The 57,671-nt window shown below is 71.5% G+C and carries 44 protein-coding genes (2 of these 44 running past the window's edge); 19 read left to right on the forward strand and 25 right to left on the reverse strand.

Translation table 11 applies throughout. The features are described 5' to 3' along the window. The 3 genes in view from ACLQ28_RS18720 to ACLQ28_RS18730 are tightly spaced (at most 45 nt apart) and all read right to left on the reverse strand, a layout consistent with a single transcriptional unit that may run on beyond the window. Nucleotides 1–1,350 carry the 5' portion of a PucR family transcriptional regulator gene (locus ACLQ28_RS18720; RefSeq protein ID WP_425687554.1) on the reverse strand. It extends 555 nt beyond the left edge of the window, so the window shows 1,350 of its 1,905 coding nt (coding positions 1–1,350); its start codon is at nucleotides 1,348–1,350; its stop codon lies beyond the left edge, outside the window. Nucleotides 1,351–1,389: 39 nt separating this feature from the next. Next, on the reverse strand, nucleotides 1,390–2,841 hold the full coding sequence (gene argG / locus ACLQ28_RS18725) for an argininosuccinate synthase (RefSeq protein WP_425687555.1): 1,452 nt from the start codon (nucleotides 2,839–2,841) through the stop codon (nucleotides 1,390–1,392). A 45-nt stretch (nucleotides 2,842–2,886) separates the two neighbouring features. Further along, nucleotides 2,887–3,777, reverse strand: a complete 891-nt coding sequence (locus ACLQ28_RS18730) for a TrmH family RNA methyltransferase (protein ID WP_425687556.1) — start codon at nucleotides 3,775–3,777, stop codon at nucleotides 2,887–2,889. 50 nt (nucleotides 3,778–3,827) lie between these two features. Here ACLQ28_RS18730 and ACLQ28_RS18735 point away from each other — a divergent pair, with 50 nt between their 5' ends. Next, nucleotides 3,828–5,675 (forward strand): thiamine pyrophosphate-requiring protein, encoded by a 1,848-nt coding sequence (locus tag ACLQ28_RS18735; protein ID WP_425687557.1) that lies wholly within the window; start codon nucleotides 3,828–3,830, stop codon nucleotides 5,673–5,675. Nucleotides 5,676–5,835: 160 nt separating this feature from the next. Here ACLQ28_RS18735 and ACLQ28_RS18740 read toward each other — a convergent pair whose 3' ends face one another. Continuing rightward, the gene (locus tag ACLQ28_RS18740; protein WP_425687558.1) at nucleotides 5,836–8,208 is read right to left on the reverse strand and encodes an FtsX-like permease family protein; all 2,373 of its coding nucleotides are present in this window, start codon (nucleotides 8,206–8,208) and stop codon (nucleotides 5,836–5,838) included. Continuing rightward, nucleotides 8,202–8,933, reverse strand: coding sequence for an ABC transporter ATP-binding protein (locus tag ACLQ28_RS18745; RefSeq protein WP_425687559.1), 732 nt, complete (start codon nucleotides 8,931–8,933; stop codon nucleotides 8,202–8,204). The genes ACLQ28_RS18740 and ACLQ28_RS18745 overlap by 7 nt, the downstream gene beginning before the upstream one ends. Before the next feature lie 43 nt (nucleotides 8,934–8,976). Between ACLQ28_RS18745 and ACLQ28_RS18750 the strand changes: the two genes are divergently transcribed. Then, complete coding sequence (locus ACLQ28_RS18750) at nucleotides 8,977–11,706, forward strand: AAA family ATPase (RefSeq protein ID WP_425687560.1); 2,730 nt, start codon at nucleotides 8,977–8,979, stop codon at nucleotides 11,704–11,706. Between the two features lie 13 nt (nucleotides 11,707–11,719). On the opposite strand, the gene ACLQ28_RS18755 is transcribed toward ACLQ28_RS18750, so the two are convergent. The 4 genes from ACLQ28_RS18755 to ACLQ28_RS18770 all read right to left on the reverse strand — a co-directional run bounded on the left by ACLQ28_RS18755 (nucleotide 11,720) and on the right by ACLQ28_RS18770 (nucleotide 16,706). Beyond that, nucleotides 11,720–13,924, reverse strand: a complete 2,205-nt coding sequence (locus tag ACLQ28_RS18755) for a transglycosylase domain-containing protein (RefSeq protein ID WP_425687561.1) — start codon at nucleotides 13,922–13,924, stop codon at nucleotides 11,720–11,722. A gap of 277 nt (nucleotides 13,925–14,201) precedes the next feature. After that, a complete protein-coding gene (locus ACLQ28_RS18760; RefSeq protein WP_425687562.1) occupies nucleotides 14,202–14,969 on the reverse strand; it encodes a hypothetical protein in 768 nt (255 codons plus the stop codon). A gap of 151 nt (nucleotides 14,970–15,120) precedes the next feature. Further along, the gene (locus ACLQ28_RS18765; protein ID WP_425687563.1) at nucleotides 15,121–16,227 is read right to left on the reverse strand and encodes an SPFH domain-containing protein; all 1,107 of its coding nucleotides are present in this window, start codon (nucleotides 16,225–16,227) and stop codon (nucleotides 15,121–15,123) included. Nucleotides 16,228–16,232: 5 nt separating this feature from the next. Further along, nucleotides 16,233–16,706 carry an NfeD family protein gene (locus ACLQ28_RS18770; RefSeq protein WP_425687564.1) on the reverse strand — a complete coding sequence of 158 codons (474 nt, stop codon included), beginning with the start codon at nucleotides 16,704–16,706 and terminating at the stop codon, nucleotides 16,233–16,235. Nucleotides 16,707–16,814: 108 nt separating this feature from the next. On the opposite strand from ACLQ28_RS18770, the gene ACLQ28_RS18775 reads away from it, so the two are divergent. After that, a complete protein-coding gene (locus ACLQ28_RS18775; protein WP_425687606.1) occupies nucleotides 16,815–18,128 on the forward strand; it encodes a serine hydrolase domain-containing protein in 1,314 nt (437 codons plus the stop codon). 266 nt (nucleotides 18,129–18,394) lie between these two features. Here the strand turns inward: ACLQ28_RS18775 and ACLQ28_RS18780 are convergent, their stop codons facing one another. Then, entirely contained in the window at nucleotides 18,395–19,207 is an 813-nt protein-coding gene (locus ACLQ28_RS18780) for a DUF3097 domain-containing protein (RefSeq protein ID WP_425687565.1), read from the reverse strand. Nucleotides 19,208–19,618: 411 nt separating this feature from the next. On the opposite strand from ACLQ28_RS18780, the gene ACLQ28_RS18785 reads away from it, so the two are divergent. After that, complete coding sequence (locus ACLQ28_RS18785; protein ID WP_425687566.1) at nucleotides 19,619–20,413, forward strand: hypothetical protein; 795 nt, start codon at nucleotides 19,619–19,621, stop codon at nucleotides 20,411–20,413. A 274-nt stretch (nucleotides 20,414–20,687) separates the two neighbouring features. Here ACLQ28_RS18785 and ACLQ28_RS18790 read toward each other — a convergent pair whose 3' ends face one another. The 4 genes from ACLQ28_RS18790 to fabG form a co-directional block, all read right to left on the reverse strand. Beyond that, nucleotides 20,688–21,467 carry an HAD-IIA family hydrolase gene (locus ACLQ28_RS18790; RefSeq protein WP_425687567.1) on the reverse strand — a complete coding sequence of 260 codons (780 nt, stop codon included), beginning with the start codon at nucleotides 21,465–21,467 and terminating at the stop codon, nucleotides 20,688–20,690. Between the two features lie 15 nt (nucleotides 21,468–21,482). Then, a complete protein-coding gene (locus tag ACLQ28_RS18795; protein ID WP_425687568.1) occupies nucleotides 21,483–22,511 on the reverse strand; it encodes a ferrochelatase in 1,029 nt (342 codons plus the stop codon). 99 nt (nucleotides 22,512–22,610) lie between these two features. After that, on the reverse strand, nucleotides 22,611–23,378 hold the full coding sequence (fabI, locus tag ACLQ28_RS18800; protein ID WP_425687569.1) for an enoyl-ACP reductase FabI: 768 nt from the start codon (nucleotides 23,376–23,378) through the stop codon (nucleotides 22,611–22,613). A gap of 29 nt (nucleotides 23,379–23,407) precedes the next feature. Then, nucleotides 23,408–24,112, reverse strand: coding sequence for a 3-oxoacyl-ACP reductase FabG (gene fabG / locus ACLQ28_RS18805; protein WP_425687570.1), 705 nt, complete (start codon nucleotides 24,110–24,112; stop codon nucleotides 23,408–23,410). Nucleotides 24,113–24,268: 156 nt separating this feature from the next. Here fabG and ACLQ28_RS18810 point away from each other — a divergent pair, with 156 nt between their 5' ends. From ACLQ28_RS18810 to ACLQ28_RS18830, 5 genes are all read left to right on the forward strand, one after another. After that, the gene (locus ACLQ28_RS18810; protein ID WP_425687571.1) at nucleotides 24,269–25,504 is read left to right on the forward strand and encodes a sensor histidine kinase; all 1,236 of its coding nucleotides are present in this window, start codon (nucleotides 24,269–24,271) and stop codon (nucleotides 25,502–25,504) included. Next, entirely contained in the window at nucleotides 25,501–26,163 is a 663-nt protein-coding gene (locus tag ACLQ28_RS18815; RefSeq protein WP_425687572.1) for a response regulator, read from the forward strand. Before ACLQ28_RS18810 ends, ACLQ28_RS18815 begins: the two co-directional genes overlap by 4 nt. A 99-nt stretch (nucleotides 26,164–26,262) precedes the next feature. Next, entirely contained in the window at nucleotides 26,263–27,168 is a 906-nt protein-coding gene (locus ACLQ28_RS18820) for an alpha/beta hydrolase (RefSeq protein WP_425687573.1), read from the forward strand. Then, on the forward strand, nucleotides 27,165–28,409 hold the full coding sequence (locus ACLQ28_RS18825) for an acyltransferase family protein (RefSeq protein WP_425687574.1): 1,245 nt from the start codon (nucleotides 27,165–27,167) through the stop codon (nucleotides 28,407–28,409). Before ACLQ28_RS18820 ends, ACLQ28_RS18825 begins: the two co-directional genes overlap by 4 nt. Before the next feature lie 69 nt (nucleotides 28,410–28,478). Further along, nucleotides 28,479–28,688 (forward strand): hypothetical protein, encoded by a 210-nt coding sequence (locus ACLQ28_RS18830; RefSeq protein ID WP_425687575.1) that lies wholly within the window; start codon nucleotides 28,479–28,481, stop codon nucleotides 28,686–28,688. A 78-nt stretch (nucleotides 28,689–28,766) separates the two neighbouring features. On the opposite strand, the gene ACLQ28_RS18835 is transcribed toward ACLQ28_RS18830, so the two are convergent. From ACLQ28_RS18835 to ACLQ28_RS18845, 3 genes are read right to left on the reverse strand one after another with little or no spacing between them, the layout of a single operon-like run. Beyond that, the gene (locus ACLQ28_RS18835; protein WP_425687576.1) at nucleotides 28,767–29,717 is read right to left on the reverse strand and encodes a VWA domain-containing protein; all 951 of its coding nucleotides are present in this window, start codon (nucleotides 29,715–29,717) and stop codon (nucleotides 28,767–28,769) included. Beyond that, nucleotides 29,714–30,712: a DUF58 domain-containing protein gene (locus ACLQ28_RS18840; RefSeq protein ID WP_425687607.1), complete on the reverse strand. Its 999-nt coding sequence runs from the start codon at nucleotides 30,710–30,712 to the stop codon at nucleotides 29,714–29,716. The genes ACLQ28_RS18835 and ACLQ28_RS18840 overlap by 4 nt, the downstream gene beginning before the upstream one ends. After that, complete coding sequence (locus tag ACLQ28_RS18845; protein ID WP_425687577.1) at nucleotides 30,691–31,797, reverse strand: AAA family ATPase; 1,107 nt, start codon at nucleotides 31,795–31,797, stop codon at nucleotides 30,691–30,693. The genes ACLQ28_RS18840 and ACLQ28_RS18845 overlap by 22 nt, the downstream gene beginning before the upstream one ends. Before the next feature lie 241 nt (nucleotides 31,798–32,038). On the opposite strand from ACLQ28_RS18845, the gene ACLQ28_RS18850 reads away from it, so the two are divergent. From ACLQ28_RS18850 to ACLQ28_RS18860, 3 genes are read left to right on the forward strand one after another with little or no spacing between them, the layout of a single operon-like run. Continuing rightward, a complete protein-coding gene (locus ACLQ28_RS18850) occupies nucleotides 32,039–32,269 on the forward strand; it encodes a hypothetical protein (protein WP_425687578.1) in 231 nt (76 codons plus the stop codon). Nucleotides 32,270–32,322: 53 nt separating this feature from the next. Beyond that, entirely contained in the window at nucleotides 32,323–32,817 is a 495-nt protein-coding gene (locus tag ACLQ28_RS18855; protein ID WP_425687608.1) for a PH domain-containing protein, read from the forward strand. 43 nt (nucleotides 32,818–32,860) lie between these two features. Then, nucleotides 32,861–34,324, forward strand: coding sequence for a PH domain-containing protein (locus ACLQ28_RS18860; RefSeq protein ID WP_425687579.1), 1,464 nt, complete (start codon nucleotides 32,861–32,863; stop codon nucleotides 34,322–34,324). Nucleotides 34,325–34,364: 40 nt separating this feature from the next. Here ACLQ28_RS18860 and ACLQ28_RS18865 read toward each other — a convergent pair whose 3' ends face one another. Then, entirely contained in the window at nucleotides 34,365–35,444 is a 1,080-nt protein-coding gene (locus tag ACLQ28_RS18865) for a phosphatase PAP2 family protein (protein WP_425687580.1), read from the reverse strand. 138 nt (nucleotides 35,445–35,582) lie between these two features. Between ACLQ28_RS18865 and ACLQ28_RS18870 the strand changes: the two genes are divergently transcribed. Both ACLQ28_RS18870 and ACLQ28_RS18875 read left to right on the forward strand, forming a co-directional pair. Continuing rightward, nucleotides 35,583–35,987 (forward strand): thioesterase family protein, encoded by a 405-nt coding sequence (locus ACLQ28_RS18870; protein ID WP_425687581.1) that lies wholly within the window; start codon nucleotides 35,583–35,585, stop codon nucleotides 35,985–35,987. Then, the gene (locus tag ACLQ28_RS18875) at nucleotides 35,984–36,814 is read left to right on the forward strand and encodes an MBL fold metallo-hydrolase (protein ID WP_425687582.1); all 831 of its coding nucleotides are present in this window, start codon (nucleotides 35,984–35,986) and stop codon (nucleotides 36,812–36,814) included. The genes ACLQ28_RS18870 and ACLQ28_RS18875 overlap by 4 nt, the downstream gene beginning before the upstream one ends. 168 nt (nucleotides 36,815–36,982) lie before the next feature. Here ACLQ28_RS18875 and ACLQ28_RS18880 read toward each other — a convergent pair whose 3' ends face one another. Beyond that, nucleotides 36,983–37,918, reverse strand: a complete 936-nt coding sequence (locus ACLQ28_RS18880) for a carbohydrate kinase family protein (protein WP_425687583.1) — start codon at nucleotides 37,916–37,918, stop codon at nucleotides 36,983–36,985. Between the two features lie 116 nt (nucleotides 37,919–38,034). After that, on the reverse strand, nucleotides 38,035–39,186 hold the full coding sequence (locus tag ACLQ28_RS18885; RefSeq protein WP_425687584.1) for an XdhC family protein: 1,152 nt from the start codon (nucleotides 39,184–39,186) through the stop codon (nucleotides 38,035–38,037). Between the two features lie 355 nt (nucleotides 39,187–39,541). On the opposite strand from ACLQ28_RS18885, the gene ACLQ28_RS18890 reads away from it, so the two are divergent. Beyond that, nucleotides 39,542–40,681: a lytic polysaccharide monooxygenase gene (locus tag ACLQ28_RS18890; RefSeq protein ID WP_425687585.1), complete on the forward strand. Its 1,140-nt coding sequence runs from the start codon at nucleotides 39,542–39,544 to the stop codon at nucleotides 40,679–40,681. Nucleotides 40,682–40,761: 80 nt separating this feature from the next. On the opposite strand, the gene asnB is transcribed toward ACLQ28_RS18890, so the two are convergent. Further along, nucleotides 40,762–42,723 carry an asparagine synthase (glutamine-hydrolyzing) gene (gene asnB, locus ACLQ28_RS18895; RefSeq protein ID WP_425687586.1) on the reverse strand — a complete coding sequence of 654 codons (1,962 nt, stop codon included), beginning with the start codon at nucleotides 42,721–42,723 and terminating at the stop codon, nucleotides 40,762–40,764. 128 nt (nucleotides 42,724–42,851) lie between these two features. On the opposite strand from asnB, the gene ACLQ28_RS18900 reads away from it, so the two are divergent. The 3 genes from ACLQ28_RS18900 (at nucleotide 42,852) to ACLQ28_RS18910 (ending at nucleotide 49,446) form a co-directional block, all read left to right on the forward strand. Continuing rightward, nucleotides 42,852–44,333 (forward strand): aminopeptidase P family protein, encoded by a 1,482-nt coding sequence (locus tag ACLQ28_RS18900; RefSeq protein WP_425687587.1) that lies wholly within the window; start codon nucleotides 42,852–42,854, stop codon nucleotides 44,331–44,333. A 986-nt stretch (nucleotides 44,334–45,319) separates the two neighbouring features. Continuing rightward, a complete protein-coding gene (locus ACLQ28_RS18905) occupies nucleotides 45,320–47,506 on the forward strand; it encodes a hypothetical protein (protein WP_425687588.1) in 2,187 nt (728 codons plus the stop codon). Nucleotides 47,507–47,811: 305 nt separating this feature from the next. Then, entirely contained in the window at nucleotides 47,812–49,446 is a 1,635-nt protein-coding gene (locus tag ACLQ28_RS18910) for a hypothetical protein (protein ID WP_425687589.1), read from the forward strand. Nucleotides 49,447–49,525: 79 nt separating this feature from the next. On the opposite strand, the gene pulA is transcribed toward ACLQ28_RS18910, so the two are convergent. The 4 genes from pulA to ACLQ28_RS18930 all read right to left on the reverse strand — a co-directional run bounded on the left by pulA (nucleotide 49,526) and on the right by ACLQ28_RS18930 (nucleotide 57,577). Then, entirely contained in the window at nucleotides 49,526–55,060 is a 5,535-nt protein-coding gene (gene pulA / locus ACLQ28_RS18915; RefSeq protein ID WP_425687590.1) for a pullulanase-type alpha-1,6-glucosidase, read from the reverse strand. A gap of 121 nt (nucleotides 55,061–55,181) precedes the next feature. Continuing rightward, nucleotides 55,182–55,889: a cellulose binding domain-containing protein gene (locus ACLQ28_RS18920; protein WP_425687591.1), complete on the reverse strand. Its 708-nt coding sequence runs from the start codon at nucleotides 55,887–55,889 to the stop codon at nucleotides 55,182–55,184. 100 nt (nucleotides 55,890–55,989) lie between these two features. Beyond that, nucleotides 55,990–56,670, reverse strand: coding sequence for a hypothetical protein (locus ACLQ28_RS18925; protein ID WP_425687592.1), 681 nt, complete (start codon nucleotides 56,668–56,670; stop codon nucleotides 55,990–55,992). A 142-nt stretch (nucleotides 56,671–56,812) separates the two neighbouring features. Continuing rightward, on the reverse strand, nucleotides 56,813–57,577 hold the full coding sequence (locus tag ACLQ28_RS18930; RefSeq protein ID WP_425687593.1) for a hypothetical protein: 765 nt from the start codon (nucleotides 57,575–57,577) through the stop codon (nucleotides 56,813–56,815). A gap of 19 nt (nucleotides 57,578–57,596) precedes the next feature. Between ACLQ28_RS18930 and ACLQ28_RS18935 the strand changes: the two genes are divergently transcribed. Next, nucleotides 57,597–57,671 carry the 5' portion of a hypothetical protein gene (locus ACLQ28_RS18935; protein WP_425687609.1) on the forward strand. The gene runs 114 nt beyond the window's last position, so 75 of the gene's 189 nt are visible here — the first part of the coding sequence; it begins with the start codon at nucleotides 57,597–57,599; the stop codon falls past the right edge of the window.

Genomic DNA, 57,671 nt, shown 5'->3' on the forward strand with positions numbered 1-57,671 from the left:
CGTCTCCACCCCGAACGACGACCGGGACCCGTCCGCACCGGACGCGGCCCGATGCGCGTCCGCCCCGGAAGCAGCCCGACCCGTGCCGGCGTCGAGGCGTACCCGACGAAGTGCGTTGGCGAACGCGGACAGCGCGCGGTCCTCGGCGGCCGGGTCGGTCAGGGCCAGCAGCGCGCCCACCGAGTTGTCATCGACCGCGCTGGTCAGCGCGGTCAGCTTCGCCTCCCGCAGCGCCTGGCCGACCGCCTCGGACAGGTCCCGCAGCCGGGCCTGTCCCGCCTCCGGGCCGTTTTCCCCGACCGGGTCCTCAGCCCGGTGTCGGACCATCACGCCGACCAGGTGCCGGCGGTCGAGCACCACGCCGAGCGCCTTGGCCCGCAGCGCGACTTCGTCCACCGGCCGGGAGTGGTCGAGGAGCGCGGTGAGCAGGGTGCGGTGGAGCTGCCGTTCCAGCCCTTCGGCGTCGCGGCGGATCAGTCGGCCCAGCGCGAGGGTGGACGCGGCCCGCTCGATCAGGATGGTGAGCCGGGTGGGCGGTCCGGCGTCCCGCGCGGTCGGCTCGCTGGCCTGGTGGGTGGCCACCTCCCCGCTGGCGGGCCAGCGCAGCAGCAGCCGACCCCAGTCCTGCCCTCGGGCGCCGACGACCGTCACCAGCCAGCCGCTGTCCAGGTCGTACGCGCTCCGCCCGGCCGGTCGGATCCGCCGGGAATGCTGCTCCCAGCCGTCGAGCAGCATTTCGGCGCTCTCCCCGGCCGGGTCGTACCCGAGCACCTGCCGGGACAGGTTTTCCAGCACCACGGGGCAACCGGACAGCTCGGCGGTCTGCCGGATCACCTCGGCGGTGTCGGCGCCCTCGACGGACAGGTCGTTGAAGCGCTGGTGGATCTCCTCGGTGGCGCGCAGTTCGGTGAGCTGCGCGTCGATGATCAGTGCATGCACCGCCTCGGTGATCGGCACGAACGGGGTGGCCCGGCGCAGCTCCACGAGGGGCAGCCCGCGCCGCTCGGCGGCGGCGACCATCACCCGGGGCACCCCGCTGACGTAGCGGCGGCCCAGCTCGACGACGAGGCCGGAGACGCCGACGTCGGCCAGGTCCCCGATGAACGCGCGCAGCCCCGCGTCGTCCCCGGGCAGGCCGATGCCGGTGGTGAGCACCAGTTCGCCGCCGCCGAGCAGGGTGGCGATGTCCGGCACCTCGGCGACGTGCACCCAGCGGACCGGCCGGTCCAGCCCGGCATCCCCGGCGACCATGCGCGGCGCGCCGTGGCGGACCGGGTCCAGGGCGAGGACCTCACGCACGGTAGGGAACACGGCCGACACGCTACCCTCCGTGACGCCGGATCTCGACATTCGCCGGGTGAGCGTCACGAGGGGTCGCGGAGATGACGCTCAGTCGACGCCGAACTCCATGGCAGCGCGGTCGAGTGCCTCGTCGTCGGCGGAGGAGACGCCCCGGGAGGCGATCGCTTCCGCGCCGCCCTGCGGCATCGCACCGATCAGACCGGTGGAGGCCGCCTGCGCGGCACCGACCATCCGCTGGGGGGTCGCCCCACCGACCATGCCGAGGTTGGCGTACTGCTCCAGCTTCGCCCGGGAGTCGGCGATGTCCAGGTTGCGCATGGTGAGCTGGCCGATCCGGTCCGACGGGCCGAAGGCAGAGTCTTCGGTACGTTCCATCGACAGCTTGTCGGGGTGGTAGCTGAACGCCGGGCCGGTGGTGTCCAGGATCGAGTAGTCCTCGCCCCGGCGCAGCCGCAGCGTCACCTCGCCGGTGACCGCCGTGCCGACCCAACGCTGCAACGACTCGCGCAGCATCAGCGCCTGCGGGTCCAGCCAGCGCCCCTCGTACATCAGCCGGCCCAGGCGGCGGCCCTCGCTGTGGTAGTTGGCCAGGGTGTCCTCGTTGTGGATGGCGTTGACCAGCCGCTCGTACGCGGCGTGCAGCAGCGCCATCCCGGGCGCCTCGTAGATGCCCCGGCTCTTGGCCTCGATGATCCGGTTCTCGATCTGGTCCGACATGCCCAGGCCGTGCCGGCCGCCGATCAGGTTGGCCTCCAGCACCAGGTCGACGGGGCTGCCGAACTCCTTGCCGTTGATCGTCACCGGACGACCCTGGTCGAAGCCGATCGTGACGTCCTCGGTCGGGATCTCCACCGAGGGATCCCAGAACCGCACTCCCATGATCGGGTTGACTGTCTCGATGCCGGTGTCGAGGTGCTCAAGGGTCTTCGCCTCGTGCGTGGCACCCCAGATGTTGGCGTCGGTGGAGTATGCCTTCTCGGTGCTGTCCCGGTAGGGAAGACCGCGTTCGAGCAGCCACTCCGACATCTCCTTACGCCCACCCAGTTCGGTGACGAAGTCGGTGTCGAGCCACGGCTTGTAGATGCGCAGCTGCGGGTTGGCCAGCAGCCCGTACCGGTAGAACCGCTCGATGTCGTTGCCCTTGAAGGTCGAGCCGTCGCCCCAGATCTGGACATCGTCGGAGATCATCGCCCGCACCAGCAGGGTCCCGGTGACGGCTCGGCCCAGCGGCGTGGTGTTGAAGTAGGCCCGCCCGCCCGAGCGGATGTGGAAGGCCCCGCAGGTCAACGCTGCCAGGCCCTCCTCGACCAGGGCGGCGCGGCAGTCGACCAGTCGGGCAAGTTCGGCGCCGTAGCTGAGCGCGCGACCGGGCACCGAGCTGATGTCGAGCTCGTCGTACTGGCCGATGTCGGCGGTGTAGGCGCAGGGGATGGCGCCTTTGTCGCGCATCCACGCGACCGCGACCGAGGTGTCGAGGCCGCCGGAGAAGGCGATGCCGACACGTTCGCCGGTGGGCAGGGAGGTGAGAACCTTGGACACAAGGAAGATTATGCAATATGACGCATGGCCATGCAAGCCGGGGGTCTACTCGTTGCCGAACGGCGGATCGTCGCGCCCCAACTCCCAGAACGCCACGGCCGCGGCGGCGGCCACGTTCAGCGAGTCCACTCCGCGCCGCATCGGGAGCCGCACCCGCACGTCACTGGCGCCCTGCGCCGCCCCGGTCAACCCGGGCCCCTCGGCGCCGAACAGCAACGCCGCGCGGGCCCGCTGGGCTGGGGTGAGCCGCTGGATCGGCAATGCGTCCGCCGCCGGGGTCAGCGCCAGCACCGTGAAGCCGGCCTCCCGCGCCTGCTCCAGGCCGTCCGGCCAGCGGCTGAACTTGGCGTACGGCACCGCGAAGACTTCCCCCATGCTGACCCGCACACTGCGCCGGTAGAGCGGGTCCGCACAGGTCGGCGACAACAGCACCCCGTCGATGCCGAGTGCGGCGGCACCTCTGAACACCGCGCCAAGATTTGTGTGGTTGTTGACGTCCTCCAGGATCACCACTCGGCGCGCGGCGGCGAGCACCTCGGCCGCCGTCGGCAGCGGCTGGCGGTGGAACGACGCCAGCACCCCCCGGTGTACGTGGAAGCCGGTGGCCCGTTGCAGCACGTCCTGCGTCGCCGCGTAGACCGGCGCGTCGCCGGTGTCCAGATCGGCGAGCTGGTCGATCCGCTTGGCGTCGACCAGGTACGACCGGGCCGGGTAGCCAGCGCGTAGCGCCCGGCGCAGCACCAGCTCCCCCTCGGCGATGAACAGGCCGTGCGGCGGTTCCCAGCGGGTGCGCAGCTCGACGTCGGTGAGCGCTCGGTAGTCGGCGATCCGGTCGTCGTCAGGGTCAGTGATCTGGTGGACGGGCACCCGACGATTCTGCCGGACGACGGACCTCGCCAACCGATGCCCGCCTGCCGGGGCGTTTTGTCCGCACAAGAAAGGGAATGACCGGCGAAGTATCGGACCCGACGGGAAGGACCAGCCAGGTGAGCACGGACCACACGACACCGGGCGAAGCAGGCGCTCTACCCCGGCGCCCGACCGTCGCGGACCACATCGTGTCGCGACTGTTCAGTTGGGGCGTGCACCGCTACTTCGGCTATCCCGGCGACGGCATCAACGGCCTCACCTCGGCGCTGCAACGCACCAACGAGCGGGCCCAGTTCATTCAGGTACGCCATGAGGAAACCGCGGGCTTCGCCGCGTCGGCACACGTCAAATACGGCGGCGGACCGCTGGGCTGCGCACTGGTGACCAGCGGACCGGGCGCCATCCACCTGCTCAACGGCCTGTACGACGCCAAACTCGACCACCAGCCGGTGATCGCCCTGGTCGGGCACACCGCAGTCACCGCCGAGGGCGGCGGCTACTACCAGGAGGTCGACCTGCTCGCCCTCTACAAGGACGTGGCCGCGGCCTTCCTCGCTCAGCTCGACCATCCGGCACAGGTCCGTCACCTGGTCGACCGGGCGTGCCGCACGGCGTTGGCGCGGCGAACCGTCACCGCGCTGATCCTCCCCCTGGACCTGCAGGACGAGCCGGCCATCCCGGACCCACCGCACGCGCACGGCTACTACCAGACCAGCAACGTGCCGAGCAGTACGCCGACCGTGCCGCCAGAAGCCGACGTACGCCGGGCCGCCGAGGTGCTCAGCGGCGGGCAGCGGGTGGCGATGCTGGTCGGCCAGGGTGCGCTGGGCGCGAAGGACGAGGTCCACGAGATCGCCCACCGGCTCGGCGCCGGGGTGGCTACCGCGCTGCTCGGCTTCACCGCCGTCGACCACCGAGAACCCTGGGTCACCGGGGCGATCGGGCTGCTCGGCACCCGGCCCAGTTGGCAGCTGATGACCGGCTGCGATCGACTGCTGATCGTGGGCAGCAACATGCCGTACTCGGAGTTCTACCCGCCGCCCGGGCAGGCCCGCGCGGTGCAGATCGACCTGGACGGCACCCAACTCGGCCTGCGGTACCCGACCGAGGTGAACCTGACCGGCGACGCCCGCCCCACGCTGCGGGCACTGCTCGACGAGCTGGGCCCCGGACCCGGACCGACCGCCTGGCGGGCGGAGATCGCCGAGGCCACCTCGGCGTGGCGCCGGGTGCAACGCGACCTGGCCGAGCAGACCGCCGACCCGGTCAACCCACAACTGCTCTTCCACACCCTCAACGAGCGGCTGCCCGACGACGCGATGCTCGCCGTCGACTGCGGCACCACCACCGCCTGGTACGCCCGCCACGTGCAGGTCCGCCCCGGGATGCTGGCCAGTCTGTCCGGCACGCTGCTGTCCATGGGTGGCGCCATGCCGTACGCGCTGAGTGCCAAGTTCGCCCACCCGGACCGCCCGCTCGTCGCGCTGATCGGCGACGGCGCCATGCAGATGAACGGCGTCAACGAGCTGATCACTGTGGCCAAGTACTGGCGCAGTTGGACCGACCCACGTTTCGTGGTGCTGGTGCTCAACAACCGGGATCTGGCGTTCGTCAGCTGGGAACAGCGGTCCACGGAGGGGACGCCGATGTTCCCGGACAGCCAGCAACTGCCGGACATCGCCTACCACCAGTGGGCACAGGTGCTCGGGCTGCACGGTGAGTTGGTCGACTCGCCGGAGCAGGTGCCGGGCGTCTGGGACCGAGCGCTCGCCGCCGACCGACCGGTGGTCATCAACGCCCTGGTCGACCCGGCCGAGCTGATGCTCCCACCGCACTTCACCGCCGAGCAGGCCCGCAAGACGGCGGCAGCGGTGCTGCGCGGCGACACCGACTGGGCCGGCATCATCCGCCGCGGCCTACCCTCAACGCTGGCGAGCTACCGCCCCCGCCGCCGCAATCCCTAACCCCCCACCCCCACCCCCACCCCCACCCCCACCCCCACCCCCGCCCCGCCCCCGCCCCGCCCCGCGATCTTGCACTTCCTGTTGCGACAAAAGGTGTCAACTGGGGCGAGTCGGCAACCGAAAGTGCAAGATCGCGGGCGCCTTCACGCCTGGCCTGGCATCACGCGTTTGGTGTGCGTGCGGCCCGCTCGAGCAGAGCCGGCAGGACCGTGGCGATCAGGACGCAGCCCGAGACCACCGCGCCCAGCACCGTCCACGGCACGTCGAGCGGAACGGGCCCGGACACCCGCAGCAGCGCCACCCACAGCCCGCTCAGCCCCGCCGCGGCAACGGCTGCCGCAAGCACCACCCCGACACCGACGGCGACCAACGAATCCGCCAGCGCGTAACGGAGCACCTGGCCGCGATCGGCGCCCAGCAGGTGCAGGGTGCGCCGTTCGCCGGCGCGGTCCGGTGCACCCATGACCAGGGTGTTCACCAGCGCGATCGTGGTGTAGGTCAGCAGGATCCCGAGGACCATCAGCAGCCCGAGGCGGCTCGCGCTCGCACTCCCGGCGGCAGCCGCTGCCGACCACTGCCGCTTGCTGACCACCGTGGCGCGGTGCGTCTGGGCGGCTCGGCGCAGGGCGGCCTCCACGGCCGCCGGGTCGTCGCCGGAGCGGACATCGACCAGGGCCGTCGACGGCAGCCCGGCGCGGGCGTTGCGGGGACTGACCTGTGCGGCCGTGGCCGTGGCCGCACCGGGGGAAAGTAGCCGAATCACCCGCAGCCGGGTCTCGGTGCCGTCGGCCAACCAGACCCGGGCCGTGTCACCCACCCGGTATCCCCAGTCCGGCTCCGGGACGATCGCGTCGTCCGGTACCGACTCCACGCCCTGCGTCGGGCGCCGGATCAGCACGGTGTCGCCCTCAAGCGTGTAGACGCTGGTCTCGGTGACGGTCGAGACGTCGGCACCGGGAACGGACCGCAGGGTGGCCGTCAGCTCGGCGTCGAGCCCTGCGGTGCCGTCGGGCAACACCAGGTAGTCGGCCTGCACCGACTTCGCATCGGCCACCGCTTTCGCGGCGTCGGTCAGGGTGGAGGCGGCGAGCAGCGCCGCGGGCAGTGCCACGGTCATCAGTACGGGCGTCGCGAGCGCTGCCGTACGCCGTGCCGAGCTTGTCGCGGCGGCCGCCACCAGCATGCCGATGGTGCCGCCCAGCCGCTCGAAGGGTCGCGTCAACAGCCGGGCGGTTGGCCGGACCACCGCGGGGGCGAGGAGCGCGGCGGCCGCGATCAGCAGCATCAGCACCGGCATGTACGTCTTGCGGTTGGTCGCCGAGCCGGGATCGAAGACGGCGGTGACCGCCATGGAGACCAGCGCGGTGGCCAGTGTCCCGAGGCCCAGCCCCCACCGGCTCAGCGGCATCGACCGGGCCTGTGCCTGGGCCTCGCGCAGCGCCTCGACAGGTCGGACCCGGCTGGCCCGCCAAGCGGCGGTCACCACGGCGAGCAGAGCGACGAGGATGCCGGAGGCGAAGGAGAGATACGCCGGTACGGCGGAGTCGCTGACCGCGTCGATCCAGTCCGGGGCCATGCGGCGGGCGACGAGCCAGTCGAAGAGGGCCGGGGCGGCGTACGGGCCCGTGACCGCGCCGGCCGCGGCCGCGAGGACGGAGACGACCAGCGCCTCGAGGTAGATCATCCGGCGGATCTGGCCGGGTGTGGCCCCGTCCGCCCGCAACAGCGCCATCTCCCGATGCCGTTGGCCGACCGCGAATGCGAAGGCCGCGGCCACCACGGCGATCGAGATGAAGATGGCGAAGCCGAGGGCGATGCCCACGATGGTGTTCGCGTTGTTGCGAGCGTCGCCGTCGCTCTCCCGGTTCGGGTCCAGCCGGGCACGCTCGTCGGAGACCAGCACCCGGGCCTGGTCACCGACCGCCGCGCGGACGTCAGCCTCCGGTTGCCAGCTCAGCAGCGCGTCGATGCGCGGGGAGAGCTGCGCCGCGCGAACGTCGGTGAAGAAGACGGAGTTTTCGCTGCTGGGGCTGCTGATGCCGACGACGGTGTACGCACGGACCCCCGCCGCCGTGATCACCTGCGTCCGGTCACCCGGCCGGGCGCCACCGCTGACGACGATCTCGTCGTTGGTCGTCGGTGCCCGGCCCGCGACCAGATGCTGCCCGGCAGCCGGCAGGGCCGACCAGGGTCGCCCGACACTCCCGCCGGGTCCGGTGACGGGCGTCGCCGGGAAGACCCGGTCGGCGACCGCGTGCGGCAACTCGGCGGCCAGCGCGGCGGACACCCCCTGCGGCTGGGCCAGCGGCACCGTCTCGGCACCCTGCCAGGTCGGCACGCTGAGCTCGCCGACGCTCACCACGACCACGGGGACGTCCGGATAGCGTTGCGGTGCGCGGTCGGTGGCGCCGACCGTGGTGGCGAGCACCTGGCCGAGCGCGGCGACCAGCGCCGATCCCAGGGCCAGAGCCACGAACATGCCAACGAACGACCGCCACCGGACCCGCAGCGTCGCCAGCGACAGCGTCAGCATGCGGCCGCCTCCAGCCGCGCCAACTGCATCATGATGGCCTCCGCGGTCGGCGCGAGAATCTCACCGTCGATGCGGCCGTCCGCGAGGAAGAGGACCCGATCGGCGTACGCGGCGGCGTGCGCGTCGTGGGTGACCATCACGACGGTCTGCCGGCGCTGGTCGACCAACTCACGCAGCAACCGCAGCACCTGCTCACCGGAGCGGCTGTCCAGCGCCCCGGTCGGCTCGTCGGCGAAGAGCACCGTCGGCGCGGTCAGCAGCGCCCTGGCGATCGCGACGCGCTGTTGCTGCCCGCCGGAGAGCTCACCCGGCCGGTGCCCGCCGCGCTCGGCAAGTCCGACAGCAGCGAGGCTGGCGAGGACATCTGAGCGGCTGGGGCGGCGCCCCGCGAGCCGCAACGGCAAGGCCACGTTCTGTTCGGCGGTGAGTGCCGGCATCAGATTGAAGGACTGGAACACGAAGCCGATGCGGTCGCGCCGCAGCAGGGTCAGCCGTCGCTCACTGAGCACGGTCAGGTCCTGTCCGGCGAGGCTGACCCGGCCGGAAGTGGGCCGGTCCAGGCCGGCCGCGCACTGCAGGAGGGTGGACTTGCCGGAGCCGGAGGGCCCCATGACGGCGGTGAAGGATCCAGTGTCGAAACTGACGGAGATACCGGCCAGAGCGGTGACCCCGTTGGCAAAGCGCCGGGTCACCTCGCTGACCTCGACGACGGGTACGGAAGGCATGTACCGACGCTATGAAGATTCGTTCCCGCGAGGTACCGGACACGTGACTGGTGTAGTTTCCGATCTCATGCTGTTGGGCCGCGATGCTGACCGGGCTGTCCTGCGGACCGCAGTGGAGCAGGCACGCGCCGGCCACAGCGCCGCGCTGGTGGTGCGCGGGGAGCCAGGCATCGGCAAGTCCGCGCTGCTGGACCACGTCACCACCGGCCCGGGACTGACCGTGCTGCGCTGCGCCGGGGTCGAATCCGAGGCGGAGATTCCGTTCGCCTCTCTCCACCTCCTGCTCTACCCGGTGCTCGGCCGCGCGGAGGCCTTGCCCGAGTTGCAGCGCACCGCCCTGCTCGGTGCGCTCGGGGTGGAGCCGGCCGCCGGCCGGGACCCGCTGCTGATCGGCGCCGCCGCGTTGACGCTGCTGGCCGACCTGGCCGAGAACGATCCCGTGCTCTGCCTCATCGACGACGCGCACTGGCTCGACGAATCCTCCGCGCGAACACTGCGTTTCGTCGCCCGTCGATTGCACGCCGACGCGGTTGCGATGATCTTCGCGGCGCGCCCCGAGTTCGACCCCGCGGGTCTGCCCGAGCACCGATTGGACGGGATCGGAGCCCCGGCCTCCGCCGCCCTGCTGGACCGCTGGGCTCCCGGCCTGGACCATGCGGCGCGGGAACGGATCATCCAGGACAGCGGGGGCAACCCGCTGGCATTGCGCGAGCTGCCGCACATGGCGGCAGAACAGGCGCACCTGCCCGCGCCACTGCCGCTGTCGCGGCGCCTCGAACATGCCTTCGGTACGCGCATCGCGCGGTTGGCCCACACCGCGCGTTCCGTGCTCGCCATCGCCGCCGCCGACGAAACCGCCGGGCTCGGCAACCTGCTACGTGCCGCCGCCACCAGGGGGATCTCCCGCGACGCGCTGCGGGCCGCCCTGGCCGAGGCCGAGGAGGCCGAACTGCTGCGGGTGTCCGGCGGTCGGGTGGTCTTCACGCACCCGTTGCTGCGGGCCGCCGCCTACCAGCAGGCCGGAATCGAGCGGCTGGCTGTGCACCGGGCGCTCGCCGAGGCCGTCGCCGCGGACCCGGATCAACAGGCCTGGCATCTTGCCGCGGCGGCGACCGGCCCCGACGAGACCACCGCCTGCGCACTCGAACTCGCCGCCGAGCGGGCGCAGGGCCGCAGCGGATACGCCGCGGCAGCGACGGCACTGGAACGCGCCGCCGACCTGAGCGTCGATCCCGAGCAGCGCGGTCGCCGGCTCATCGCGGCCGCGGTCGCGGCAAACCAAGCCGGACAGCAGCACCGCACCCAGCACCTGCTGGACCAGGTTGGCGAGGCTCCCACCGACCTGCTCCGAGCCGCCCGCTACCACGAACTCCAGGCCCGGGTCGCCTTCGAATCCGGCGATGCCGCCCGGGCACACGACTTGCTGGTGGCAGCGTCCACGGCACTCACCGATGTGGACCCCGTCGGGGCGCAGGCCGTCCTCATCGACGCCGCCCGCAACGCCTGGCAGCTCAGCGACCCGCCCCGCGTGGCCGACGCGGCCGCACGGCTGGCGAAGCTGGGCCCTGCCCCGGACAGCCTGGCAGCGGCGGTCTCCGCCGTCATCGGAGCCGCGACCCTGCTCACCGCAGGCCCGGCGGATGCTCTACCCGTGATGCGCCCGCTGGTCGCCGCGGGACTCCGATCCCAAGGCGCCTACGCCCTGCGGCTCAACGCCGCGTTCGTGGCGGGCATCGTCGGAGACTTCACTGCCGGCGGCAGCATCGCCCGGCAGGTCGTCGACGACTGCCGCGCCTCCGGCGCGGTCGGCTGGTTGCCACTCGCACACGTGACCCTCGCTACCGCCGAGCTCTATCTCGGACAGTTCCGCAACGCGGTCGCCTCGGCCACCGAGGGCCTGCGACTGGCCGACGACACCGGCCAACCGAACCGCGCCGGCTACCTGGAGGGCGTGCTCGCCTGGGTCTCCGCCGTGCAGGGCGACGAAGATCCCTGCCTGCGTTTCAGCGCCCAGTGCCAGGACGGCTTCGCCACCCACCGCATCGCCAATGGCCTTGCCTGGGCGGTCTGGGCCCGAGCGATGCTCGACCTCGCGCACGGCCGCACCGCCGAGGCGCTGGACCGGCTCGACGCCGCCCTGAACGGGCCGGTGCGGCACCAGGCCCACGCCGTCTACTTCGCCCCCGACCAGGTCGAGTGCGCCGTACGCCTGGGTGATCCGGAGCGCGGCCGCGCGGCGAGCGACCGGTTCGGCGCGTGGGCCGACGCGTCCGGGCAGGACTGGGCACGGGCCGTATGGCACCGCTGCCAAGGCATGTTGACCGCGGACACCGATCTCGCGGACCACCACTTCGCGGCGGCGTTGCGCGCGCACGCGGACGGCTCACGGCCGTGGGAGATCGCCCGTACCCACCTGTCCTACGGCGAGCGGCTGCGCCGCGACCGACGCAAGAACCAGGCCCGGTCGCACCTGAGGACCGCGCGGGAGATCTTCGAACGGCTGCCGGCACAGCCGTGGGCCGACCGGGCTGCCGCAGAGCTGCGTGCCGCCGGCGAGCAGACACCGTCCGCCCCAGCGGTCGACCTGCTCGCGGCCCTCTCGCCGCAGGAGTTGCAGATCGTCAAGCTGGCGCACACCGGGTTGACGAACCGCGAGATAGCGGCGCAGCTCTTCCTCAGCCCGAAGACTGTCAGCTACCACCTGTATCGGGCGTTCCCGAAGCTCAACGTCGCCAACCGGGGCCAGTTGGCCCGCCTCGATCTGCGGGTGTGAGCACAGGTGGTGCCTAACCCCGGCGGTTGTTCAGCCAGCGTTGCAGGAGGTCGCCGGGGTCTTCGTCGGTGGGCTGCTGCTGGCGATCCGGAACCGTCGGGCGATCCACGGGGCGGTGCGGGTCACCGGCCAACTCGTGGCTGGGCGCGGTGAACGCCTTCTCCGGCTGGCCCTTGACGGCGGTGGCGATGACCCGGGCGACCGCGTCGATCACCTTGGTCTGCACCGCGGAGCCCACCTCGTCGGCCGGGTCGTCCGGGTTGGCGGCGATGCCGGCAACCGCGACCTGCGGGGTGAAGCCGGCAAATGTCTCGGTGGAGTTCTGCTCCGAGCTACCCGTCTTACCGGCCACCGGCCGGCCGTCCAGGATGTCGTTCACACCGGTGGCGGTGCCGCCGTTGCACTGCCCGAACGCCGACTGCTGGCCCACCGGGCAGCGGGCGGCGTCGGTCGCGGCACGGGCGACGTCGACGTCGACGACCCGCTTGCAGGACGGCTGCCCGACCGGCACCTTCTCGCCGTTCGCGGCGGTCACGGAGACCACCGGCACCGGCGTGCAGTACATGCCCTCGGCGGCCACCGTGGCGTACGCGTTGGCCAGGTCCAGCGGGGTGGTGGCGGCCACGCCGAGGGTGAACGAACCCCAGTTCGCGGCGTTGTCCTTGGCGAAGGCGGCGTCCGAGTCGGCGCGGAAGGTGATGCCGAGCCGCTGCGCCATCTCGACCACCTTGTCCTGGCCGACCTGCTCGGCCAACCAGACGAAGTAGGTGTTCACCGAGCGGCCGAAGCCGTCCCACATCATCCGGTACCCGTCCATCCAGTCCGGGTTGGCGTTCGCCGGGCACCAGTGGCCGTCACAACTGCCCGGGCCCTCGTCGGCGTACCGGGTGGGCAGCTTGGCGGGCGCGTCGAAGCCGGTGGAGAGGGTACGGCCCGCCTCCAGCGCGGCGAGCATGGTGAACAGCTTGAACGTCGAACCCGCCTGGTACCCGTCGACGCTCGCCCCACCGGAGATCAGCGGGTTGACGGTGTTCGGGTAGTTGGCCTGCCCGGCCGGGTTGTCGGCCAGGCTGTAGTGCCGGTTGACCGCCATCGCCAACACCTGCCCGGTGCCGGGCTGGACCGCCGCGATCGGCAGGGCGCGCTTGTTGTCGTAGGAGTAGACCTTGGTGGCCTGCTGCTGCGCGGTGGCCTGGACCTTCGGGTCCAGCGAGGTGATCACGGTGTAGCCGCCCGAGCGCAGGGCCTGCTCGCGCTCCGCGACAGTGGCCCCGAAGGCCGGCTGGGTCAGCCACCACTGGCGCAGGTAGTCGCAGAAGTAGCCCCAGTCGTCGTGGCCCTGGGAGACGGCGGTGCAGCCGTTGGGCTGGGCGGTCGGGTGCAACGTCAGCGGCTCCGCCTTGGCCTGGGCGGCCTGCGCTGCGGTGATCGCGTTGGTGGCGACCATCGAGTCCAGCACGTACGACCGACGGGCCAACGCGTCGGCCTTGTTTCCGTCGATCGGGCTGTACGCGTCCGGGGACTGCACCAGGCCGGCGAGCAGGGCCGACTCGGCGAGGGTCAGCTGCGCCGGGGGCTTTCCGAAGTAACGCTGGCTGGCCGCCGCGACCCCGTACGCGCCGGAGCCGAAGTAGGCGATGTTCAGGTACCGGTCGAGGATCTCGTCCTTGCCGAGGTTCTTGTCCAGCGCACTCGCGTACCGGATTTCCTGGATCTTGCGCCCGACGGTGGGGTCGGTGGCGGCGGCGCGTTCCTCCGCGGTGCGGGTGGGGTCGGTCTTGAGGACGTTACGGACGTACTGCATGGTCAGCGTCGAGCCGCCCTGCTCGGTGCCGCCGCCCTTGACATTGGCCACCAGTGCCCGGGCCAGGCCACGCACGTCCGCGCCGCCGTGATCGTAGAAGCGTCGGTCCTCGGCGGCCACGATCGCCTGCCGCATGACCGGTGCGATGTCCGCCAACGCGACGTCCGTGCGGTTCACGTCGTAGAACGTGGTGATCAGCGTCTTGGCGTCGTTTGCGTAGAGGTACGAGCGCTGCGGAGTGGTTGGGGTGCGCAACGAGGCGGGCAGCGCGGCGTACGATCCGAGTGCCGAGCGGGCCGTCAACCCGAGCAGCAGGTTGCCCGGCAGTGCGGCGACTGCCAGGGCGAGCCCGGCCAGCAAGCCGGCGAGCAGCACGGTGAACAGCCGCGACAGCGGCGAGCGGGAGACGGCCATGCTCCCCAGGATTGCCACGAAAGCCGCCAACCGACCACCCCCGCAGCCCAATTGTCAGCAACTTCACGGCCCCCCACCAGCCCTCACCCAGCCCCGCCCGCCCCAGCCCAGCCCAGCCAGCCCGGCCCAGCCCGGCCCAGCCCAGCCCGGTGATCATGGGGTTAGCGGGAGGTTTGATCACGGAGTCACCCGTCAACCTCATGATCACCGGGGTGGGGCTGGGCTGGGGCGGGGCTGGCCGAGGGCGGGCGGGCCGCCGGGCCGCACGGCCGGTGGGTTAGGGGTTGGGGGTACTGAGGCTGGCGGCGGCTGCGTCTTGTGCGGTTTCGCGGGGCATCAGGCGACCGGAGCGGTAGCCGATGCCGATACCGGCGATCAACACGAAGATCGCGCCGAACGTCTGCAGCGAACCGATCAGGGCACCCCCCAGGCCGAGCAGTGGCGCCGCGATGATCAGCATGACACCGTCGCCGAGGCTGAAGGTGCCCGAGCGGGCCACCGCCCACCCGGTGAGGAACCAGCCGACGCTGTAGAACGTCGCGCCGACCAGCACCAGCGACCGCGCGGTGGTGCCGAAGACCGGCGTCTGCTCGGCGAGCCCGGCGAAGGGCAGCATCAGCACGGTGCCGGCGATGCTGACCAGCAGCCCGGCGGCGGCCACCCGGCGGCTGCGGGTCGCGGCGAGGAGCCCGGTGAGGGCCAGCAGCGCGAGCAGACCGAGCCACACCGCGGCGACCCAACCGATCAGGTACACCGCCCGTCCGTCGGCCGGATAGGGGTCGTTGCCCACCCCTCCGTCACTGGCCATCGCCACCGCGCCGTAAAGGATGGCGTACGCGGGCAGCAGCCACACCGCCGCCCGCGCGAACCGACGCACCGACCAGGCCCAGCTGGCGTTCGTGGCCGGACCAGCGGGGGTCGGCTCGCCGACGAACGGCAGTACGCCGAACCCGCCACCGGTGCTGCGCGACCCCAGCGGGGCGACCGGATCGTGCGCGCCGGGCACCGGGGCCGAGGACCACATCCGCTTCGCCGGATCCTTCATGCGTCACCTCGCTCGTCCGCGAGTGGTGCGGAACGCGCCGGGGCGCCCCGATTGCCTGGTCACCACCCGTCCTAGGACCGATCGTGGCAGGCGTCGGAGCGCCCCATGAGTCTTTCTCGCATTTACCCGGCCGGGTGGCCGGCGTACTGGATCAGCCGCGCTCGCGCTGGTCGGCCGGGTCCTCGGTCAGGCTGGCCGGGGAAACCGGCTCCGGCGCGGGCAACCCCTGCGGCTTGTTGCCGCCGGTGGCCTGCGCCTCGGCGACGCGTACCTCGTCGTGGATCTGCTGGGCCGCGTCCGCCGCGGCCTGCGCCGCTTCCGCGGCCTCGCGCTCGACCTGGCTCGCGTGTTCGGCCGCCTCCGGCGCGGGAAGATCCCCCACCATCTGGCTCAACCCGCCGAGCGCGCCACCCATCCCCTCCAGCGCCTTGGTCAGCTCGGCCGGGATGATCCAGACCTTGTTGGCGCTGCCCTGCGCGATCTGCGGCAGGGCCTGCAGGTACTGGTAGGCGAGCACCTTCTGGCTCGGGTTCGCCTGGTGGATCGCGTCGAAGACCGTCCGGATCGCCTTCGCCTGACCCTCGGCCTGCAGGATCCGGGCCTGCCGGTCACCGTCGGCCCGCAGCACCGCCGACTGCTTGTCACCCTCGGCGGTGAGGATCACCGACTGCTTGTGGCCCTCGGCGGTGAGGATCGCCGCGCGACGGTCCCGCTCGGCGCGCATCTGCTTCTCCATCGAGTCACGGATGCTGGCCGGCGGCTCGATCGCCTTGATCTCCACCCGGGTCACCTTGATGCCCCAGCGGCCGGTGGTCTCGTCCAGCACCCCGGAGAGGTGCCGGTTGATCTCGTCCCGGCTGGTCAGCGCGCGCTCCAGGTCCAACGAGCCGATCACGTTACGCAGCGTCGTGACGGTCAACTGCTCGATGGCCTGCAGGAAGCTGGAGATCTCGTAGGTCGCCCGGACCGAGTCGACCACCTTGAAGTAGAGAACCGTGTCGATCGAGACCACCAGGTTGTCCGAAGTGATCACCGGCTGCGGCGGGAAGCTGACCACCTGCTCCCGCATGTCGACCTTGGTGCGAACCGCGTCGATGAACGGCACCAGCAGATTGAGGCCGGGGCTGAGGGTGCGCTTGTACTTGCCGAGCCGTTCCACCACGTCCTGGCGTTGCTGCGGCACGATCCGCACCGCCTTGGCCAGCGTTATCACGGCGATCAACGCCACCGCGAGCACCAGCACCCCGAGTATCGTCATCCCGTTCACCCTCTCGCTTCCGGCAACTCACCGGCGGAAGAAATATCGTCCTGCCACACCAGGGCTGTCGCGCCCCGGACCTTTATCACCTGAACCCGATGACCAGGGTCAAAACTCTGCGTCGTGTCGTACGAGCGGGCGCTCCACAACTCCCCGTCAATCTTGACGAGGCCGTGCTCGGCATCCACCCGTTCCAGCACCAGCGCCGTGGAGCCCTCGATCGCCTCGACGCCGAACGGCTGCTCGCCGCTCTCCAGCGCGGAACGGCGGTGCCTGCGGATGACGGGCCGGGCCACCAGCAGGCTCAACGCCGACACCACTGCGAAGACCAGCGCCTGCACGAAACCCGGCGCGCCGAGCGCCGCAGCACCGGCAGCGGCGAACGCGCCGACCCCAAACAGGATCAGAAACAGCGTCGTCGTAAAGATCTCGGCGACCGCCAGCACCACACCCAACACGATCCACACCACGGCGTCCACACCCCGATCGTGACACGCGAATGCACGCACGGCAGCCCCGCGAAGATCAGTAGGCTCGGCGAGGCCCGTTCCGACCATGATCCAGCGGCCCGACCCGAGGAGATCGCGTTGACCCTGCTGCCCGAGACCGCCCGACAGATCGACGCCCAGGTCGCCCAGGCCCAGATCGACGGTCGCGCCCCGTCGCTGGTGCTGGCCGTGATCCGCGACGGCGCGCTGGCCCACCTCGCCGCCGCCGGCGAGCACCCCCGCCCCGATGTCGACCTGCAGTACCGGCTGGGCTCGATCAGCAAGACGATGACCGCCGCCCTGATCATGCAGATGCGCGACGCCGGACGGCTGGCCCTCGACGACCCGCTGGAACGGCACCTGCCCGGCACCGGTCTGGGCGCGCTCACCCTGCGCCAGATGCTCGGGCACGCCAGTGGCCTCCAGCGTGAACCCGAGGGGGACTGGTGGGAGCGGACGGCGGGCGTCGACCTGACCACCCTGCTCGCCGGAGTGACCGCCGACAAGATCGCCTACCCACCGCACCGCGCCTACCACTACTCCAATCTGGCGTACGGGCTGCTCGGCGGACTGCTCGAACGACTCAGCGGGATGCCCTGGGCCGACCTGCTCAACGAGCGACTTCTCAGCCCGCTGGGGATGCGCCGCACCACGTATGCGGCCACCGAGCCGTACGCCCGCGGCTATGTCGTGCACCCCTGGCACGACACGCTGCGCGAGGAACCCCGTACCGACACCGGTGCGATGGCCCCCGCCGGGCAGCTCTGGTCGACAATCGAGGACCTGGGCCGATGGGCCGCGTTCCTGGCCGACCCCGACCCGTCGGTGCTGGCCGCCGAGACGGTGACCGAGATGTGCTCCCCCGTGGTGATCAGCGACCTGGAGGCCTGGGCCCACGGTCACGGCCTCGGGCTGGAACTCTTCCGAGAAGGCAACCGGGTGTACGCCGGGCACGGCGGATCGATGCCCGGCTACATCGCCTCGTTGGCCGTGCACCGGCCCACCCGCACCGCCGTGGTCGGCTTCGCCAACTCGTACGGCCTGCGCACCGGCCGCCTCGGCGCGCTCAGCCGGCGACTGCTCACCCTCGTGCTGGACCGCGAACCCGCGCCGCTCACCCCGTGGCGGCCGGCCGCCACCGCCCCGCCCGCCGAGTTGGCCGAGCTGACCGGCCGCTGGTGGTGGATGGGCACCGAGATCGAAGTGACCGCAGACCCCGCCGGTGATCTGCACGCCGGCCCGATCGGCGCGCCGGACCTCCACTTCGTCGCCGAAGGCCCGGACCGCTGGCGGGGTCGGGCGGGCGACCAGGACGGCGAGATCCTCACGGTACGACGCGACGAGCAGGGCCGGGCGGTCGCTCTGGACATCGCGACGTTCGTCCACACCCGCACCCCCGACCAGGCGCCCTGACCCGCGCGCTCGCCTCGGTGCGAGTCCGGGGTGGTGGCGTCGCGCTCCGCACATCGTTCGAATCGCCCGCCCGCAAGATCCGCGCAACTTCACCGATGTTGCTGCCTCCGAGTGCCACGAGGCAGCAACATCGGGGAAACTGCGCGGATCTTGAGTGACGGACGACGCGAGCGCGGGACGAGCGCGGGACGAGCGCGGGACGAGCGCGGGACGAACGCGAGGGCGGGCGGCGCCTCGGCGTGGGTGCGGACCGCTGCGGCGGGCGGTCAGGCTGGCTCGGTGACGAAGTCGATCAGGCGTTCCATGGCGTTGATCAAGGGGGTTTCCACGTCGGCGAAGCTGTTCACCCGGGACAGGATGTGCCGCCACATGTCGGCCGGCTCGGCTACCCCGAGGGCCGCGCAGACCCCTTCCTTCCACGGTCGCCCGGGCGGCACCACCGGCCACGCCGCGATGCCCAGCGCCGCCGGCTTGACCGCCTGCCAGACATCCACGTATGGGTGTCCGGTCACCAGCACGTACGGCGAGTTCACGCGAGCCACGATCCGGCTCTCCTTGCTGCCCGGCACCAGGTGGTCGACAAGTACACCGAGTCGTCGAGTCGGGCCGGGGCCGAAGTCGCGTACCTCGGCGTCCAGGGCGTCGATGCCGTCCAACGGTTCCACGACCACACCCTCGATCCGCAGGTCGTCACCCCAGATCCGCTCGACCAGCGCGGCGTCGTGGATGCCCTCCACCCAGATTCGGCTGGCCTTGGCCACCTGGGCGCGAACGTTGTCCACCGCCACCGAACCGGAGGCGGTCCGCCGACGGGCCGCTGGCACCGATGCGCGAGTTGGGCGGCGCAGCGTCACCGGTCGCCCCTCGAGCAGGAACGCCGCCGGGAGCATCGGGAAGTTGCGTCGTCGGCCGTGCCGATCCTCCAGCACCACGGCCCCGGCCTCGAAGCCCACCACCGCCCCGCAGAACCCGGAGTCGGCATCCTCCACGACGAGATCCGGTTCGGCGTCCACCTCGGGGGTGACCTTCCGCCGCCGCCAGTCCCCCGCCAACACGTCCTCGCCGTATCGCCCCGCCATGTCGATCACGCTAACCCCCACACCCCCGCCCCCGCCCCCGACACACCGCCCCACCCCCGCCCCGCCCCACCGCCGATCATGGAGTTGTGGTGCCTCACGAAACGCTCCCAATCGACAGCTAACGCCCACCACAACTCCATGATCGACGCGCGCATGGGGGTAGCGGGGGCGCTCGTGGGGTGTGGCGAGCGGGACGAGCGCAGGGTGGGCCCGGGGCGAGCGCAGGGTGGGCCCGGGACGAGCGCAGGGTGGGCCCGGGACGGGCGCAGGGCGAGCGCAGGGTGGGCCCGGGGTGGGCGCAGGGGCGAGCACCGAGGTGGGGATTCGGGGCGAAGGGGGCAGTTCGGGGCAGGCCGGGCGACCGGAGCGGCAGCCGAGACAGGGCCGGTCGTGACCACGTACCCTTTCGGCATGTCCACCCCCGCAACGGGCGCGGCCACACTCGCGCCGCGCCGGTCGAGCCGGTTCGTTGCCTGGGTGCGCGCGTGGCGCGCCGGCTTGGTGCCGTACGACGAGGTCGCCGACGCCATCGCCGGTAACGAGGAACATCTCGTTGCGGACGCCCCCGGCACTTGGACCGACGTCCCGCTAGGCGCCGCGCTGCCCACTCTGGCCAAGCTCTCCCCGGACGAGATCCGCCTGGTGCTGCCCGCGCCGGGCGACCCCCGGGGGCTGCCCGGCCCCGGTGACTTCGCCGGCGCGGCGCTGGTCACGGGCGAGGCGGTGGTGGCCGGCGGGCTCGGGTTGATCCCGGAGGTCCGCTCGCACACTTCCGGCTCCGGGGACTGCTTCGAGACGGTGCTGTGGCGGGTGTACCCGCTGCCGGCCAACGCGCCCGCCGCGTCACTCTCGTTGCCCGGCGCCGCCGAGGCGGAGGCCGAGCTGGCCGCTGCTCTGGCCGAGACGACCGCCGCGCTGACCCGCCTCGATGTGGCCCAGTGGCGGCCCGAGCTTGCCGGTGCGCTGGCCGCGCTGCGCCGGCCCGACGGCGCCACCGACCTGCCACCGGGCTTCGACCCGCGGGCCCGTCGGCTCTTCGCCCGGGCCGCGGTGCTCGACCGGGTGCTCGCGCTGGCCGGGCACGCCGCACCGGGCGGGGCGATCAACAACTACGAGGCGCAGCAGCGGGACGCGGCCCTGCGCCCACTCACCACGGCCTGCCGCCAAGCGCTGGTGGCCGCCTGCAACGCCCCCCTGCGCCCCTGACCACACCGCGCCCCGCCACCCCGCAGAACGCCACGCCGCGCCACGCCGCATTGCCGCACCGTGCCGCGGCAGCGCCGGCTGCCCCGGCATGATCGCGCTCGATCCAGGATGTAGTGGCCTCCCGGTCCGGGGTTACCACTACATCCTGGTTGCAGCGTGATCAGCGGCGCGACCAACGTTGTGGCACGACCAACGTCGCGGCACGACCAACGTGATCAGCGGCGCGACCAACGACGCGACACGACCAGCACCGGCCGGGGCCGGGCAGACGGCGTCAGACCTCGTCGAGCAGGTCCGCGACCGAGTTGATGATCCGAGACGGACGGTACGGGTACCGCTCCGCCTCGGTGCGGCTGCTGATCCCGGTGAGCACCAGGATGGTCTCCAGTCCGGCTTCCAGGCCGCACAGGATGTCGGTGTCCATCCGGTCACCGATCATCGCGGTGCTCTCCGAGTGCGCGTTGATCGTGTTGAGCGCCGAGCGCATCATCATCGGGTTCGGCTTGCCGACGAAGTACGGCTCCACCCCCGTCGCCTTGGAGATCATGGCGGCGACCGAACCGGCGGCGGGCAGGGCGCCCTCCATGGACGGGCCGGTCACGTCGGGGTTGGTGCAGATGAAGCGTGCTCCGTCGTTGATCAGTCGGACGGCCTTGGTGATCGCCTCGAAGCTGTAGGTGCGGGTCTCGCCGAGCACCACGTAGTCGGGGGCGAAGTCGGTGAGCACGTAGCCGACCGCGTGCAGCGCCGTCGTCAACCCGGCTTCACCGATGACGTACGCGGTGCCGCCCGGACGCTGGTCGGCGAGGAACTGCCCGGTGGCCAGCGCCGACGACCAGATCGACTCCTCCGGCACGTCCAGCCCCATCCGGCTCAGCCGGGCTGTCAGGTCACGCGGGGTGTAGATCGAGTTGTTGGTCAGCACCAGGAACGGCTTGCCGGAGGCACGCATCCGGTTGATGAACTCGGGTGCACCGGGCACCGGCTGGCCCTCGTGCACCAGCACGCCGTCCATGTCGGTCAGCCAACTCTGCACGGGCTTGCGGTCATGCATGATGATCCTCAAAGGTCAGGGGCGTCGGGTCGGCACGCAACAGACGGTCGCGCAGGTGTCCCACATGGGCAGCTCACCCAGGCGGCGGCGCAGTTGCGCGCCGTCCGGGTCGGTTCGCTCGGTGACCAGCTCACGCACCATGGTCACGAAGCGCGGGTCGATGCCCGGGGTGGCTGCCCGTACGAAGTCCAGGCCGAGCTGCTTGGCCGTCTCCAGTGCCTCGGTGTCCAGGTCCCACACGACCTCAAGGTGGTCGGAGACGAACCCGATCGGGCTGACCACCACGCCGGTGGTGCCGTCCTGCGCGAGGCTGGCCAGGTGGTCGTTGATGTCCGGTTCCAGCCACGGCATCTGCGGCGGGCCGGAGCGGCTCTGCCAGACCAGGTCGTACGCCAGGTCGGGGGCTGCGGCCGCGGCCACGAGCCGGGCGGTCTCGTGCAGCTGCGCCTCGTACCGGCCGCCGTGCGGGCCAGCGTTGGCGGCCATGGAGGTGGGGATGGAGTGGGCGGTGAAGACGAGCCGGGTGGTGTCCCGCTTCGCCGGGTCGAGCTGACTCAGGGCCGTCCGGACGGCGTCGATGTGCGGCTCGACGAAGCCGGGGTGGTCCCAGAACTGGCGCAGCTTCTCGATCACCGGGGCGTCCGGGCCGACTGCGGCCCGCGCGGCGGCAATGTCCTCCTGATACTGCCGGCAGGACGAGTAGCCGCCGTACGCGCTGGTGACGAAGGCCAACGCCCGGGTGACCCCGTCGTCGCGCATCTGGGTCACGGTGTCGGCGAGCATCGGGTCCCAGTTGCGGTTGCCCCAGTAGACGGGCAGGTCGAGACCGTGCGCGGCGAAGTCGGCGCGGACGGCGGCCAGCAGCTCGCGGTTCTGCTGGTTGATCGGGGACACCCCACCGAAGTGCTGGTAGTGCTCGGCGACCTCGGCCAGCCGCTCCGGCGGCACGCCCCGACCCCGGGTCACGTTCTGCAGGAATGGCATCACGTCCTCGGGCCGTTCCGGCCCACCGAAGGACACCAGCACCAGCGCGTCGTACGACATGGGTTCATTCTTGCCGGTCGGCCGGGACCACCCGGCGACGCCCCCTGGTCCGGATGCGTGGGTCACGCGAACGGCGGTCGGGGGCGTCGCCGGGGAACGTCAGGAGCCGATGGCGTGGTAGCCGCCGTCGACGTGGACGATCTCGCCGGTGGTGGCCGGGAACCAGTCGGACAGCAGCGCCAGGCAGGCCCGGGCGGCGGGCTCCTGGTCGGTGAGGCTCCAGCCCAGCGGGGCCCGCTCGGCCCAGGCGTTCTCGAACTGGTCGAAGCCGGGGATCGACTTCGCGGCGATGGTGCGCAGCGGCCCGGCGGCGACGAGGTTGCTGCGGATGCCCTGCTTGCCCAGGTGCAGCGCCAGGTAGCGGGACGCCGATTCCAGGCCGGCCTTGGCCACGCCCATCCAGTCGTAGACCGGCCAGGCCTTCGTCGCGTCGAAGGTCAGGCCGACCACCGCGCCGCCGGGGGACATCAGCGGCAGCGCCGCCATGGCCAGCGACTTGTACGAGAAGGTGGAGACGTGCAGGGCGGTCGCCACGTCCTCCCAGGGGGCGTCGAGGAATCCGCCACCGAGGCAGCTCTGCGGGGCGAAGCCGATCGAGTGCACGACACCGTCGAGGCCGTCGACGTGCTCGCGTACCCGGTCGGCGAGGCCGGCCAGGTGCTCGGTGTTGGTGACGTCCACCTCGATGACGGGGGCCGGCTCGGGCAGCCGCTTGGCGATCCGCTCGACCAGGGAGAGCCGGCCGTAGCCGGTGAGCACGACCTGCGCACCGTTCTCCTGGGCGAGCTTCGCCACCGAGAAGGCGATCGAGGCGTCGGTGATGACACCGGTGACGAGCAGCCGCTTACCGGCGAGCAGTCCGGACATCGCAGATTTCCTCCGTAGTCAAAAAGGGGTTAGTGGCCCATGCCGAGGCCGCCGTCGACCGGGATGACGGCGCCGGAGACGTACCCGGCGCTGTCAGAGGCCAGCCAGGTGACCACTCCGGCGACCTCGTCCGGGCTGGCCATCCGGCCGGCCGGGATCGACTTGCGGATCTCCGCCTTGCGGTCCTCGGGCAGGCCGGCCGTCATGTCGGTGTCGATGAATCCGGGGGCCACCACGTTCGCGGTGATGTTGCGGCTGCCCAACTCCCGGGTGATCGAGCGGGCCACGCCGACCAGGCCGGCCTTGCTGGCGGCGTAGTTGACCTGCCCGGCACCGCCGGAGAGGCCGACCACCGAGGAGATGAAGATCATGCGGCCCCACTTGGCGCGAAGCATCTTGCCGGAGGCTCGCTTGGCGACCCGGAACGCACCGGTGAGGTTCGTGTCCAACACGCCGGTGAACTGTTCCTCGGTCATCCGCAGCAGGAGCGTGTCGGCGGTCATGCCGGCGTTCGCGACCAGGACCTCGACCGGCCCCAGCTCGGCCTCGACGGCGGTGAACGCGGCGTCGATCGAGGCGGCATCGGTGACGTCGGCGCGAACGCCGAACAGCCCATCGGGCGCCTCGCCGCTACGGTGGGTGACCGCGACCCGGTCACCCTGCTTGGCGAAGGCCTGCGCGATGGCCAGGCCGATTCCCCGGTTGCCCCCGGTCACCAGCACGGTACGGGCCACTGTTCCCCCTTGCGAAATGCTCAGCACGGACGCGTCGGAGCCTAGGCGCTACCGACAGGTAAGCGCTAACGGGAGTCGCGTCACACTGGGGTACGACACCGAAGTCAACCCCTGGTGGCACGCCTGGTGGGGGTGTCGGCCCGTACCCTCCCGGTGGTGAACCGGCAACCAATCGCCGCGGCCCTGCGGGCGCTGCGGCAGACCCTCCTCGGCCGGGACACCCCGCCCGGCCGACCGCTGCTGGCCCGCTGGCCCCGGCTGGCCCCGTACGCCACCCCGGTCGGCCTGCTCGCCGCCCTCGGCCTCTTCCTGATCACGCTGAGCGTGGAGAGCGGCTGGGGCCTGCCCACGCCGATCGCGGTGCTGTTCGCGGTGTTGACCGTGGCGCCGCTGTTGGCGCTGCCCCGGCGTCCGCTGCTGGCCTGGCGACTCACGGTGCTGGCCCTGCTGATCTGCACGTTCAACGCGCCGGACGACCGGTCCTGGCCGTGGACCCCGCCGCTGGCGCTCGGGTCGGTCGCGGTGCTGGCGGTGGTCGTCGCACGGGTCGACCGGCCGGTGCTGGTCTGGCTGGTGACGATCAGCACGGTGCCGGTGTTTTCCCTGGTCCACCCCGACAACCGGGTCCCCGTCCTGCTGCTGCTCGGCGCGCTGGCGATCGTCGGCGACCTGATCCGACGTAACCGGTTGTCCCGGCGCGCGCTGGCCGAGCAGACCGAGCTGAGCGAGCGGGAGCAGGAGCGCCGCGCGGTGCTGGAGGAACGCACCCGGATCGCCCGTGAGATGCACGACGTGGTGGCGCACCACATGTCGCTGATCGCCGTGCAGGCCGAGACCGCCCCGTACCGGCTGACCGACGTGTCGGCGCCGGCAGCCGCCGAGTTCGTCGCCATCGCCGGCTCGGCCCGCGACGCGCTGACCGACATGCGGCGGCTGTTGGGGGTGCTGCGCAGCGAGTCCGCCAGCCCGCAGATCGCCCCGCAGCCTGACCTGGCCGACCTGGGCGCGATGGTGGACGCGGCACGCCGGGCCGGCCTGCCGGTGACCCTGGACGCCGGGCCGGTGGACGACGGGCAGGTGCCCGCGCCGGTCGGGCTGGCCGCGTACCGCATCGTGCAGGAGGGCCTGGCCAACGCGGCCCGGCACGCGGCCGGAGCCGCGGTGCGCGTCACCGTCCGCGCCGGCCGGTCCACCCTGACGGTACGCGTGCAGAACGCACCCCCCGACGACGTGCGCGCCCCGGACACCGACACCGGTGGCGGGCACGGGCTGACCGGCATGCGGGAGCGGGCCACCTCGCTGGGCGGTACGTTCACCGCCGGGCCGCTGCCCGACGGGGGTTACGCGGTGGCGGCCGAGCTGCCGTACGACGCGGAAGGCGGGGACCGATGATCCGAGTGCTGATCGCCGACGACCAGGCGATGGTCCGGCAGGGCTTTGGCGCGCTGCTCGCCGCCCAACCGGACCTGCAGGTGGTGGGTGATGCCGCTGACGGCGCGCAGGCCGTCGCCGCCGCTCGTCAGCTCGACCCGGACGTGGTGCTGATGGACGTGCGGATGCCGGTGCTGGACGGGTTGGCCGCCACCCGCAAGCTGCTCGGCGACCGGTCGGCGCAGCGACCCCGGGTGCTCATCCTCACCACCTTCGACCTGGACGACTACGTGTACGAGGCGCTGCGCGCCGGGGCCAGCGGCTTCCTGCTCAAGGACGCCCCGGCGGCTGATCTGGTGCAGGCGGTGCGGGTGGTGGCGGCCGGGGACGCGCTGCTCGCCCCAGCGGTCACCCGCCGGCTGATCGCCGAGTTCGCGGCCCGCCCGGACCGCAGCCGGCCGCGCCCCACCGACCTGGCCGAGCTCACTCCGCGGGAGACCGAAGTGCTGCGGTTGATCGCCCGGGGCCGCAACAACGCGGAGATCGCGGGTGACCTGGTGGTGGCCGAGCAGACCGTGAAGACGCACATCGGGCGGATCTTGGGCAAGCTGGGGCTGCGCGATCGGGCCCAGGCTGTGGTGCTGGCGTACGAGACGGGTCTGGTGGCCGCCGGCGAGTAGCCCCGGGGAGCCAGCCCGCAGACGGCTCCCCGGAACGATGACCGAGCGCCGCCCACTCGCGCACGCTCCCTCCGGACGACATTCCGGGAGGAGAACGTGATGCGACGACGAGGTGCCAGCCGTGTGGCGCTGGCCGCGCTGCTCGGCGTGAACCTGGTCCTGCCGACCCGAACCGAGCCGGTCGCGGCGACCGGGTTCGTCGAGGCGTACCCGGTCACCGCGGCGGCAATGCTCGCGGCCGGCCCCCCGTACGCGGACTGGGCGGCCGACGGGCGTCGGTTCTTGATGTTCGACACGCGTGGCGACGGCCGGGCGGTCGAGGTGCTCGGCGACCTGGCCGGCGCGGACCGGATCGCGGTGCTGGTGCCGGGGGTGGGCAGCACCTTGGCCGACTTCGACAGGGGGTTGGGCGGGGTGGCCCGCCGCGCTCCTGCTGTGCAGGCCGGGCAGCTCTACCGGAAGTTGCGGGCGACCGACCCGGCGGCGGGGGTCGCGGTGCTGGCCTGGCTCGGCTATGACCCGCCCGACGGGGCGTTGACGGCCGCTGGCGGTGTCAGCGCCCGGCGCGGCGCGGCGGGGCTGGCCGTGCTGCTGCGGGAACTGGCCGTGCGGCGTCCGGGGGCGACGATCACGCTTGTCGGGCACAGCTACGGGGCGCTGGTGGTGGCCCTGGCGGCGGCGGACGCCCCGGCCCAGGTCACCGACGTGGTCAGCCTCGGCGGCGTCGGCGCCGGGGTGCAGCGCGCCGAGGATCTGCCCGGCGGGCGACGGTTCTGGGCGGCCGAGGCGCCGACCGACTGGATCCGCCGGGTGCCGCCGGTGCGACTGCCCGGCCTCGGCTTCGGCCGTCGCCCCGGCGACCCGGCGTTCGGCGCCCGCCCCTTGCCGGTGGACGGGGTTGCCGGGCACGACGGCTACCTCACGTCGGGCAGCGCCACACTCGTCGCGTTGGCGGAGGTCGTGCTGGACAGCGTCGACGCCGACCGGGTCGGAGACGCCCGGTGAACCGGGACCGTACCGTCGATGCGCTGCGCGCGTACGCCATCGGCGGGGTGGTGTTGGGGCACTGGCTGGTCACCGGGCTGGTGCTGACCGGCGACGGTGGGCTGCACCAGGCCAGCCCGCTGACCGCGTTGCCTTCTCTGGCCCCGGTGACCTGGGTGTTGCAGACGCTCGGGCTGTTCTTCTTCACCGCCGGGTTCGGCTCGACCCGTTCGTTGGCCGGTCACCAGGGCGGCGGGGGCGGCTGGTTGGCCCGTCGGCTGCGCCAGCTGCTGCTGCCGACGGTGGCGCTGCTGGGGGTGGGCGCCGCAGTGCTGCTCGCCGCCACCGTCGTCGGCACCCCGGACGACACGCTCGCCGTCGCGCTACGGCTCGCCGTCAGTCCGATGTGGTTCCTGTTGCCGCTGGTGTTTCTGGTCACGGTGACCGGCCCGCTGCGCTCGGCCGTACGCCGTTGGGGGGTGGTGCGTTGCGTCGCACCGGCGGTGGCCGTGGTCGCGGCGGCGGACCTGATCCTGCGTCTGCTGCCGGCCGGCACCCACCTGCCACCGGTCACCGTGGTGGCGGCCTGGTCGGTGCCGTACCTGCTGGGCGTGGCGCACGCCGATGGGCTGTTGGCCGACCGGAGGGCGGCGGGCACCCTCGCGGGCGGCGGGGCCGCCGTGCTGGCGGGGCTGCTGGCCGTGGGCTACCCGGTGAGCGCGGTCGGAGTGCCCGGGGCCGGGTTCTCCAACCTGAACCCGCCGTCGCTGCTGGCTGTGGCGTTGGCGGTCACGCAGGTCGGGTTGGGGCTGCTCGCTCGGCCGGCGCTGCAACGGCTGCTCGCCCGGCCGCTGCCGGGCCGGGCGGTGACCGAGGTGAACCGGCACGCGGTCCGGGTCTATCTGTGCCACCAGCCGGTACTGGTGGCAGTGACGGCGCTCACCGCCCGCGGCGGGCTGGCCCTGCCGGGGTTGCACACCGTGCCGGACGACCTGGGCTGGGTGCTGGCGCGCTTCTGCTGGCTGCCACTGCTCGCCGCGGTGCTGGTCACGGTCGTGCGGGTCGGTCAGCCTGCGGGTCACCGGAAAGGGCTGCGCCAACCGGGCGGTGGAGGGGTCGTCGACCGGTCGGCCGAGTGCGTCTCGTCGGCACCGCAGGTGTACGATCATCGACGTTCCGGCCCGCCCGACTTGCAGGAGGTGATCGCTGTGCGAGATAGCGATCCTCCCAGTCGTGGCCGGGCCGATGGTCAGCCCCGCTGAGCCACGACTCAGTCTGGCGAGCTGACCCCGCTTCGCTCCCCACCCGCTTCGACTCCGGTCGAAGCGCATGTGCCGCGCCGTCCGTTTCCGGACGGTCGCCGGGAGCTGCCCGGTCACGACTTCGTGTGCGCGTCCCCACCCCTGCGGTCCGCCCCCGCACGCGGACCGTCCAGCCGCCACCCGGAGCCGTCCATGAGCCGCTACGTCGCCCCGCTGGGCTTCACCCTCGCCGCCGTCTGGGTGGCCATCGTCTTCGTGCTGGCCGGCGGCGGTCACTGACCCGCCGCCGGCCCACCGCTCAACTGCCGCTCAGAGCATCCGCTCAACCGCTGCTCAGAGCATCCGCTCAACTGCCGCTCAGAGCATTCTTGACGACCACAGCAGGCTGAGCGCACCGGCGCAGAGCGCCAGCAGCAGCGCCAACCCGGCGTACCACTGGGTCACCTCACGCGGCTCGGTGCGGAAGCCAATCGAGCTGCCCATGTCCTGATAGACCTGCTTCAGCTCGCTCACCGAGGCCGCCTCGTAGAAGTAGCCCTCGGTGGTCTCGGCAAGCTCGGCCAGGGCCAACCGGTCCACCGGCACCCGCTGCAACTGCCCGCCGATGTCGACCTGGCCGGTGTCGGTGCCGAACGCGATCGTGGAGACCGGGACGTTGGCCGCCTGCGAGGCCGCCGCAGCCTCCTCCACCGCCCGCCCGGAGGTGCGGAACCCATCGGAGAGAAGCACGATCCTCGCCGGCGGGATCCCCGCCGCGCCGTCGGCCGGCACCGACCGGATCGCCTCCAGACAGGTGAACACCGCCTCGCCGGTCGCGGTCGCCTCGGCCAGCACCAGCCCGTCGATGGCACTCGTCACCGCGTCCCGGTCCTTGCTTGGCGGCACCAACACGTTGGCCGCCTTCGCGAACGACACGAGGCCCAGGTTGTAGCTTTCCGGCAGCTCACTGACGAACTGCTTGGCCGCCTCCTGAGCCGCCTCCAGGCGGTTTGGTGCCACATCGTCGGCCTGCATCGACAGCGACACGTCGATGGCGAGCATCACGGTGGCCCGCTCCAACGGCTCCTTGGTGTCCACCGCGGGCCGGGCCAGTGCGGTGGCCAGCACCAGCAGGCAGAGCAGGAACGCGGTCGCCGGGACGTGCCGACGCCAGCCGAGCCCCTTCGGTGCCACCGTACGCAGCAGGTCGACATTTGTGAACCGCATCGCATACGCCCGGCGGTGCAGCTGCCGCCAGACGTAGAACGCGGCAAGTGCGAGCACCGGCAGCACAGCCAGCAGCCACCACGGTTGCATGAAACGGATCATCGTGTCGTCCCCCGGGTACGCGCGTGCCGCTGCGCGGCCACGAATCGCACCATGTCAAGCAGCCAGTCTCGGTCGGTACGCAGACGCAGGTGGGCCGCGCCGGCGCCGCGCAGGGCGGCGGCGATCGTGGCCCGTTGGGCGGTCGCGGCATCGGCGTAGCGCTGCCGCAGCCGCGGGTCGGCGGTCTGCACCTCGTGCAGCTCACCGCTCTCCGGGTCGACCACCGGCAACACGCCCACGTCGGGCAACTCCAGCTCTCGCGGGTCGATCACCTCGATCGCCAGCACGTCGTGGCGGACCCGCAGCTTGCGCATCGGCCGGGCCCACTGCTCGGCCGGCGCGAGGAAATCCGAGATCACCACGGCCACCCCGCGCCGGCGAGGCGGACGGTTGAGCATGTCGATCAGGGCACCCAGGTCACCGCGGCCAGGCTGGATGGTGGTGCCGGCGACGGTACGCAGCAGGCCCTGCGCCTCCTTGCGGCCGGAGCGGGCCGGCAGCCGAGTGAGCACACCGGGCCCGGCCGGCGGTGGTGCTCCGCCCCGCCAGCGCCGCGCCGGCGCGGACACGCCGCCGCCGGTGCCGATCACCGCGCCGATCCGGTTGCCGCCGCGCACGGTCAGGTGGGTGATGGCGGCTGCCGCGGCCACCACCACCTCCCGTTTGAGCCATTGCCCGGTGCCGAAGTCCAGGCTGGCGGAGAGATCCAGCGCCAACCAGGTCTCCAACTCCCGGTCCGCGACCGTACGCCGCACGTGTGGTGTCGTGGTCCGTGCGGTGACCGGCCAGTCCATCCGGCGCACGTCGTCGCCGGGGCGGTATTCCCGTGACTCCCCCGCCTCGCTGCCCGGTCCGGGCAGCAGGCCGGCGTAGTCGCCCTGCAACAGACCATCGAGCTTGCGGGTGACGAGCAGTTGCAGCCGGGACAGGACGGCCTCGCTGCGGTCGGAGGCGGGACGAGGGGTGGGTGAGGTCACGGCCGCTGCCCGGGCCAGCCGGCGCCCGGCGGCGGCGCGGTCGTCGACGGGGTGGCCTGCTGCCGGGGCGCGACCGCCGGGAGGGGGATGGTCGACATCACCCGGTGCACGATGTGATCGGCGGGCACGTCGTCGGCGAGCGCGTCGTAGCTGAGCACCAACCGGTGCCGCAGGATGTCCGGTGCGATGTCCTGCACGTCCTGCGGCAGGGCGTAGTCGCGCCCCCGCAGCAGCGCCAGCGCGCGCGTCGCCCGGACCAGACCCAGCGAGGCGCGCGGGCTGGCCCCGTACTGGATCAGTTGCGCGACGTCGGGCATGCCGTGCTCGGCGGGGGCGCGGGTCGCCAGCACCAACCGGACCGCGTAGTCGACCAGGGCGTTGTGCACGAAGACCTGGTCCGCCTTGCGTTGCAGGGCGATCAAGTCGGGTGTGTCGAAGACCGCGGACGGCTCGGGTGCGGCAACGCCCATCCGGTAGACGATCTCCCGTTCCTCCGCGTCGGTCGGGTAGCCCACCACGATCTTCATGAGGAACCGGTCCCGCTGCGCCTCCGGCAGCGGGTAGACGCCTTCCTGCTCGATCGGGTTCTGCGTGGCCATCACCAGGAACGGGTCGGGCACCCGGTGGCTCTCACCGCCGATGGACACCTGCCGCTCGCTCATCACCTCAAGCAGTGCGGACTGCACCTTGGCCGGGGCCCGGTTGATCTCGTCGGCGAGCAGGAAGTTGACGAAGACCGGGCCCAGCTCGACGTCGAACTTTTCGCTCGACTGCCGGTAGATCCGGGTGCCCATGATGTCGGCGGGCACCAGGTCCGGGGTGAACTGCACCCGGGCGAAGGACCCGCCGACGACCTTGGCGAGAGTCTCCACCGCCAGGGTCTTGGCGACCCCGGGCACCCCTTCGAGCAGGCAGTGCCCCCGGGCGAGCAGCGCGACGAACATCCGCTCCACCATCCGGTCCTGCCCGACGATCACACGTTTGATCTCGAACAGCGCCTTCTCCAGCAGGGTGGCGTCCTGCGCTGGCGTGGTCACCGCCGCAGGGGTCTGCGGTGCCGCCCCGTTCGGCGTCGGGGCGTCGGGCATGGTCGGCTGGGCCACCGGTCCTCCACAGCGTTGGTCGGTCGTCGCGGCTGATGCGGTATCAAGACTCGCATGCCTTGCTGAGTGTCGAGGTGGGGAGAAGCCGTTTTTCGCCGCGCCGCCCTCAGCAGCCGAATCACGCGTCACGGGTGCACATGGACCGGGCCACCGCGTGTACGATTCACCCCGTCGCCGGGCGGCTCCCCCCGTGGTCGCCCGGCGCTCAAGCTTCCCGCCCGGCCGCCCTAGACTGGCCGGGATGAGCATCCCCTCCCCCGCCGACGAAGCCCTGGTCTGCTCGGCGCGTGGCTGCCGGGCCACCGCTGTCTGGGCGCTGGAGTGGAACAATCCCCGCCTGCACGACGCCGCTCGGCGCAAGACCTGGCTGGCCTGTGCCGAGCACCGGGGCAGTCTCGGTGATTTTCTGGACGCTCGCGGCTTTCTGCGTGCCGTCACTGGAGTGCCTGGATCGCCTACGCTCGACACGTGAGCACCCCCGGCGCCCCACCGCCTTTCGGACCCGACGCCTCGACGGCTGCACCGATGGCCCGGGGGCCGCTGGAGCCCTGGCCGGACACGGTCCACTGGCAGCCGATCTCCACCGACCTGATCTGGGTGGAGCTGATCCGCCTGGCGGTTGTGGTCGCCATCGGGCTGGCCGGGACGGCGGTCGGCTGGGCGTTGAGCGGCCACTGGCTGTTCGGGCTGGCCGTCGCCATCGTGCTGGTGCTCGGCGTGTGGCGGGCCATCGCGATCGTCCGCGCGGTCCGGGCCTGGGGGTACGCCGAAAGGGAGAACGACCTGCTGGTCCGGCATGGGCTGCTGGTCCGCCGGCTCTCCATCGTGCCGTACTCCCGGATGCAGTTCGTCGACGTCAGCGCCGGGCCGTTGGAGCGCGCGTTCGACCTTGCCACCGTGCAGTTGCACACCGCCGCAGCGGCGACCGACGCCCGAGTGCCGGGGTTGCGCCCGGCGGAGGCGTCCCGGCTACGCGACCGGCTCACCGCGCTCGGCGAGGACCGGGCGGAGGGGCTGTGAGCGCCCGGGTGGGCAACCACCGACCGTGCCGGTGGCCAGCCCGATGAGCGACTGCCCCGCCGAGCCGAGCACCGTGCCACCTGCGGGCCGGATGCCCCACGAGGCTGCACCACCCGCGGACGCGCCCCACGAGCCGGTGCCGTCGGGGGCACCCGCGCCGTGGCCGGCACCCCCGGGCAGTGGCGAGGGCGAGCCCCGGCAACGACTGCATCCGCTCAGCCCGCTACTGCACGGTGCCAAGTCCCTGTTCGTGGTGATCGCCGGGTTGTCCTGGTCGACGCTGTCCCGGGTGGGCTTCGGCTGGTTCGCCGCCATGGTGGCGGCGCTGGCGCTCGGCGCGACCGTGCTGTCGGTGATCAGCTGGTACAACACCGGCTACCACTTGGTGGGCCGCGAGTTGCGGGTGCACGAGGGGCTGCTCTGGCGGCGTACCCGGGCCATCCCGTTGGAACGACTGCAGGCCGTGGAGGTGGTCCGGCCACTGCTCGCCCAGCTCACCGGCCTGGCCGAGTTGCGCCTGGAAGTGGTTGGCGGGGGCAAGACCGAGGCGCCACTGGCGTACCTCGGGGTGGCCGACGCGGCCCGGCTGCGCGAACGGCTGCTGGCGCTGGCCGGGCGGGTGACGCAGCCGAGCGTGCCGGGCCACGCGGCGCCCGCGGTGGTCCCGGGGGCGGCGGCCCCACCGGCGACCACGCCGGGCCGGCCACTGCACGCGGTACGCAACCAGAATCTGCTGATCAGCCAACTACTCACCCCGCAGGCGTTCCTGCTCCCGTTCGGTGTGGCCTTCGTCGTGGTGCAGTTCCTCACCGCGGGGTCGTGGTCGTTCGTCGCGGTGGCGAGCACGCTGACCGCGATGGCCGGTGTGCTGCTGCAACCGGTGCGCCGGGTCCTCGACGACTGGAACTTCCGGCTGGCCCGCGACGACGGCACACTGCGGGTGCACAACGGCCTGCTGGAGACTCGGTCGCAGACCGTGCCGCTGGCGCGGGTGCAGACCGTGCGAGCCACCTGGCCTCTGCTCTGGCGGGTGAACGGCTGGCTGCGGCTGCGCCTGGAGGTGGCCGGGTATTCGGTCACGGAGGCCGACGACCGCAACCGGCCTGATCGGCTGCTACCGGTCGGCGACCTGCCGACGGCGACGATGATCGTCGCCGAGGTGCTCCCAGGGGTACGCCTCGACGCACTCGCGCTGAGCCCGCCGCCGCGCCGGACCCGTTGGCTGCATCCGCTGGGCCGTGCCGCGTTCGGTGCAGGGTTGTTCGAGCAGGTGTTCGCCACCAGGTCCGGGCGACTCACCCGGCAGTTGGTGATCGTGCCGTACGCCCGTATTCAGAGCGTGCGGGTGGTCCAGGGGCCCCTGCAGCGCCGCCTGGGTCTGGCCTCCGTGCACGCGGACACCGCAGGCGGGTCAGGCGCCACGGCCCAGGACCGCGACCTGGCGGAGGCGTGGACGTTGGCGGCCGAGCTGAACGCCCGAGCGCACGCCGCCCGCCGCCCCCTCTAACAGACCGGGACCGGGAGGACTCTCTCGTACATCCTCACTGTCAGTGGTCGGCGGGTACCGCTGGTTGGTCGGTGGTGCTCAGCCCGCGTGGTGCCGGCTGCTTGGCGGCCGACGGTTCGATGGGGTCGGGTGGTGCCCCGGCGGCCGGCTTCACCCCGGCCCTCGGGTGGCGGGCCTGCCAGGCAGCCCAACCGCGCTCCGCCAGCCCGACCACCAGGAAGGTCAGCCCCACGTACGCCCAGCCGACCAGCACGTCGAGCACGTAGTGCTCACCCGAATAGACCAGGGTGAAGGTCATCGCCAGCGGGTACGCGAGCAGCAGCGGCCACCAGCGGCGGCGGGTGCTGGTCAGGAAGAACAGCACCACGAACAACGCCCACGCGGTGTGCAGCGACGGCATCGCGGCGACCGGGTTGGAGGCCATCTGGCCGGCGTTGAGCACGTTGCCGGCGCCGTGCATGCCGAACGCCTTCCAGCCCCGGGTGGAGATCCGGGCGACCTCGGTGAGCAGCCCATTCTGCGCTGCCCACCAGGGCGGGGCGGCCGGGTAGACGAAGTAGGTGATCAGGCCGGCGGCGCAGAGGAAGCCCCAGCGCCGCATGTACGCCGCCCAGCGGCGCCGGTTACGCAGCCAGAGCACCGCGGCGGCGGTCAGCGTCACCACGAAGTGCGAGAAGTACACCCAGCTCGCCGCGATGTCCCACCAGTGCACCTGCGGGTGGTAGAGGTGCTGCTGCAACCAGATGGTGGGCACCTCGCCGCCGGTGGCCCAGCCGAACATGAACCGGTCGGCGACGATCAACTCCATCGCGTGCGGAGTGGCCCCGTTGTCGGCGAACCCGCGCGAGAGGTTGTACAGGGCGAACAGCAGCACCACCGGCACCCAGTCCCGAACGAAGCGCAGGTGACTGCGCCACGGCCGGTCGCTGTTCCAGGCGATTGTCGCGGCCCAGATCCAGACGAAGGCGTAGGTGGGGTCGGTGGGCAGCCCGATGGCCAGCCACGCGGCGAGGAAGGCGACCGCCCAGACGCTCATGGCGATGACACGCCGACGGCCCCCGTCGGCGGACGCGGGCGGGTCGGTCCGGGCGGGGGGCTGGGGGTCAGTCACGACGGCCATCGTCGTCAAGGTTAGCGACGGGGACGGCATCGACCGACGGGGACCACCCGGCGAAGCCATGCACGGGTGGGAGGCGGTCGGTGCCGGGATCGCCGGGCGCGCGCTCGGCGGGCTCGGCGAGCACCTAGGCTGACGAGCATGCAGGAGCAGCCCGAGCCGGCCTTCGCGCCGGGTCTGACCGCCCAGGTCGAGTTGACTGTCACCGACGCGGACACCGCCCAGGCGGTCGGTTCGGGGGACGTACCGGTGCTGGGCACTCCCCGGGCGCTCGCGCTGGCCGAGGCGGCCACCGTCGCGGCCACGGCGACCGGGATGCCGCCCGGATCGACGACCGTGGGGACGCGTGTCGAGCTGGAGCACCTGGCGCCGACCGTCGTCGGCCGGACGGTCCGGGCGCAGGCCCTGCTGGCGACGGTCGACGGTCGCCGGCTGTCGTTCGAGGTCACCGTCAGCGATGGTGACCAGACGGTGGCCCGGGGCCGGGTGGACCGGATCCTGGTGGACCGGCAACGATTCGTCGAGCGCGCCGGGCGGGCGTCGTGAACGCCGGTTTCGTCGAGGTCGCCGACCGGGTGCATGTGCGACGCGAGCCGCTGCTGCGGGTCAACGTCACACTTGTCGTCGGCGATGACGAAGCGCTACTGGTGGACACGCTCTCGTCGGCCGCCCAGGCCACCGAGCTGGCCGCCGCCGTCCGGGCGGTCACCGACCGTCCGTTGACGCTTGTCAACACCCATCACCACTACGACCACTGCTTCGGCAACGCCGTTCTGGCCGGCGACCCGCCCCGCCCGGTGTACGCGCACGAGTTGGCCGCCGCGGCTCTGCGGACGGAGCCGGAGCGGCTGCGCCGGGAGGCGTACGAGGAGTTGCGGACGGAGCACCCGGCGCTCGCCGCCGAGCTGGCCGACACTCCGCTGCTCGCTCCGACGCACACCGTGCACATCGAGACGTCGCTCGACCTGGGTGGGCGGCGGGTGCTGCTGCGGCACCCGGGGCGGGGGCACACCGAGGCGGATCTGGTGGTGCATGTGCCGGACGCGGACGTGCTGGTCGCCGGGGACCTGGTGGAGCAGAGCGGTCCGCCCGCCTTCGAGGACTCGTACCCCTTGCAGTGGCCGGACGCGGTCGCGGACCTGCTGCGGCTGACCACCGCGCGCACGGTGGTGGTGCCGGGCCACGGCGACCCGGTGGACGTCGACTTCGTCCGCGCCCAGCACGCCGAGCTGGTGAGGTTGGCCTGGCTGATCCGGGCCGCGCACACCGGCAGCGCCCCGCCGGAGAGGGTGGCCGCCGAGGCCCCCTTCGGAGCCCGCGCCGCCCTGATCGCCGCCCGCCGCGGCTACAACGAGCTGAACGGCGAGCTCTAGCTCCCGCACCCCACCCCGCCGATCTTGCACTTTCTGCCCCGACAAAGGCGGCAAAGTGGGGCCAAGCGCCGACCGAAAGTGCAAGATCGGCGCGGGAGGGGCGTGGGGCGCGGGAGGGGCGCGGGGAGGGGCGCGGGGAGGGGCGTGGGGAGGGGCGTGGGAGGGGTGTCAGGTTGGGAAGCGGCGTTTTACTTCGGCGCGGGTGGGCATGGCGGTGGCGCCGCCCGGGGACTCGCAGACCAGACCCGCCACTCGCAGCGCGAACGCCACCCGCTCGACCCAGCCTCCCGGGTCGGCCGGTTCGCCGTCTCGCAGCAGGTCGGCGATGAGCGCGGCCATCACCGAGTCGCCGGCACCGGTGGCATCGATCGCGTTGACCTTCGGGGCCGGCACCCGGACCGGGTCGGCGTCGGCCGCGGCCACCACCGCACCGGCCGCGCCGAGCGTCACGACCACCGTGGCGGCCCCCAGCTCGCGCAGGTACGCCGCCACACCTTCGACCGGTTCACCCGGGTAGAGCAGCCCCGCGTCGGCGGCGCTCAGCTTGACCACGTGCGCGCCTGCGGCGAACTCGGCCACCACCTCGCGCAGCCCTGCCAGCGCGGCCGACCCGCTCAGCAGCCGGGGACGCACGTTCGGGTCGAAGACCCGCAGACCGGTGGCGAGTGACCAGGCACGTCGGGCCGCGGCCAGCGTGCCGGGTTGGAGCAGCACGATCGAGCCGCAGTAGAGCACGTCGGCGCCCTCCAGCAGCGCGAGATCCAGGTCGTCGGGGCCGAGCAGGCCGTAGGAGGCCGGCTCGCCGTAGAAGCGGAAGTCGGGTTCCGGCCCGGCGTACGTGACCACCGCGAGCGTGGTTGGCGCGGGCACGGTGACCGCGCCGGCCACCCCGACGTCGGCTGAGGTCAGGAAGGCGCGGATCCGGCCGCCCAGCACGTCGTCGCCGAGTGAGCCGACGAACTGTGCCGCACCGCCGAGTCGGGCAACCCCGACGGCGACGTTGAGCGGCCCGCCGCCGATCGCCTGCCGGTAGACCCGCTCCCCGTCGCGCTCACTGTCGAGCAGGTCGACGAGCGCCTCGCCGAGCACCACCGCGTATCCCATGCCGATCCTCTCGTCGCCAACCACCACCGGCCGCCGCACGCCGAGCCGATCGCCGTGGCACCAGGCTGGCACAGCGCGCGGCCCGGTGGGCACGGAAGGCGGTGCAACGACGCGCGTTACCCCGGCTGGTGGATCGGCCCGTCGAGTGCCGCCAGCGGGTGGCCGCTGCCGCCCCAGCGGGCCGCGACGATCTGCGCGGCCACACTCACCGCGGTCTCCTCCGGTGTACGCCCACCGAGATCCAACCCGATCGGGGAGGCGAGCCGGGCGAGTTGCGCCGCACTGAGCCCCGCCTCGCGCAGCAACTTGTGCCGCTCGTCGTGGGTGCGCCGTGAGCCCATCGCACCGACGTACGCCAGCGGGTGGCGCAGCGCCAACTCCAGCAACGGCACGTCGAACTTCGGGTCGTGGGTGAGCACGCACACCACCGTCCGCCCGTCGACCCGGCCGGCTTCCAGCTCCGTCCGCAGGTAGCGGTGCGGCCACTGCACCACCACCTCGTCCGCCTCGGGAAAGCGCCGTGCGGTGGTGAAGACCGGCCGGGCGTCGCAGACGGTGACCCGGTAGCCGAGGAACGCGCCGATCCGGGCCACCGCGGCGGCGAAGTCGATCGCCCCGAAAACGATCATCCGGGGTGGGGTGGCGTACGCGGTCACGAAGAGGCTGATGCCGCCGCCTCGGCGCTGCCCGTGGTATCCGTACCGGAGCACCCCACTGTGGCCGGCGGCGAGCAGCCCGAGGGCGTCGACGCTCACGGCGTCGTCGAGTCGGTCGTCGCCGAGCGAGCCGATCGACCGCCGGCCGGTCAGCACCAGCCGCCGACCCAGCCGCTGGGCCGGGTCAGCCGGCGCCGCGGCCGGTAGGTCACCGGCATTGGCCGCCACGCAGGTGACCACGGCCGCTGGTTGGCCGTCCCGCCGGGCGGCGGCGACCGCGTCCAGCGCTGGCAGGGCGCTGGCGTCGACGCGCTCCACGAACACGTCGAGGATCCCACCGCAGGTCAGACCCACGGAGTACGCGTCGTCGTCGCTGATCCCGTACCGGATGAGCTCGGGTGCGCCGGTGTCGAGCACGCGGCGGGACCGTTCGTAGAGATCCGCCTCGACGCAACCGCCGGAGACGCTGCCGGTGACCGTGCCGTCGGCCGCGACCACCATGGTCGCGCCGGGCGGCTGCGGCGCGGACTGCCAGGTCGCCACGACGGTGGCCAGTGCGACCGGCTCCCCAGCGCGGCAACGGCGGTGCACCTCGTCGAATACGTCCGGCACCGGCTGCCGCCTCTCCGTTCCGTCATCCCCGTACGCAGGATATGGCGTCCACCGTCAACCAGCGGGTCTTCACATGTATCGAGGAACGACTATTGCGGGGAGGCCACGCGGCATGGTGGGATGACGCATACCGGGCGGTGCGAGGGCTGTCGCGTCGCCGGTTGCCGGGTTCATTGGGCGCGAGGGCACCGGTCCAGGACAGGACCGTCGATGGCGCACGTCCACCGGCCGATCTCCCGCCGGAGCACGTCGCCGTGATCGTCGCGCCGCGCACGACAGCGGGGCGACCAGGCCACACCCCACCCGATTGCGGCGAGGCGGCTCATCCAGCGCGCCTCGCGAGTCAGGAGAACCCGTGAACCGTTCCCGTACGGCCGCGTTGCTCATCGCGGCCGTGACCCTCGCGCTGGGCGCTGTCGCCCTGACGTCCAGTCCCAAGCCGGCCGCCGCACACGGTGCGGCGATGACCCCGGGCAGCCGTACCTACCTGTGCTGGCAGGACGGTCTGAGTCAGACCGGTGAGATCAGGCCGAACAACCCCGCGTGCTCCGCCGCGGTGGCGCAGAGCGGCGCGAACTCGCTCTACAACTGGTTCAGTGTGCTGCGCTCCGACGCCGGCGGCCGGACCACCGGCTTCATCCCCGACGGGCAACTGTGCAGCGGCGGCAACACCGGTTACCGCGGCTACGACCTGCCCCGCACCGACTGGCCGTTGACCCACCTGACCTCCGGGGCGCGGTTGGACTTCCGGTACAGCAACTGGGCGCACCACCCGGGCACGTTCTACTTCTACGTGACCAAGGACAGCTGGAGCCCGACTCGCGCGCTGGCCTGGAGTGACCTCGAGCAGCCGTTCCTCACGGTGACCAACCCGCCGCAACGTGGTGCCGTCGGCACCAACGACGGGCACTACTACTTCAGCGGCAACCTGCCGTCGGGCAAGAGCGGCCGGCACATCATCTACTCCCGCTGGGTGCGCGCGGACTCGCAGGAGAACTTCTTCGGCTGCTCCGACGTGACCTTCGACGGCGGCAACGGCCAGGTGACCGGGGTTGGTCCGGGCGGCTCGACGCCGGGTCCCACCGCGACCCCGACCTCCCCGACGCCCACCCCGACGTACTCGACGCCGGGGCCGACCACTCCGCCCCCGTCCACCACCCCGCCGCCGAGCACCACCCCGCCGCCGTCCGGCGGTGACTGCATGGCGGTCTACAAGGTGGTCAGCGCCTGGCAAGGCGGCTTCCAGGGCGAAGTCATGATCATGAACCACGGCAGTACGCCGTTCTCCGGCTGGACCGCGAGTTGGGCCTGGCCCAACGGGCAGTCGATCAGTCAGATCTGGGGGGCCACACAAACGTCGTCCGGATCGTCGGTGACGGCGACCAACGTCGCCTACAACGGCACTGTCACACCGGAAGGCACCACAACGTTCGGCTTCCTAGCGAGCACCACAGGAACGAACGGCCTCCCCACGGTGACCTGCGCCCGCCGCTAACACTAGTTGATCAAGAGGTTTGCGTCACCGGAACAGCTCCGGATGACGCAAACCTCTTGATCAACAGGGTGGGGCTGGGGTCAGCGGACCATGCTGCCGACCACCGGCTTCGTAAGCAGGGCGGACTGGTTGCGCTGGATGCCCGGGTCGAGGGTCTTGGCCACGAAGATGGCGTGCCAGATGCAGAAGATCAGCACCGTCCACACCTTGCGGGAGTGGTCGGCCTCCTCCCGCTTGTGCTCATCGAGCAGCCGCAGCGCGTACGACAGGTCGAGCAGGTCACCCGCACCCGAGGTGCTCAGCACGTGCCGGGCCCACTCGTACATCTCGCCGCGCAGCCAGACCCGGGTGGGGGTCGGGAAGCCCAGCTTCTTGCGGTTGACGATCGCCGGCGGCACGACACCCTGCAACGCCTGACGCATCGCGTACTTCGTGGCGTCGGAGCGCGGCGGCAGCTTCAGGTCGACCGGGATCTTCGCCGCGACGTCGAAGACGGCACGGTCGAGGAACGGCACCCGCACCTCCAGTGAGTGCGACATCGAGATCCGGTCGGCCTTGACCAGGATGTCGCCCCGCAGCCACGTGTAGAGGTCGACGTACTGCATCTTGGTGACGTCGTCCAGCTCCGTGCACTCGGCGTAGATCGGGGCGGTGACGTCGGTGTAGCGCACCGAGGGGTCGTAGCGCCGCATCAGGTGCTGCTTCTCCTCCTCGGTGAACATCCGCGCGTTGCCGTAGTAGCGCTCCTCGATCGGGGTGGTGCCGCGCTCCAGGAAGCTCTTGCCCTTGACCCCCTGCGGGATCGCCTTGGAGACCGCGCGCAGGCCCTTCTGCACCCCGCCGGGCAGACCGTTGACGGTCCCCAGCGACAGCGGCTCCCGATAGATCGTGTAGCCACCGAAGAACTCGTCGGCGCCCTCGCCGGAGAGCACCACCGTCACATGCTCGGCGGCCTTCTTGGCCACGAAGTAGAGCGGCACCAGCGCCGGGTCGGCCACCGGGTCGTCCAGATGCCAGACGATCTTCGGCAGCGCGTCGATCATGTCCTGCGGACCGATCTTGGTGGGGATCGTGGTGACATCCAGATGCCGGGCCGACTCCTGGGCGACGTCGATCTCCGAATAACCCGGGACGTCGTAACCCACGGTGAACGTGAGGATGTTCGGGTTGAACTCCCGGGCCAACGCGACCACCGCGGTGGAGTCGATGCCGCTGGACAGGAACGAGCCGACCGGCACATCGGAGCGCATGTGCATCCGCACGCTCTCCCGCAGCGTCTCCCGGATCTCGTGGTACAGCTTCTGCTCGTCGTCGACCGGCGCCGGCCGGAACACCGGCCGATACCACCGGCGTACGTCGATCCGCCCGCCCGGGGTCCAGTTCAGGTACTCCCCGGAGCCGATCCGGCTGATGCCCTTGTGCAACGTCCCGGGCTCGGGGACGTACTGCAGGGTCAGGTAGTGGCTGAGATTGGCCGTGTCGACACCCGCGTCGCCCTGGTAGCTGCTGTGCGCGAACGGCAGCAGCGCCTTCTTCTCCGACGCCAGGTATAGGCCGTCGGCGGTCTCCAGGTAGTGCATCGGCTTGATGCCGAAGTAGTCGCGGGCACCGAACGCGCGCCGCTCCCGCCGGTCCCAGATGACGAAGGCGAACATGCCCCGCAGCCGGGTGAGCACCTGCTCACCCCAGAAGTGGTAGCCCGCGACAATCACCTCACCGTCACCGGCGGTCGCGAACTGGGCACCGAAGTCCCTGATCAACTCCTCGCGCAACTCGATGTAGTTGTAGATCTCACCGTTGAAGGTGAGCAGGTAACGACCGTTCGCGTAGGGCAGCGGCTCGTGGCTCGACGCGACGTCGATGATGGCCAGCCGCTTGTGGGCGAACACGCCGTCCGCGTACCGGCCGGAGGCGTCGCCGACCACCTCGACCCCGGTCTCGTCGGGGCCGCGGTGGTGCAGGCATTCCAACGCTCCGGCGATGTGGTCGCGGTGCGCGGCGGCGTTGCCGTTCGCGCTGAAGAAGGCCAGAAGTCCGCACATGGTGGTCATCTTCCCACGCGCGCTGTCGGCCCGTCGCAGCCGTCCGTCGATCCGCCCGCCGGGGGCGTCACCGCGAACCGGGCGCGCGGTACCGTCGGGATCGGCAACGAAGCGGAGGGAGCGGCGCAATGACCGAGGGACAAACCGACGGTACGCCGACAGACGGCACGGAATCGCACGATCCGGACTTTCCGGAGGCGTTCCTGTCGTTCATGCGGCAGGGCTGGCGCGACACCGCGCTCCCCGTGTCGCCCCGACCGGAGACGCCCAACTACGCCAAGCGGCGGGCGGCGCTCTCGGCGGCGTTCCCCGGCGAGACGCTGGTGATCCCCACCGGCACCGAGAAGGTCCGGGCCAACGACACCGACTACCCGTTCCGGCCGGGCAGCGACTTCGCCTACCTGACCGGCGACCACGACGCCGACAGCGTGCTGGTGCTGCGCCCAAACGGCTCAGGGCACGACGCAATGCTGTACATGCGGCCCCGCTCGTCCCGGGAGACCGACGAGTTCTTCCGCAGCCGTAACGGCGAGCTGTGGGTGGGCCGGCGGCACACGCTCAGTGAGAAGTCGACCGAGCTGGGTCTGCCCACCGCCGACCTGACCGGCCTGGAGGCGACGCTCGCCGACCTGGCACCGGGGCGTACCCGGGTGCTTCGCGGGTTCGACGCCCAGGTCGACGCGGCCGTCCGCCCGTACGACGGTGCCCGCGCCGATGGGCAGCCGGCCCGGGACCGGGAGTTGGCGATCGCCATCTCCGAGATGAAGCTGGTCAAGGACGAGTGGGAGATCGGCCAACTCCAGGACGCGATCGACGCCACCGTACGCGGCTTCGAGGACGTGGCCCGGATCCTGCCGGCGGACCGCGCCGTCTCGGAGCGGCTGCTGGAGGGTGTCTTCGCGCTGCGGGCCCGACACGACGGCAACGACGTCGGGTACAGCTCGATCGTCGGTGCCGGCGAGCACGCCACGATCCTGCACTGGGTGCACAACCACGGTGCCACCCGACCGGGTGACCTGCTGCTCATGGACATGGGTGTCGAGGGCCGAAACCTCTACACCGCCGACGTGACGCGGGTGGTGCCGGTGAGCGGCCGGTTCACCGCCCTGCAGCGCCAGGTCTACGACATCGTGTACGCCTCACAGCAGGCCGGCATCGAGGCCATCCGGCCGGGTGTGAAGTTCAAGGACGTCCACCTGACCTGCATGCGGGTGCTCGCCGAAGGGCTGGCCGACCTGGGTCTGCTGCCGGTGAGCGTGGACGAGGCGATGGACGACAAGTCGACTGTCTACCGGCGCTGGACGCTGCACGGCTTCGGCCACATGCTCGGCATCGACGTGCACGACTGCTCGAACGCGCGCAAGGAGACGTACCGCGACGGCGCGCTGGGAGAGGGTTACGTGCTCACCGTCGAGCCGGGTCTGTATTTCCAGCCGGAGGACGAGCTGGTCCCCGCCGAGCTGCGTGGCGTCGGCATCCGGATCGAGGACGACGTGCTGGTCACCGCGACCGGGGCGGTGAACCTGTCGGCCGGACTGCCGCGTACCTCCGACGAGGTGGAGACCTGGCTGGCCGAGCAGCGTGAGGCGGGCCCCCGCCTGCCCGGCTGACACTGACGACCGGCGAGTGCGGCCGGCGAGGCCCTGGTCAGGCGTGCTGCGACGTCGACCAGGACCTTGCCGGCCGCACGCCCTTCGACAACGCCGTGAGCTGCGCGGCTCCCGCAAGCCGTGCGGACCGGTAAGCCGGCGCGACCCCACAAGCCGGCGCGACCCCACAAGCCGGCGCGGGCTCGTAAGCCGGCGCGGGCTCGTAAGCCGGCGCGGGCTCGTAAGCCGGCGCGGGCTCGTAAGCCGGCGCGGGCTCGTGAACCCGTGCGCCCCGCGAACCGGCCCGTCCCCGGTGTGAGCGATCTGGTTCGAGGGGACACGCGGAACCGGCAGACCGGATCCTCCCTACTTACGACCGCCCGAGCCGCGACGGGACATGCAGGCCCCTGAGAGCCGAACCTGTGCATGCCCTTTGTCCAGTTTCGTCGCGTTGGCCGATTCGGCACCACGATGATCGACACCATGTCGGCGATGTTGGGGCATCACCCCGCCTGGATACCCCCATGTCGGCGACCTGGAGTGGATCATCCCCCGGCGCATCGGGGCCAAGGCCACTCCCCGCCCATTTGGGCCATTTGTCCGGCGGCCTCGCGAGGCTGCACCGCCCGGTCAACACCCGAACCCGGCTCGCGAGACCCCAGCACACGCGCCACCCACCGGCCAACACCCCAACCCGACTCGCGAGACACCAGCACACGCGCCACCCACCGGCCAACACCCCAACCCGACTCGCGAGACCCCAGCACACGCGCCACCCGCCGGTCGGCTCACCAGCCCGATGGGGAGACTCCGCCGCACGCCACCCACCGACCGGCCGGCCGGCCGAACTCGAGTGGCGAAGCCTAAGCGCCGGCCGGCGACACCCCGGCCCTACTCGCCAAACTCAAGCGCCGGCCGGCGACACCCCGGCCCTACTCGCCAAGCTCAAGCGCCCGCCGGCGACATCTCAGCCCAGCCGGCGCGGCTCGGACGCACGCCATCCGTCGGTGTTTGTGCTGCTCACACCTCTTTCCGCCGACCCGCACCGGTTGCCCTCCCTAAGCTGGGCTGAGTCGAATGCGTGGTTATCTCGGATAAGTCCGCATCGCGAAGATGGTTCTCATACGGTGGGGATCAGAGGCTGCAACCCATTTGTAGCTGGTCGTGGCGCCTCGGGCGATGCGACCCCGTCTGGTAGCAGGAAAGGGCGGAAGGCTCTGATGTCCAACGACGTAACGAGTACCGACGGCGGGGCCTCGGCAGCTCCGCCGACACGACGACGGCGGGCGCTATGGGTCGCCGGCGTCGCCGGGCTGACCGGTGTGGTCGGCCTGGCGGCCCTCGGCGGCGTGGCTGCCCGGGACGACAAGCCCAGCTCCAACCGGGCGTCCGACGCGCAGCCGTCGACCAATCAACAGAACGTCAGCGACGCCGGTGGCGCGGACGACGGCGCCAAGAAGGACGGCGACGCGGAAGACGAGTGGAGCGGCGACGACTGGAGCGGCTTCGACGACCGGTCCGACAAGGATGACAAGAACAACGGCAAGGGCGACAAGGACAACAAGGACGACGAGAAGGACCGTACGAAGCAGGTCCCCTGCGACACCGACCAGCTGATCCAGGCGATCGTGTTCGTCAACAACAAGCACGGCGGTGTGCTGGAGCTGGCGAAGGGTTGCACCTACAACCTGACCCGCAACGACTACCAGGGCAACGGCCTGCCGGTAATCACCGAGCGGATCACGCTCAAGGGCGAGCACACCACCATCGGTCGCGACGCCACGGCCGACTACTTCCGGATCCTCAACGTCGGCCCCGGCGGGCACCTCACCCTGAAGGGCCTGAGCATCAAGGGTGGCCAGACCCTCCGGCCAGCGATGACCGCCGACGCGGCGACGGTCTGGGCGCCGTACTCGGCCCTGGTCCGCTCCACCGCAACCGGCACGGGTGCCAAGCCGGACGTCACGGCAGCACCCCAGAGCAAGCCGGGCACGGTGCCCGAATCGGGCCCGGCGACAGCAGCCAAACCCGCGGCGGAAGCCAAGCCCGCGGCAGCAGCGGAAGCCAAGCCGGCAGCAGCAGCGGTCAAACCTGCGGCAGCAGCGGAAACCAACCCCGCAGCAGCAGCGGCCAAACCTGCGGCAGCAGCGGAAACCAACCCCGCAGCAGCAGCGGCCAAACCTGCGGCAGCAGCAGAAGCCAAGCCCGCGGCGGCGGCCAAGGCTCCGGCGGCAGCGACCAAGGCCGCCACGCCGGCGGCCAAGCCTGTGGTCATGGCGGCGAAGCCGGCTGCGGCCGGGCCGGCGGTGGTGCCACTGGTCGAGCAGCCCGGGTTCACCGACGGCGCCGGGGTGCTGGTGCAGCCCGGTGGTCGCGCGGAGATCCTGGACAGCGAGTTGCTCTACAACCAGTCCGGTGGCAATGGCGGCGGGCTGGCCAATTTCGGCAGCACCAAGCTCAGCAAGACGACGGTGGCGCACAACACCGCCTTCTTCTTCGGCGGCGGCATCTTCAACGCCGGCGTGCTCCAGGTCGATGAGTCGAAGATCAAGGACAACACCGGGATCATCGGCGGTGGCGGCATCTCCAACGGCGCTGCCGAGGTCTTCACCGATGACGTCGACGGCGGCTCGGTCTGGGTTTACAAGAGCGAGATCACTGACAACGAGACGCTCGGCTTCGGCGGCGGCGTCCTGGATGTCGAGGGCACCACGACGTTGCACGAGACGACGGTCAGCGGCAACACCGCGGTGCTCGCCGGTGGCGGCGTGGCGGTGGCCGACAGCCAGCTCACGCTGAAGAGCGCCACGGTGGTCAAGAACAGCACCGCCGGCGTGGGCGGCGGCGTGGCGGTCGCCTTCGACAGCGCCGCGACGATCGAGAACAGCAAGATCAAGGACAACACCGCGGGGTTCTTCGGTGCCGGTCTCTACAACGACGACAGCGTCACCACGGTGCGCGACAGCGAGGTGGCGGGCAACCGGGCCGTCGGCCCGTCCGGCAGCGGCGGCGGCATCTACAACACGGACGGCGGCGAGATCACCCTCCACCGGACGAAGGTGACGTACAACTTCGCCACCCTGCCGCCCGGTGGCATCTCCAACGGACTCTTCAGCTTCGTGAGATTGGACGACGAGTCTGCGGTGTCCGCCAACCGCCCCACCAACTGCCTGAACGTTCCCGGTTGCTTCTGACTGGAACGGGGCGGCTGATCCACATAGAGGGTGCGCCCCTCCGAGCCGGCGACGGCGCGGAGGGGCGTACCCGTTTTGGCAGGTCAAGAGGGGTCGACGGCCGCATTGGGCGGCAGTGGGCCCGCCGGGGCGTCCCGGCCCCTCCGGACGGGACATGAACCTAATGCGGGGTTCTTTCGGATAAGCCCGCGAGGCGAGGATCCTTCTCATACGGTGGTTTTGGGAGCTACAACCGATTTGTAGCAGGGGACGTCCGTCTGACGGCGGCGACCCTGTCTGGTACGAGGAGAGGGCAGAGAGCTCCGATGTCCAACTACCTAACGAACAACGAAGCCTCCGGGCGGGCGACGGCCAAGCGCCGCCGCAAGCTCTGGCTCGCCAGTGGCGTGGCCGGTTTGACGGGCGTGATCAGTCTCGCGGCGGTGGGCGTCGCGGGCAGCGCCGGAGCGGTCGGCCTGAACTGGAACACCGCGCAGGTCAGCAAGGACGGCGACCAGCGGGGTGACGAAGGACGCGACTGGGACAAGGACAAGGGCGAGGACCGGGACAAGGACAAGGACAAGGACCACGAGCGCGGGAAGGAGGTGCCCTGCGACACCGACAAGCTGATCCAGGCGATCGTGTTCGCCAACAACAAGCACGGCGGTGTGCTGGAGCTGGCCAAGGGCTGCACCTACAACCTGACCCGCAACGACTACCAGGGCAACGGCCTCCCGGTGATCACCGAGCACATCACCCTCAAGGGTGAGCACACGACGATCTCCCGGGAAGCGACGGCGGACTACTTCCGCATCCTCAACGTCGGCGCCGGCGGTCACCTCACGATCGAGGGCCTGACCATCAAGGGTGGCCAGACCCTCGATCGGTACAACAGCGTCGAGCCGGCAGCCGTCTGGGCGGCGTACTCGGACTCCGAGGCGCTCGCCGCGCAGGTGAAGGCCGGTACGCCGTTGGCCCAGGCGCTCACCGCTCAGCAGGCCAACCCGAAGGCGGGCCTGAAGGCCGCGCCGAAGGTCACGCCGAAGGCTCCGACGGGCGTCGTCACGCCGCTCGTCGAGTACCCGGAAGACACCGACGGCGCCGGCATCCTGGTCCAGCCGGGCGGCACCGCCGAGATCCTGGAGTCCGAGGTCGTCCTCAACCAGTCAGGCAACAACGGCGGTGGCGTGGCCAACTTCGGCACCACGAAGATCTGGCACAGCACCGTCACCCGTAACACCGCCTTCTTCTTCGGCGGTGGTGTCTTCAACGCCGGCCTGCTCAAGGTCGAGGAGTCGAAGATCACGGACAACACCGCCGTCATCGGTGGTGGCGGTATCTCCAACGGCGCCGCGGAGATCTTCGCCGACGACGTCGACGGTGGCACGGTCGAGCTCAAGAAGGCCGAGATCACCGACAACGAGACGCTCGGCTTCGGCGGTGGCTACCTCGACATCGAGGGCAACACCACCGCGTACGAGACCAAGTTCGTCTCGAACACCGCGGTCCTCGCCGGCGGTGGTCTGGCGGCGGCGGACAGCCAGCTGAACCTGCACAACGTCTCGATCGAGAAGAACAGCACCGCCGGTGTCGGTGGCGGTGTGGCCATCGCCTTCGACAGCGCGGTCACGTTCGAGAAGAGCAGCATCAAGGACAACACCGCCGGCTTCTTCGGCGGCGGGCTCTACAACCGCGGCAGCGTCACCACGCTGCGCGACAGCGAGGTCGTCGGCAACCGGGCCCTGGGCCCGATCGGAGTCGGCGGCGGCATCTTCAACACCTTCGGCGAGGTCAACCTGTTGACGACGAAGGTCGCCCACAACTTCTCCACCTTCGAGCCGGGCGGTGTCTTCAGCTTCTTCGGGCAGGTGAACGTGGACGACAAGTCCGCGATCACCGCGAACCGCCCGACGAACTGCCTGGCCATCCCGGGCGGCACCATCGAGAACTGCTTCGCCTGATCACCTACGGGTGACAGCACACGGCAGCGCAACAGACCGGCCCCCTTCCGCAGGACGCGGAAGGGGGCCGGTTCACGTTCTACTTCTGGACGAAGACCGCCACGCTGCGCGCCGGCACGGTGAACGTGCCAGCCGGACGGTCGAACGAGGCCGTACGCAGCACCGGGTCGGCCGAGTCGACAAGCACCGGGTGCAGTGCCACATCCGCCCCGCGCAGACCGGTCAGCGTCTGCTTCGCCGTCTGCGGGGTGCCGTTGAAGACGACGGTCACCGACTTCCACGCCCCGCCCAGCCCTCGGGCGTCCAGGGTCATGGTCAGCACACCCGGTGTCTCCTGCGGCCCGGGCAGCGGGAATGCCACCCGCTGCTGCACCTGCTCGGCGGTGGCCAGCCCGAACACCGGCGACGACGCCCGGATGCGCAGCAGCTCGGCGTACCGGGCGTCGGTGGTGTTGATGGCCGCGCAGTCCGGCACCAGCGCCGGGTCCGCCAGCAGGGGCGACGCGTACGACCACTTGTCCTCGTTGTCCTGCGCGGGCGGCAGGCCGGCGCCGAACCCGTTGCCCTGTGCACAGTCCCAGCGGATCTGGTTGAACCAGTCACCGGAGTTGAACGAGTTGCGGTCCAGCGACTTCGACCGCAGCCGTTCGGTGCCGGCGGTGACGAACCCGGTGCCCTGCCCGAGCACCACCGTGCCCAACGCCAGCACCTGCATCCGAGAGCGGTCGGCCGCTGTGGTGGCCTGCGGCAGCTTGTACGCCAGCGCGTCGTACAGGATCTCGTTGTCGTGCGCGTCGGCGTAGGTGACGGCCTCCCCCGGCGCCGCGGTGTAGCCGGCCGGGGAACCGTTGTAGTCCACCTGAGCCCCGGTGACCTGCCGTCCGGCGGTGTCGGTGAACCGGTACCCGCGCAGGTTGCCGGTCAGACCCACTTTGATCAGGTCGTGGGAGTGCAGCAGCCGGGCCTTCTGCTCGGCCGGTGACCCGTTGACCGGGTCACCGTTCGGGTCGGTGTACAGCCCGGAGGCGAATCCCTGCACCCGCGGGTTCGGGTCGAACGGTCCACCGCCGCGCACCGCGTCGCGTAGCCGGTCGTTGAACGTGCCGATGCCGGTGCCCGCCATGTTGGCCTGGGTGGCCTGCACGAACCGGGCGTCATTGGCGACCTCGCCGAAGTTCCAGCCCTCGCCGTACAGCAGGATCGCCTTGCCGTCCACGCCGTCGCGGGCGACGGTCAACCGATCCAGGGCCCTGCGGACGGCGAGGATGTTCGCCTTCGGGTGGTGGCCCATGAGGTCGAACCGGAAGCCATCCACCTTGTACTGTCGGGCCCAGGTGACCAGCGAATCGACGACGAGTTTGCCCATCATGGCGTGCTCGGGCGCGGTGTTGGCGCAGCAGGTGGAGTTGGCCACCGTACCGTCCTCCAGCAGCCGGTGGTAGTAGCCGGGCACCACCTGGTCGAGCACCGACTTCGCGTCGGTGCCGGCCGCCGACGTGTGGTTGTAGACCACGTCCATGACGACCCGCAGGCCGGCGTCGTTCACCCCGGCGACCATCCGCCGGAACTCGGTGGTCCGCGCCGCACCGACCGGGTCGACGGCGTAGCCGCCCTCCGGCACGGTGTAGTGCAACGGGTCGTACCCCCAGTTGTAGCCGTCGGTGTCGGCGACCGCCGCCACGCACTTCTGCTGCTCCGCGGAGTCCGGCGCGAGCGCCGCCAGGTCGCAGGCCGGCTGACGCTGGTCGGCCCGCTTCTCCGGGATCGTCGCGAAATCGAACGCCGGCAGCAGGTGCAGGTGCGTGACACCGGCGGCGCCGAGCGCCCTCAGGTGGGTCATGCCGGCGGTCTTCGGGTCGGTGAAGGCGAGGAACGTCCCTCGCCGCTCGGCCGGCACGGTGTCGTCGGCGATGGAGAAGTCCCGCACCGACAGCTCGGTGATCTGCGCCTTCGCCGGGGGCACCGGCGCCGGTTTGCGTATCGTCCGCCAGCCCGCCGGGGCCAGCGCCGGGTCGTTCAGGTCGATCAGTTGGCTGTGCGTGGAGTCCGCCGCCAGGGCCACCGAGTACGGGTCAGTCACCGACGCGGTGACCATCTTCTGCGTCGCAGGCTGCCACGCCTGCACCTCGTACCGGTAGTACTTCCCAGCCCAGGTGGCGTTGCCGCGCGCCGACCAGACACCGGTGTGGTCGTCGCGGCGCATCGGCACCGTCCTGGGCTGGGCGGTGGGCGAGTCGAACAGTTGCAGCGTCACCGTCCGGGCGGTCGGCGCCCACAGTGCGACGCTCGGCGTCCGGCCTGCGAACGTCGGCCCGAGGGTCGCGTCGGTTGCCCGGGAGTACACGTCGTCGAGCACGCCGGGGATCTGCACGCCGGTCGCGGCGAGCAGGGCGCCCGCGGCGTCGCGTTCGGTGACCAGCACCTGCCCCCGCAGCGCCGCCGGGACCTTGGCAAGGTCCGCCCGGTCCAGGGCGAAGCTACGGTACGACCACAGGTGCGGGAACGCGGCGCGCTGCTCCTCGGTGAGCCCGTTGCGCTGCGCCCGCAGCGGCAACGTGGTGTACGTCCCGGTCAGCTCCCCGTCGACCACACTGACCCCGCCGGTGGGCGCGGCGACCAGCGCATACATCTTGCCGTCGGTCGGCGGAGTCTGCCACGCCACGGTGGACCTGTCGATCCAGTGCGCCTTCTGCTTGCTGATGTCGGTGTCCCCGCTGACACTCGTCGCGGTCGACGGCAGCAACCGGCCTGGCGTGGCGGCGAGCAGCCACACCTCGCGTCCCGCGCTGGCGAAGTCGAGCCGCTGGTCGTCGGGCAGGTCCTTGGTGTCGCCCTGGTGGATGATGTAGTTCAGCCCGGTGGCACCGGCTGCCAACGGCACCCTGAACACCGCCCCGAACGCGTCGGTCGAGGTCGGCTTCAACGGGCTGGACCATTCGGTCGGGTTGGCCGCACCGTCCCACAGGTGCAGACCCCAGCCGTCGTAGTTGCCGTCGGCCCGCCGGTAGTGGATCACGGCGGTGCCCTCCTCCGCAGGCGGGTCCGGTTCACCGGTGGCCGCCTGTCGGCTCGGGTAGATCGCCGGGTCGCCCTGCTTGAGCCAGATCTCACCGGTGGACGTCACGTCGATGCTGCGGTCCTGAGCGACGTCCTTGGTGCCGTTTTTGTCGACCACGAGGAAGCCCACCGACTTCGCGCCCGGCTTGAGTTTCACCCAGGCGAACCGGCCGTAGGAGTCCTCCCCGGAGAACGGCTGCCCCTTGGGAAACTCAGTGACGTACGCCGGGTCGATGTCACCCCAGGCGTACAACCCCCAGTCGTCGTACCCGCCGGCGGGGCGTTGGTAGTGCACCACCGCCCACTCCCGGGACTTGCCCTGCGCCGGCGTACCCACGATGGCGGTGGACCGGGCCGTCGCGGTACGCCCCCGGCCTTCGCGGACCACCGCCTTGTACTCGATCCGGGTGCCGCCGGCCAGGCCGACCAGGTCGTGCTGCACGGTGTACGGCGCGTGGTCGGCGCTGCCCAGCAACGTCCACCGGCCGCCCGCGACCCGGGCGGCGACGGCGACGGTAGCGAGGGGGTCACCGGTCACCTGGGCGGTGACCGCGGCCCGGGCGGCGACCGGCGCGTCCGGGGCCGGGCTGGTGATGGTGATGGTCGGCTTGTCGGCCGCCGGTGCGATGGGGTTGCCGGCCCGGTACACCGCCGCCGACAGCGGCGGCACGGTCAGGGTCAGCTTCCCGTCGGCACCCGCCTTCGCGTCCGAACGGGCCCGGGGCGCTCCGCCGGCCTGTTCGTCATCCGAGCCGCCGTAGATGCCGGTGAAGGTGGCGCCAGCCGACCAGGTGTTCACGGTGACAGTCTGCGCGGTGTCGGCGTTGTTCACCGCCACCACGTACTCGGTGCGGTCGGCGGGAGCGATCCGGGAGGCGGCGAAGACGCCCGGACCGTCGGCGGCGTACCGGGTGACCTGCACGCCGTCGCGCAGCGCCGGGTGCGCCTGGCGCAGCCGGCCCAGCTCGGCGATGGTCCGGTACAGCGGGTGGCTGGTGTCGAACTGGTCGCTGGCGTGGGTGCGGTCGGTGCCGAGCAGGTCGTCGTCGAGGTAGTCGGCGACCTTCGATGCGAACATGTCCTGCCGGGCGTCCTTGTCCCCGCCGGGGCCGGTGAAGCCCTGCTCGTCGCCCGAGTAGACGACCGGCTGGCCGCGCGTGAGGAACATCAGCTGGTGCCCGAGCTGGTCGCGGCGCAGGTGGCTGGCCGGGTCGGTGCCCCCACCGGCGACGAACGAACCGATCCGGCCCATGTCGTGGTTGCCGAGGAAGGTGGTCAGCCGGCCGGCGTCGGTGTCCCGGGCGGCGTAGAGGTCGTCACGGGCGTACACGTCGGCGAGCGCCTTCGCGGAGCCGGCGCCGGCGGTGTACCCGCGCGCGGCCTCCTGGAAGGCGAAGTCGAGGGTGGCCGGCAGGCCGCCCTGCCGGACGTAGCTGGAGCTGATCTCCGGGTCGGCGCTGTACACCTCGCCGAACATGAAGAAGTCCTTCTTGCCGGCCTTCTCGGCGGCCCGCTCGATGCCCTGGCTGAACTGCGGCCAGAAGTCCATGTTGACGTGCTTCACGGTGTCCAACCGGAACCCGTCGACGCCGATCGCGCCGATCCAGTCCCCGTACGCCTTGGTCAGCCCCTGCACCACCTCGGGGCGCTCGGTCCACAGATCGTCGAGACCGAAGAAGTCGCCGTACTCGCTGTTCTCGCCGGCGAAGGTCGAGTCACCCCGGTTGTGGTACATGGTGGCGTCGTTCAGCCAGGCCGGGACCTTGACGGTGGCGTCCTTCGGGTCGGCGAACGTCGGGGTGTACGGGAACGACTCCCCGTCGACCCGCGGGAACGCGCGGGTGCCGTCGGCGTAGTTGCGGTCCTCGAACGCCCGCCCCTGCTCGTCGGTGTAGGGCGAGGTCGCCTTGTCCACGTACGCGTACTGGTCCTCGGCGTACTTGATGACGTCGGCGGTGTGGTTGACGATCACATCGAGGTAGATCTTGATGCCGCGCTGGTGAGCGAGCGAAACCAGCCTCTTCATCTCCTCGTTGGTGCCGAAGTGCGGGTCCACCTGGGTGAAGTCGGTGATCCAGTAGCCGTGGTAGCCGGCCGAGATGTCGTCCCCGGCGCCCTGCACCGGCCGGTTCTTGAAAACCGGGGCGAGCCAGATGGCCGTGGTGCCCATGCCCTGGATGTAGTCCAGCTTGTCGATGACGCCCTTGAGGTCGCCACCGTGGTAGAAGCCCTTGTCGGTGGCGTCGAGCCCGGTTCGCAGACGGTCACCGGAGAGGCCGCCCCGGTCATTGCGGGGGTCACCGTTGGCGAACCGGTCCGGCAGGACGAAGTAGAACTGCTCGGCCCGCGCGGAGTTGCCGCCCGCCTTCAGCAGCGCCTCAGCGGTGGGTTCATCGCGCCACTGCGCGGCGCCGCCGGCGGCGAGGGGGGCAGTGCCGGGCGACCGGGAAGCCGCAGCGGCGGCGGGATGCGCGGCGACCGGAGTGCCGACGAGCGTGAGAGTGAGCAGGGAGACGAGGGCCAGCAGGGCGGTGCGCGGTATCGGCGGGGGTTTCATCGACGCCTTCCTCTGGTCGCTGATTGGCCGCACGCTAACCCTTGCCGAAACATTCTGCAATACCTTGCAAACACGGTCGCAACAAAGCAGCAACCTTGCGGAAGCGCCGTGCTCGTCCAGGTCAGAGACCGCTGCAGCGCACCCCGTCGACAGTGCACGCCCGTGGAGTACTGGAAGCCCGCTCCATGTGGAACCGCAACGACACCGAACCACCAGGCCGCACGTCCACCCCACTGACGTACGTGAAGCCGCTCCCGGCCTGGCGAACCGTCCCCTGTGGAACGCCCTCCACCCAGGCGGTCACCAACCGCCCACCGGAGAACTCCAACCCGACCGTCCAACCACGGCTCTCGGCCGACGCGTTGACCATCGACACCTCGCCGATGAAACCGCCGTCGAAGCTCTGCACCACCCGGTACCGCCCACTCACCGCCGGCCGCCCCTGCAGAGCCCGGCTCGGCGACGGCGTCACCGTCGGCTTACCGGTCGGGCCCACAGACGGACCCACCGATGGTGACCGCGACCCAGCCGCAGCGCTCGGCGGCAACCCACTCGCACGCCCAGACAACCCCGGCAGCACCGGGGCCGGCGCCGAAGCCGAAGCCGACACCGGCTCGGGTGCGCTCGGCGCAGCAACCGCCGAGGGCAACGGCAACGCCGGCGGCATCGGCGCGCCCTCCGGCACAGGACTACGCCCCCGGTACGCGCCCAGGGCCACGAAGAGCAGCACCACCATCACCACGACACCAGCGCCCACCACGATCCAGGGCGACGACGCGATCGCGGCCGGACCGTGCGGCAGTCGCGGGCCACGACGCATGCCGGACATGAACCTCCCTCAGCGGACCGTCCGGGCAGCCTAACGATCGGCGGCCAGGGCCGGAAGCGCCGACACCACACCCTCACCGCGCAACCGACCCGACTCCAGCTCAACCAAGCCGACAGTCAACCCCGTTGATCCTGCACCGGAGCGGCCGCTTCGCCGACTCACCCCGGCCAAGACGCAACCGCAGCGTCCTGGAGTCACCCGCCTCCAACGAACGGGTACCGCGCAACACGAACTCGCCGTTCCCACGCCCCCGCACCGAGATTTCCGAGTCGTCAGAGACCCGCAGAGCCCACATGTCGTCGTCGAACGCCAACTCCACCAGCCAGTCCACCGACCGACTCGACTCGTTCGCGATGGACAGCACCGCCGCGTCCCCGTTCCAGCCGTTCGTACCGACCTCGTACCGGGCCGTGACCGTGTCGTCGGCCGGCACCGTCGGCACCACCGGGACGCTCGTCCGCCCCGGCGTCGGCGAGCTACTCACGGTGACGCGCGGCGACGGCGCCCGGCTGCTGGGCGACGGCCGTGGCGACACCGACCGCCGTTGCACGCCAGCCGGAGTCGGCCCACCGGTGGCCGACGCGGCGGCCGGCACAGTCGGCAGGAACACCGGAGGCGCCGCCTGCGGCGCGGCCTCCCGCTCCCTGGTCCGGAACGACAGCAACGCGATCACCAGGAGCACCACCAACGCACCCACACCGAGCAGCACCACGACCCACGGCGCCGATGCCAACACCCGAGCCGCCCGCGACCCTGCCGCACCGTCCGGCCGCACCGCCATCAGGTCTCCCCTCGTCCCCACCGACGCGACAGCGTAGCCAGCACCGCACCGACCAGAAACCATGCGGGTACGGATCGGGCCAACCGGCCGACGCACCACGGAAAACGGCTCGATCCAGCGGACGTCCCGGCCGGGCACACCCTCAACGCTGCGGCACCCGCACCTCGATCTCGGAACCCAGCCGGGCATCGGCAGCCAGACCCAGGTCGTCTCCGCTCCAGAAGCGCCCCGGGTCGTACCAGTTCGGACGCCGACCCGCCGGCAACAACCCCATCGCCTCGTAGGTCACCGCCACCACCTCGGCGCAGTACGCCGTCTCCAGCCCTCGGTCCCGCTCCCCAGTAGAAGCAGCCGGGGTCTCCGAGGTCGACCGAGGTGCCGGCGTAGGTCCCGGCGTAGGTCCCGACCCGGGTGCCGGCGTAGGTCCCGACCCGGGTGCCGGCGTAGATCCCGACCCGGGCGCCGACCGACCGGGGCGAGGCAGCGCCGGCACCCGACCACGCACCCAGCGCCACGCCAACTGGGCCGTCGACGGGAACGGCGTGCCATCCAACCGCGCGATCGTGCTCAGCACCGCCCGCTCCATCTCCCCGTCGGCCGGCGGGTCGAGCTGCCGCAACCAAGCCCGTTGGCCGTACCGGTTGGCCCAGACGCAGACCGCGTCCCGCAGATCGTGTAGTTGGACGCCGCGCTGATGGGTGCCCGACCACAGATCCGGCAACGACCTGCCCAGCTCCGCGTGCCACATCAACGGCGGCATGTCGTCCAGCACCACCGCCATCCCCACGTGGTTGACCGGGCTGTTGGTGGTGAACTGGATTGCCCGGTCCGGCACGCTGCGACCCCGGAACACCCACACGTCGCCGGTGCGGGTCAACTCGACGGCCTCATCCAGGCTGATGCTCATGAGGGTCTAGCCTAGGCCGATGCGGCAACGAATGCGGTGGTGGAAGGTCCTCGGGCTGGCCGGCCTCGCCGGCGTCGCGGCCTCCGGCGTGGTC

The organism is Micromonospora sp. DT201 (assembly GCF_049841575.1).
Lineage (GTDB): Bacteria > Actinomycetota > Actinomycetes > Mycobacteriales > Micromonosporaceae > Micromonospora.

Coding starts and splice junctions, on each gene's coding strand:
- ACLQ28_RS18740 (WP_425687558.1), bottom strand. CDS start 8,208: ATGCTGACGCTGTCGCTGGCGACGCTGCGGGTCCGGTGGCGGTCGTTC.
- ACLQ28_RS18745 (WP_425687559.1), bottom strand. CDS start 8,933: ATGCCTTCCGTACCCGTCGTCGAGGTCAGCGAGGTGACCCGGCGCTTT.
- ACLQ28_RS18755 (WP_425687561.1), bottom strand. CDS start 13,924: ATGGCCGTCTCCCGCTCGCCGCTGTCGCGGCTGTTCACCGTGCTGCTC.
- ACLQ28_RS18760 (WP_425687562.1), bottom strand. CDS start 14,969: ATGAAGGATCCGGCGAAGCGGATGTGGTCCTCGGCCCCGGTGCCCGGC.
- ACLQ28_RS18765 (WP_425687563.1), bottom strand. CDS start 16,227: ATGACGATACTCGGGGTGCTGGTGCTCGCGGTGGCGTTGATCGCCGTG.
- ACLQ28_RS18780 (WP_425687565.1), bottom strand. CDS start 19,207: ATGGCGGGGCGATACGGCGAGGACGTGTTGGCGGGGGACTGGCGGCGG.
- ACLQ28_RS18785 (WP_425687566.1), top strand. CDS start 19,619: ATGTCCACCCCCGCAACGGGCGCGGCCACACTCGCGCCGCGCCGGTCG.
- ACLQ28_RS18790 (WP_425687567.1), bottom strand. CDS start 21,467: ATGCATGACCGCAAGCCCGTGCAGAGTTGGCTGACCGACATGGACGGC.
- ACLQ28_RS18795 (WP_425687568.1), bottom strand. CDS start 22,511: ATGTCGTACGACGCGCTGGTGCTGGTGTCCTTCGGTGGGCCGGAACGG.
- fabI (WP_425687569.1), bottom strand. CDS start 23,378: ATGTCCGGACTGCTCGCCGGTAAGCGGCTGCTCGTCACCGGTGTCATC.
- ACLQ28_RS18815 (WP_425687572.1), top strand. CDS start 25,501: ATGATCCGAGTGCTGATCGCCGACGACCAGGCGATGGTCCGGCAGGGC.
- ACLQ28_RS18820 (WP_425687573.1), top strand. CDS start 26,263: ATGCGACGACGAGGTGCCAGCCGTGTGGCGCTGGCCGCGCTGCTCGGC.
- ACLQ28_RS18835 (WP_425687576.1), bottom strand. CDS start 29,717: ATGATCCGTTTCATGCAACCGTGGTGGCTGCTGGCTGTGCTGCCGGTG.
- ACLQ28_RS18850 (WP_425687578.1), top strand. CDS start 32,039: ATGAGCATCCCCTCCCCCGCCGACGAAGCCCTGGTCTGCTCGGCGCGT.
- ACLQ28_RS18855 (WP_425687608.1), top strand. CDS start 32,323: ATGGCCCGGGGGCCGCTGGAGCCCTGGCCGGACACGGTCCACTGGCAG.
- ACLQ28_RS18860 (WP_425687579.1), top strand. CDS start 32,861: ATGAGCGACTGCCCCGCCGAGCCGAGCACCGTGCCACCTGCGGGCCGG.
- ACLQ28_RS18865 (WP_425687580.1), bottom strand. CDS start 35,444: ATGGCCGTCGTGACTGACCCCCAGCCCCCCGCCCGGACCGACCCGCCC.
- ACLQ28_RS18870 (WP_425687581.1), top strand. CDS start 35,583: ATGCAGGAGCAGCCCGAGCCGGCCTTCGCGCCGGGTCTGACCGCCCAG.
- ACLQ28_RS18880 (WP_425687583.1), bottom strand. CDS start 37,918: ATGGGATACGCGGTGGTGCTCGGCGAGGCGCTCGTCGACCTGCTCGAC.
- asnB (WP_425687586.1), bottom strand. CDS start 42,723: ATGTGCGGACTTCTGGCCTTCTTCAGCGCGAACGGCAACGCCGCCGCG.
- ACLQ28_RS18900 (WP_425687587.1), top strand. CDS start 42,852: ATGACCGAGGGACAAACCGACGGTACGCCGACAGACGGCACGGAATCG.
- ACLQ28_RS18910 (WP_425687589.1), top strand. CDS start 47,812: ATGTCCAACTACCTAACGAACAACGAAGCCTCCGGGCGGGCGACGGCC.
- pulA (WP_425687590.1), bottom strand. CDS start 55,060: ATGAAACCCCCGCCGATACCGCGCACCGCCCTGCTGGCCCTCGTCTCC.
- ACLQ28_RS18920 (WP_425687591.1), bottom strand. CDS start 55,889: ATGTCCGGCATGCGTCGTGGCCCGCGACTGCCGCACGGTCCGGCCGCG.
- ACLQ28_RS18925 (WP_425687592.1), bottom strand. CDS start 56,670: ATGGCGGTGCGGCCGGACGGTGCGGCAGGGTCGCGGGCGGCTCGGGTG.
- ACLQ28_RS18930 (WP_425687593.1), bottom strand. CDS start 57,577: ATGAGCATCAGCCTGGATGAGGCCGTCGAGTTGACCCGCACCGGCGAC.